This window comes from Streptomyces sp. NPDC031479, assembly GCF_055581065.1.
Genome location: NZ_JBVIKC010000026.1, coordinates 56,872 through 107,654, shown reverse-complemented (window position 1 = coordinate 107,654; position 50,783 = coordinate 56,872). Strand labels below are relative to the sequence as shown.

Genomic DNA, 50,783 nt, shown 5'->3' with positions numbered 1-50,783 from the left:
CCCCGACGTCAACGGCGACGGCATCCCCGACCTCTACCTCACCCGCAACGACGGCACCCTCCACCTCTACAACGGAGGCCGCACCACCATCGGCAACGGCCGACGCGTCGAAGAAGACGACTGGGCCACCGCCCGCACCCTCGGATAGCCCGACATCCACGCGTACATCCCGATCGGAACCACCCGCCGGGATGTACGCCGACTCGCCCCCCGGGCCGGGACGAACGCCGCTACGGCCGTCCCGGCCCCACGACCATCACGACACGAAGGAAGGTCCCCCGCCCATGCAGCAGCTCCCCGACCTCGGCAAGAATGCAGCCGGCAAGCCGGACCCCTGGGCCAAGTTCCGCGGACTCACCTGGTGGCAGCTCGTGCTGTCGATCGCGCCGATCCTCCTGCTGCCGATCGGCGGAGCGATAGGCGGCGCCATCGGAGCCGCCGGCCTCTTCGCCAACCTCTCCCTCGCCCGCAAGCAGATCAAGACGCCACTCAAGGCCCTGGCGATGCTGGGCGTGGCACTCGCCGCCTACCTGGCGTACCTCCTCATCGCTGCTCTCCTCTACAACCTCCTGAATGGTTGAATCATCGGCTTGTGATCTTTCGGGTGGTTCTGGTGTTGCCTGATGGTGTGGGTGTGGTTCGAATCCCGCGACCCACCGATCGGTGATCTGGTGATGTGATGAGGTAAGTGAACACAAGCCATACCCGACGGACGGGCAGTGGGCGTTGATCGAGCCGGTGATCACGGCATGGAAGAGCCGGCACCGCTCGGTCATCGGCCATCAGGGCGCCTACACGATGCGGGGGATCGTGAACGCGATCCTCTACCAGGGCCGGACCGGCTGCCAGTGGTCCTACCTCCCGAAGGACCAGCCACCGAAGAGCGCGACGTATTACTACTTCGCCGCCTGGCGGGACGACGGAACGGACCAGATGATTCACGAGCTCCTGCGCCGTCAGGTCCGTGAGAAGGCCCCCGATTAGAGGACCCGACTCTGGTGGTCTTGGACACCCAGAGATCCCGTGCGGCTGCTGGGGTCCCGGCTCCACGACCGGCCGGGACGCCGCGAAACGGGTCACGGCCATCGATCCTCACGTACAGTGCAGTCGCGAGGGTCTCCAAGTTTGTCGTCACAAACGAACCAACGAGACCCTCGCTTCATGTGCCCGAAGACTTCGGACTTAATCGTCTAACTTGATCTTTAACCTGTGCGGCGTGGGCGAGGGGTCGTGGGCTTCTTCGATTTCGGTTTCGCGGCGTCTGTTTTGCGGACTGTGTGCACGTCATGACGGGGTGTGGGCTGGGTGTTCTTCCGGCCGGGTGGTCGCCCGGGACCGGGACGGGAGGGTTTTGGTGCACCGGCTGGGCAGGCGGTGCTCGGGCGGATGTGCCGGAAGTCGCGGCGGACACGGGCGGGGGTGAGACGGTCGGCCGCGGCGGGCTTCTCCCAGGGCCGGCGCAGGTCGGCCGCCAGTGGCCGGGCGAGGCGGAGCTGGGTGTAGGCGGCCAGGATCAGCCAGGTCCACCGGTCCGCCGCCTCGGGTGTGCGGATCTTCGGGCAGGTCCAGCCGAGGGTCTGCTTGAACAGGCGGAAGGTGTGCTCGATGTCGAAGCGCCGCAGGTATGCCTGCCACAGGCGGTCGACGCCGGCGGGGTCGGTGCCGGTTGCGGACCACCACAGCCAGACCGGCTTGGGGGTTGCTCCGCTGGGCAGGCGGTCGATGTCCAGGCGGATGACGGTCCCCTCGATGATCGGGAGGGTTCCCTCGGCCGTGGCCCAGGAGGAGCGGTGGGTGAGTTTGGGGTGGAGCCGGTCCCAGGAGCGTGCTCGGGCGGTGCCGTAGAGGCGGGTTTCGGTGACGGTCTCGGTGTCCGGGATGCCCCAGGTGTCTTCCTGGCCGAATACGAACTCGCCTCCGTGCCGGGGCGGGCGGCCCATCGTGTGAGGCTGACGCGGTGGGGCGGGCCTGCGCAGGACGCGGTCCGATCGCATTCGGGCCAGGATCTGGACCGGCAGGTCCCGCAGGAGGTGGGCCAGGCGGGGCGCGTCGTATCCGGCGTCCGCGACAACGAGGATGTCCAGGTCGCCTTGGCGCCACTGGCCCGCCGCGATGAGTCGTTCGACCAGCTCGCGTAGCTGGCCGGCGGTCACGGTGGCGGCGTCGTCACCCGGCGCGAGGCGGAGTGCGTCCAAGGGAGCGGTCCACGAACTACGACCGCTCTCGAGCGCGCAGACGATGGAGTACGGCCAGCCCGGGACGGGGATGTGCTGGTCCTTGCCCCGTCCGTAGGTGTGGCACAGGATCCGCTGCGGTGAGGTGTGGGCATCGGGCCGCAGCCAGCAGGTGACGTCCACGGCTAGGACCAGACGGCCGTCCGCAGCCCGCGGCAGCGGCACCGCCGCCAGCGCGCGCCGCAGCCGGGCGGCGTCCATCCCACCCCGGGCCACAGCGGCATAGAGGCCGCCATGCCCGCGACGGTGTTCGCCAACCAGGGACAGCTCCGGCAGCGACCTCACTGGCCCGTTGCCACACAGAACCGCGTCGGCCAGCTCGAACAACGCGTCCGAACGAGCAGTCAGACACTCGTAGAACTCGCCACGGAAGCGTGACAGTTGCGGCAATGCCTCTTGCCGGGCACCGTGATGCAGCAGACTCATCCCACGGCCTTCGTGCTGGATGTGAGTGTTTCCTTGGTCGGAGCACATGATCCAGACGAAGGCCGCTTCAGCGTACGGCGGTTACCGAACCGAGTGATCAAGTTCGACGTGCCGTTCGACGTCGACGGTTAAAGATCAAGCTAAGGGCTGTCTCGCAAACGATCTCCGTCTCAGGGCAGTCGCGGGTAGGCGGGGTGATCGGCGTAGGGTGAGGCGAGGTCGAGCAGGTCGTCGCATGGCCAGGTCTCGCCGTCGTACTGGCAGTCATCGCGGTTGTCCCACGGTAGTTCGGGGTCGCCGGTGGCTGGACTGAGCACATGGCGGAAGAGCACGCGTCGCTTGCCTTCGACCTCTCGCAGAACACGAGCGGGGTCGTGCAGCGCGACGTGCAGGGCCATCGTGGGATGGAAGCCGGAGAGTTCTCCTTGGCAGAAGTCGACCGTGTGCCCGTGAGCGGTCCACTCTCCGCAGCCGTCACCGTCGCTGCGCCGGGCCAGGTCGGCCTCCTCGTCCAGCCGTGCGTGGAGGAACGTCACAAGGTCTTGGCTCATGAGGTCATCCTGAACGATGCATGAGGCCCGGTCGCCTGATTTCCATGCTGTGGGCAGGGCCCGGCTGGCAGGCCCGACAACTGGAATGATCTTGCTGTGGCTGGTGTGATCACGGCGTCCGAGCCGTCCTGGATAGCCCTGTTCTCCGGGTTGAGCCCTCGCGCCTTCGGCAAGTTGGTGACGGTGCTGCGGCGCCAGGGTGCGGACGCGGTCCGCAGGGGCCGGCCGCCGTGGAGCCTTCGGCTGGAGGACTGCACCATGCTCGTCGCGGCGTACTGGCGCACGAACCTGACCATGCGCCAGCTCGCCCCGCTGTTCGGGATCTCGAAGTCGGCGGCGGACCGGATCATCGACAACCTCGGGCCGATGCTCGCCCTCCAGCCCCGCAAGCGGTTCGCCAAGGGCACCGTGCTCATCGTGGACGGCACCCTGGTTCCCACCCGCGGCCACACGATCGCCGAGCGGTCGAAAAACTACCGGTACTCCACCAACCACCAGGCCGTCATCGACGCCGACACCCGCCTGGTCGTCGTGGTCGGCCGGCCGCCCGCCGGGAACCGCAACGACTGCAAGGCATGGGAGGAATCCGGCGCCAAAGACGCCGTCGGCAAGACCCTCACGATCGCCGACGGCGGCTACCCCGGCACCGGACTCGTCATCCCTCACCGTCGGCAGCGTGGCCAGAACGAACCTCCGGCCTGGAAGGAAGAACACAACAAGTCCCACAAGCAGGTCCGCGCCCGCGTCGAGCACGTCTTCGCCCGGATGAAGACCTGGAAGATCCTCCGCGACTGCCGCCTCAAAGGAGTCGGCGTCCACCACGCCATGCTCGGCATCGCACGGATGCACAACCTCGCCCTCGCCGGATAGGCCAGCGGGCCGCACGGCGGCCCACCACGCCCGAGGCGTCAGAGATCATTTACGGGACAGCCCTTACCAGGCCACTTCAGCAAGATCCTGTTACGAGCTCTTCGTCGGTTGGCAAGGCGGTCAGGAAGGCGGGAGGGCGGGAAGGCCGATCTGTCAGAGCAGTGGGTCCGTGAAATTGCGCGTGCAGCGCCACCTGACTGGCGGTATGTAATCCGTTCGAGTGAATGCGGCATGCCTCCCCAGAGGGCTCCTCGGGCTCCCGGAGGCCCGTTGGTTTCATAATCTGACCAACGGGTTGATGGATTTGTCGTTTCTGGGCTGCAAGTGCGCTGTGCTGGGGTGTGTGCAGGGGTTGTGGGCCCCGGGACCGGGGGTTGCGGATTCCGGTTTCACGGCTGAGGCGTTCGTGGTGTGCGCAGCCCGCCGTGGCTACGGTTCGAGTTCCTGGCCCGGACATGCACCCAGACATGAAGACGGGCCCCGAGGGGTGCAACCCTCGGGGCCCCGGTGCGTCCGATCAGCCGCCCCTGCCTAAGGAGAACAGCGATGATTGAACGCACGTACCGGAAATTCATGGGACGCTATCTGCTGCCGCCAGAAAGTACCATTCCGTCCTTCTGGCTGCCTCAAACGGAGACTTTGAGCATCCTTTCGGTAGTGCTCCGGTTCGGTTCCGCGCTGACGGCCGCCGCGGTCATGGCGGTGCTTCAGGGGGCCGCTTCCCAGGAGGTGCTCCTGATGGTCGCGCCCGCGGCGCTGGCCGACCGCAGCGCGCTGGTCCTCACCCGGATCCGGCGTTCCTGAGCCGCCCCGGCGGCGCCGGCCCTGCCGGCGCCGCCCCCTTACGCGCGTTCGCCTCGGAGCAGCCTCCCGGGCGCCTCGTGCGGGACAGGGATCTCACCCTCGGCACTGCCCTGGGGGGCGGGATCCGGACATCAACGGGGCACTCCTTCCTGCCCGCATCCGCCGATGACGACCGGCTGAGGACCTGATGCCTGACAGCCCTTTCCTGAACAGCCGCCAGCCTGCCCTGGTGCCCGTCTGCCGGCGGCGCCCGGAGGTGACGAGGTGTTCCCGGGACCTGGCCAGCGTCGCCTACGAGGCGTTCTGTACCACCCACCGGCCTGTGTACTCCCGCTACGCGGCGGCCCGTCTGGGCAGTGACCGCCTGGGGGAGGAGGCGGCACGGGCCGCGCTCCGCGCGCTCGCCCCGCTGTGGGCTTCCGCCCTGACCTGCCCCGCACCTGCGGCAGTGTCCTGGCTGCTGCTCACCGGTGTCGTCAACGCCCAAGACCGGCCAGGGCGCGAGGCGGTGCGGGGCCTGTCGCGGATCTACGCCGATGCCGTGATCCTCCACAACCGTCTGGGGCTGCCGCGGCGGACCGCGGCCGCGGCGATGGGCCTGGCGCCGCAGCAGTTCGACATGGTCCACAACGCTGCGCTGCGCGCCCTGCGCGAGCACAAGGAAAAGACCTGAAGCATATTCAGAAATGCATTTATGCACTGTCTGACGGCTGCAGCCGAATTCACCGGCGCACGCCGGGCCGGACGGCGGGATACGGGAGCGGCCGGTATGCGCCCCCGTGAATCACTCCGAGGGGCGAGAGGCTCTGGTCGGCGCCAGGATGCACTCCTAGCATGGGCTGATCACTGTCGCCGGCCGGGTCTGTAGCAGTACGGACCGGCACCATCCTGGGGGCCGACCTATTCAATGATCGACGTAAGCAAACCCAGCGTTGCCCGCATGTACGACTATCTGATCGACGGGACGGACAACTACCCGTCCGACCGGGAAGCCTGCGCCCAGCTCCTTGAGATGGCCCCTTCGACACGGGAACTCGCCCGGATCAACCGGGCCTTCCTCGTACGGGCCGTCCGCTACCTGGCCCAGGAGGCCGGGATCCGCCGCTTCCTCGACCACGGCTCGGGACTTCCCACCCGCCCCAACGTCCACCAGGTCGCCCGCGAGACCCACCCGCAGGCCCGCGTCGTCTACATCGACAACGACCCCCTGGTCCTGGCCCACGGGCGGGTGATGCTGGAAGAGGACCTGCACACCACCGCGGTGATAGAGGCCGACTTCCGCCACACCGACAAGATCTTCGCAACGCCCGAAGTCGGCAGCCTCATGGACGGCCAGCCCGTCGCCGCTCTCTTCGTCTCCGTCCTGCACTGCATTCCCGACAGCGACGACCCCTGGAGCCTGGTGAAGGACGTCGCGCGGCGCCTGCCGTCGGGCAGCTACATGGTCATCTCCCAGCTCGCGAGCGACGACCCGGCCCTGCGCGACGATGTCACCGCGTTCATGAGCGAGATCACCGGCAACCAGTGGGGCCGGGTCCGCAGTACACAGGAGGTACGGCGCCTCTTCAACGGCCTCGAACTCGTCGAGCACGGCGAACCGGTGGAGGTCTCCGCCTGGCGCCCGGATACCGACCTCTTCCCGCGGCAGCAGACCCGGGAGTGGATCGAGTTCGGAGGCGTCGCCCGTATCCCCTAATGCGGTCCGGCCAGCTCGTCGATCCGCTCCTGCAGGAACCTCATGGTGTCCGCCTTGGTCAGGGAGTGCTTGAACACTCCCTCCAGGGAGGCCTTGTGCTCATCGAGGCTGACCGGATCCTCCACCCACGTCGCGCTGACGTTCATGGCCTCCACATACAGCATCTCCGGCGGACCCTCAGGGTCGGCCAGCTTCAGCAGGGTCATGGCCGTCGTCAGCGGCGGGCACTCAGCCCACGCCTCGGTCGGGAACACCCGCACGTGGACGTTCCCGCCCCTCTCACACCTGCCGTAGATACGCCGCAGCTGCTCCAGCATCACCGCCCGCCCGCCGATGGGCCGGCGCAGCGCCGTCTCATCGATGATCGCCGTGAACTCCGGAGCCGAGCTCCCCTCCAGGATCTGCTGCCGCTGCGTGCGCACTTCCCTGCGCTGTTCCAGCAGACCGCCGTGGTCCCCGGTGCCCCGGCCGAGGTACGGCACCGCGAACACCGCGTTCATGTACGCGGTGGTCTGCAGGAGGCCGGGAATGTTGTTCCCTTCGAAACTGACGATCTTCGAAGCGACTGCCTCCACGTACCGCAGCTCGTTGAACGCCGCAGCCACACCCTTGCTGCCCGGGAGCCGCGGGTTGCCGATCGCCAGGATCTGGTGCACGCGGGAGATCACGCTCTCGCGGTCCTCGCCGTCCGGCACCCCGTAGAGATCCAGGAGCCTGGTGATGTCCCTCTCGTCGAACCGGACGTTCGACGCCCCCTTCTCGATCCGGCACAGCTTGGGTGCCGACGAGATACCCCCCAGCGCCGCTACCTGAGGCTGGGTCAGACCAGCGTCCATGCGGTGGCGCTGCAGCGCCGCCCCCAACAGGTTCCGCAGGATGGGCGGGGCGGAAGAGGCCGGCTCCGGTGTCCGGTGCGGCCCCCTCCCTCCCACGATCTCGAACGGCCTGGGCCGAGCGCCCACATCATCTCCTTGATCACGGAAAACACGCTGCCGTGATCCTGGAGCTCCGCAAGCGCGCTGCGCAACCCGGGGCCACACAATCTCAGCCAGTCATGGAGTCAAACTCCCCGGCCCGCGCACCCGCGATGAAAGCGATCATCTCCGACCGCGTGAACACGAGAGCGGGACCGTCCGGGAAACGCGAGTTCCGTAACGCGACCTCGTCGTTCGCCACACGTGCAATTTCAACGCAGTTGTTAGTGGCGTCACTCGCGCGCGCCTTCGTCCAAGCCGCTCCGCCGATGGAACTCGCCCGCGTGCCGTTGCTGTACACCTGTTCCACATGACCTCCAGATAGCTCTTACCAGCGAAAATCCCGGCCTGCCGCCGCCTGGGCACCCGCGCTCGACGCCCTCCGCGTGCACTCCATGAAATTTTCATGGAGTTGCAGGCGGCGATGAGCCTAACGGCCCCGAAGGATGACCGCCGTCCCCCGAAAGAGCGTTCCCCCAGATCACTTAATCGTTCAAAAAGAGAGCCATTCTGGCCATGATCACCGCAATTCGATCATCAAAAACATGGCCGAACACATTCCAGAAAAATTGCGGGGCGGATCGCTCTCACCACCACACGACCGGCCGCGCAGCGGTAGCAGCCGCGGGCCGCTGCACCGGACGCTCGGGGCGCTGGTCTCCGGCCGCTGGGCCGCCGCCTGGCCCGGCGCCACCGCACGGCTTACCGCAGGGGGCGACACCGCGTTCGTCCTCGTCGGCCAGACCCCGCCGGGGGTCCCCCACAACACGGCCCCGCGGTACATGGCGTCCCGCCCACGTGCACACCAGGGTGGGCCGATGTCGCCGGCGCACTCGCGGCGGAGCAGCGTGTTCGACCTGCGTACGAACGTGGTGCCCGGACGGACACGGGCGCGGGCATCAACCAGCTCAGTCCCACCCGTGCCTCCACGGGTGGTCCCGGACGGGGCGTCCGGTCCCATCTCAGAGGTGCGCACATTGAAGCGGTCATGGAAGGGGCTGATTTGGTCGATTCCCCTGTGGCGGCCGCTCGTGTGCGGGATCGTCTGACCCGGGGCGGAGACACCGCCCATGGCGTGGTGTGGGAGGCGCTGGTGGACAAGGACGAGATCTGGACGTCCGAGGAGTACGGCACGTCGCACGAGGGCCGAGTGGGAACGCTCCTGGAAGGCGGAGACAGCCCCAAACCGGTGTACTTCGACTCGAACTCAGGCGGATTCGGCTGGGAGGTCCGCCACTGGTCCGTCTACGACGGCGGCACCCACCCGCACCGCCCCCAGGCGCACGCCCTGCAAGCGCAGTGCTCGTGCGGCTGGCAGGGCGATCCCCGACTCGTCGACTGGACGGCGGCCGGCGATCTGCCCTTCCGCGAGCACGGCTGGGAGACAGCCGGGGAGTGCCAGGACGACTGGGACCGGCACATCACCGTCATCGACGCCACCACCGTCCCCTTGCCACCTGAACTGGAAGCCCAGCTCCGCGACATCGCCGAAGCGATCGAACGACTCGGCCAGGACGCACCGACCGCCGCGCTGAAAGCCGCCCGATCCCTGGAACTCATCGCCGCACGCACCGCGCACGGGGCCGCGCACGACGCCCGCGGGCTGGACCCGGAAACGGTGGCCGCCGCCTTGGGACTGAACCTCGACGACTCCAGGACCCTCCTGGCCCGCTACGGAGGCTGGAGCCGCTACGCCTGACCACCCGCCGCCTGCGGGCGGGGGCGGATGTAGGCGACCGCGGCCCCCTCTCCGGGTGGCGTTCTCGGCTGCGCCGAGGGCGCCACCCGGGCCTGCCCGCTTCATGAGCCAATGGCTACGGGGCGGGCTCGTAGACGACCGTGGTGGTTGGGCAGTCCTCGGCGAGGCCGAGGAGAGCCTGGCGCTCGTTCTCATCGACGGCCAGGTCCCAGCGGAGCTTGGTACCGACCCACGTCGCGGCGTAGGTGCAGTGGTAGGAACCGTCCGAGGGCAGCCACTCGGCCGGGTCCTTGTCGGACTTGCTCCTGTTCGACGCGGCTGAGACCGCGATCAACGTGTCCGGGGACGCCTGGTCGTTCGCGTACGCCTCCCTGCGCGCCGCCGACCACGGCGTCTGCTCCGAGTCGTACACCTCCGCCAACGGTACAAAATGATCAACATCGAGCCGGGCCGCGTCCGTAACGACCACGTTGTCGTAGGCGCTGTGCCAAGAGCCACCGGTCAGCTTGCAGCCGGCCGTGACCTGAGGTGCTCCGACGGCCTCGGCGAGGATGACCTCCTTGCGAGTGTCGCAGCCATCTCCGGCGTTCAGGCCCTTGTTCCAGTGCTTGTACAGGTCCCGCTTGTAGCCCTCGCGGTGTTCGACGGCCACGGGCAACCGGTCGATCGCCTCGAACAGGGGCAGCGGAGCACGCACCCCGGCCGGGCCCGCCGCAGCCGCACCGGCGGACGCCGGGTCGGTTGAGGTGGCGGCGTGCGCGACGGGGGTGGTGGCGAGAAGGGGGAGGGCGCATAGAGCGAGCGCGGGCAGACCGCGCAGCACCAGGTTCTTGATCACACAGGCGGGTCTAGCGGACCTGGCCCCTGCCCCGACAGGCTCTCGGTGGACAACCACCCATGCGGGCGGCCGGATTCACCGCAGACACCTCACGAAGCCAGGCGTCAAGTTGACGAGGGTTCTTTGTAGCGGAGGTGCGCTCGGGTTCGCCTCAAAGCGCGCGGGAGGGTTCAATGCCGGGGTGGTGAACTGGGCACTGATGTACGACTGGCAGTCCGAAACCGCTCGCGTCCCCGAGCTCCTGGACCGAGTGGAACGTGAGAACGATGCGGAAGCATGGACGGAGCTGGGATACCGGCTGATCCTGGAGCACGACCTCGTCTCGCTCGCTGGCATCGCCGCTCTGCCTCGGCTGATGCGCCTCGCCTCGAGGAGCGCTGAGGCCCGACACCTGGCCGGAGAGATCATGGAGCGCCTGGCAGGACACCACGGCGGTGACGAATTCCTGGCAGACAGCGCCGAGGTAGTCGCTGAGTTCGGCGCGCTCCTGGACCAGCACCTGCAGTCGCGGCCGGCCGACTACCTGGTGACCTTCCGCGCACTGCTCGCGGTCGAGGAGCAGTTCCACTGGGCCAACGTCCTGGGAGACTTCACAGACGACTTCTACCTCGTGGCCTGCCCCCACTGTGCCGTGGAGGTGACGATCGCCATCGGCGACTACGGGCGCTACTCGGCGATCCGGGATTGGCACCTAGGCGACGTGGACCGGCGTGACCTACGGCCGACGCCGGTTGAGGAGCTGTCAGGCGTCGGCCGATGGATGCACGAGGTCGCTGTCCGCGATGGAGAGGATGTACTCGCCGACGGCGTCGCCCATCTCTTCGGGAAGGCTGAGTGCCCGAGATGTGCCAGTGTCTTCACCATTGCGGATGAGTACGCGGCCTCCAACCGCCCGGTGCTGCGGTAGCGCCGCGTTGTACCTGTTCCTCTCTCCCATCGCCGCCGGTTGGATCACGTTGCTCTCACGCTGCCTGCGCGGCCTGCACCGCCGTGGTTGAGAAGGCTGCCTGCTCGTCGAACAGTTCGCGGCGTTGAAGGCAGTGGTGGAGCTGTCCGATCAGGCTGTTGAAGACGTTGCGCAGCGCGGAGGCGTGCCAGTCTCCGCGTTCGTCGCGGCGGTGGCGGTAGCGGGCCATGGCGCCGGGTGAGGCGCGCAGGGCTGAGAAGGCCCAGAGGTAACCGGCGTGGTTGAGCCTGTCGTTCTTGATTCGGCGGCGGGTGATGCTGGACTTCTTGCCTGAGGCTCTGGTGATGGGTGAGGATCCGGCGTAGGCCTTCAGCCCGCGGGCATCGGCGAACCGGTTCCTGTCGTCGCCGAGCTCGGCCAGCACACGGGCTCCGAGCTGAGCTCCGAGTCCCGGGAAGCTCAGGATGATCTCCGCGTCCTCGTGTTGGAGGAAGGCCTCCTCCACGGCTTGGGCGAGGTCGTCCACGGCGGTGCAGGCGGCTTCCAGCAGGGCGAGGAGTGCGAGCGTCTGCTGGCCCAGGGCCTTCTCCACGAGCGGCGGATGGTGAGCCCACTCGGCTCGGAAGATCTCCCGGAGCCGCTCGGTCTCGGCCTCGATTCCCCGTTGGCGGCCAGCACCGCGGAGAGCTGCGGCGATCTGGGGGCGGGTCAGGCGGGCGGCGTCGGCAGGGGTCGGCGCGGCCTTGAGTAGGGCGAGGGACTCCGGCCTGCACAGGCCGTTCTTCCAGTGCGCGACGGCAGCCAGAGCGGCCGGGTAGAACTCGCGGAGCAGGGAACGGAGCTGGTTGCCGACCTGCTGGCGATTCCACGTGGCGTCTTGCTGGGCTCGGGCGAGTACGGCGACGGCGCGGGCCTGGTCGGAGTCCTCGGGCAGCGGCCGGTGGGCGTGTCGGTCCGTACGGAGGACGTTCGCCAGGACGAGGGCGTCGCCGAGGTCGGACTTCTTCCTGGACACGGCGTGGCGGTCCCGGTAGCGAGCGGCGGCCAGCGGGTTGATCGCGTAGACCTGTCGAGCTCCTGTCCGCAGGACGGCGACGAGTAGCCCGCGGTTGGTCTCGATCGCGATAGGGATGGGCTCATCCAGTGTGTCCTCGTACTCGGCGAGCACGCCCATCAGTACCTGGTAGCCGGCTGCGTCGTCAGTGATGCGCCGCTTGGCCAGCAGTTGCCCGGACTCGTCGATCAGCACGACGTCGTGGTGCTTCTCGGCCCAGTCGATTCCGCAGTAGATCAAAGGGTCCCCCCCGAAAGGCTCGATTTTTGCGCTGGTCACGAGCGCATGCGGGCCACGCAGCGTTCTAATTCCAGGCCTCGGCCACGAAGGCCGGACCGCCACCTCACTAGCTGTTCGTGACACCAGCGCACCGCGCGGGCCTCGGTCAACCGTGGGAGCTCGACAGGCTCGGACAGATCAAGAGGTCACCGTGCGACGGGCTCGCACCACAAACACCAACGAGTGAACGCGGGCCGAGTGATGACGACCGGCCAGATCAACGTGACCCGCTCTGCGGTAAGGCCTCATGGACCCGAAACGACCAAGATCTCCGCCCGAATCCGGCCGGCCGTCACCAAGCCAAACGTCGAGTCAGCCTCTCGACGCTGGAGCAACACTCGGGCCCGTTGAGCGGACCAGGGCTGCTAGGAACGAATTAGAATCGAGCCTGCGCTCTCACGCGGACCGGGGCCGCCCGTGCACCCTGCGGCATCGATTCGAAGCACGGCTGCGGTGGCCTCTGATGAGGGGCCTCGGCAACGGAGCCTTGGACGAAACTGTCGCGGGTGGGGGAAGATTCAGCGATGAACAGCAAGTGGTCGCGCTCGCGAGGTGAGGACGGCGGCAGGGACGCCGGGAAGGTCGCGAGTGTGCCCCCGGGGGATCGCGGCATCTCGGCGGGTGCCGATGTGGGGGTGGGCATCACAGGAGACGGGAACCAGTTGACCGTCGATGGCGATGTTGTCAGTGGCGACAAGCACGAGACCCGCACGACGACCGAGTACCACTACCACGCTTCCGCACCTGCGGCGGCCGGGACATCCTGGACCGCGCTCCCGACCCATGTTGACCGTCAGAAGCAGGCAGAGCTGATTCTCGTCGGGCCGCTGAACACCGAGGTGCTCGCCACCCTCCTCCGCCAGGCTGACAGACTCCTGCCGACAGACCCCGAACAGGCCTCCGGTATCTACGGAGAGATCGCCTTCAACCTGCACGGCACCGGCTTTCACGGGCACGCAGCTGTGATGCAGCGCAAGCAGATGGCCGCCCTGCAAGCCGCTGGGCACATTGTCGCGGCCGTGGTGATGGCAGGCGATCTCGCCGTCGCGTCCTTGATCGCCGGAGACTACGACCAAGCCCGGTCCCTGGCCAGAGACATCGCGAGGTTGGCGCTCAAGATCACCGAAGCCGGGGAACCGCGAGCAGACAGGGCAGAGCGGATCGCGAAACTACTGCAAGCCACCACGGACAGCCTGCTCCACCCGCTGGGCGAGTTGGACAGCCTTCGTGAGGTCCTTTCGGCGAGTTCTGCCGAGCGGGATCCCGAGTTTCGTCCCGTACTAATTCTCCTGCTCGCAGAGCAGGCACTGGCCTTCGATCCAAACTCGGTTCGTGAGCTCGACGGGCTCGTATCGGAAGCCATCGACGCCTTGGAGGAACGTGGCAACGACGTGGACCAGGCACTGCTACGACTCCGTCTCATCCGTTCCCACTACGACCCTTCCGAACGCCGCGCACTGCACCAGCGGGCGCGCCGCCACCGCGTGACGGACCGCGCGGCGGCGATGGTCTTCGCACGGGAGGGTCGGCGGCTCGCTGAAGAAGGAGAAGCCGAAGCCGCCGTCGAGGCGTACCGCGATGCCGTCAATGCCGGCATCCGTGCCGACTTGCCACAGGATGCTGCGGACTGGCTTTACAGCATCAGGAGCATCAACGTCTGGTACGGCCCGTTGGCGGGCGACATCGACGACGAGCATCGACTCGCACAGGCACTCCGCGGAACCGGCACGGGTCGCCTTCTTGTCCGGTCCCGCCAACCCCGGGAGCAGGCTATGTCCGCACTGGTGCGGCAAAAGCCTCGGGAGGCCATCGCCGCCGCGCAGCGTTGGCTCGTCGACACCGTGGTGACAGGGGACTGGACGGGAGAACTGGAGGCACTGCGCTTTCTGGCTGACCTGTACCGGGACAACACCGAAGCCGGGCTTGCGGCGATCTACTATCAGCGAGCGGGAGAGGTCGAGGCGGCTAAGAAGCTTGCTGCCGCCTCTGGCGACACGCTGCTTCCTCTCGGGCCTCTCCAAGGCGTGCCTTGGCGGGTCTCCCGTGCACGAGCAGCACAGCTGGAAGCACAGGCAGACCTCCTGGATGACGATGCTGCCATCGCTCTCCTCGGTGAACTCATCGACATGGCTCGACGGCTGCTGTCCGGGGATCTGGCTGAATCTCCTCTCCGACACCTTCTACATCAAGTCCTCAGTAGCGCCTGTACCCTCGCCCCCCAGGGCACGGCCGAGCAGGCCGGTCAGGTGCTCACCGACCTCGTCGATCTCAAGCGGACGGGTCGAGGCGCAACTTGGTTCGCCATCGCGTACCGGCACCCGAGCCTTGCCCTTCGAGCCGTCACCAAGCTGCTCGACGAGGCTGAGCAAGGTATCTACGACGCTTGGGAGGCGCTCGGCGAGAGCCGGTGGGTTCGGATCTTCACCGAGCCATCGTCCCCGCTGACGGCAGCCGAGCAGACGGCCTGCCGAACACGGCTCGCCACACTTGCCACCCTCGCCGAGGACAACAAGTACCCAGCCGCCCTCGCCTTGAGCCAGGTGGTCGCCGACCACCCCACCGTGCGGGCCGCTGCCCTGGAGGCCCTGGACCGCATCGTGTCCCGACCCGCGCCCGACCCGCACAACACCACCATCGGCGATCAGCTGGCGAACGACGCACTCCTGGTTTGCCAGCTCGACGAGTCGAGTCGCCAACGCAGTGCCTACAGACTCATGGAAATCGCCTTGGACAGGCGCGAGATCGCCGACGCCCGACGCAGTGCCCTGAACGGCCTCCGCAACCTGATCACGGACCTGCCGCAGGCCGATAGGACAGCCATCTACCACCAGGCTGAGTCCTTCGTCCTGGGCGAGCAGGATGGCAGTCATCTCGACAGCGAAATGACAGGTACCCCTCACCCACCCAGCTGGGCCCGCATCTCCTTCGGCACGGCGTCCTTGCGCGGGCCGGCCCTGGAGTTGGCGCTCCTTGCTGCGGAGCTCGATGACGAGCACCACTGGGTGCGGGAGAACGCCATCGCCTTGCTCCGTACCGACGTTCCCTCGGACGTTGGAGACGCAGCCCGTGTTCTCGCGTACCTGCCGCCGCAGATCGCGCTCAGTGTTGACCCCGCGCTGCTGGTCACACATCACAACAGGACTGTCCGTCAGGCTGGCGTCTTTCTCGCCGTGTCCCATGCGGGTCAGCACCCCCGAACCATCCGCCGACTCGCTGAAGACAACGACCACACTGTCCGCCGGACATTGGCCGAGGTCGCTGAGCTTCGCATGAAGGAGGGACCTATCGACCCGGTGGTACCGGAAGTGCTGGAGCGGCTCGCCGACGATGTCCGCGCCAGCGTGCGACACGCGGCCGTCGTCGCTAGAGCATCTTGAAGGACTTTGGCGGTCGCGGGCCAAGCAGGGCGTCGGTTTCGTGTACGGGGGCGGATACCTGCTGGTCTTGGACCTCGTAGGCCGCGACAGGTAGGGCATGAGATGGTCGTGCGGGATGGTTCCGGGGGTCCACCTCACTTGCGCCGCGTCGCCGTGGTCGGAGCGAGTTCGCTCGCCCCACGCATGGCGTTGGCGCCGGCTCACATCCTCGGAATGCATCGGCCCGGGGACCGTATCGTTCAAGTGCGGTGTCCGGGTGCGGTGCGTGAGGAGTAGACCGATGGCTGTTTCAGGAGTAATGCGATGCATGTGCATCGCGGTCGCGGCGGTATCCGCGGCTGCGGTCGTGGGCTTGATCCTGGTGGTTGTGCTGGTGGACCTGGACACAGCTGACCGTGTGGCCAGCATCATCGGGGCCGTGATCAGTGCCATTTCCCTGGTCGGATTCGTGTACACATTGAGCCGGCCTACTGGCGTTGGCGGCGCGGGCGCTCGTTCGGTGCAAGCCGGCGACAGCATCGGGCGCGCGGTAACCGGTGACAACAACCGTCAGCGGGGCATTGCGGCCCAACCGCAGGCCTCGGCCGCAGGTCCCGGCCCGAGCACCACCACAATGGCGCCCGGCGTGCCCGGTGAGCGGGGAGTTGCCGCTGGCGGATCCATTGGTGAGGCGATCACTGGCGATGGGAACCAGCAGACGTGATCTGGCACAGCGACAGTTTCGGCTAAGCGCCCCCGCCTGTGTGGCCATCACCGGACGTGCGGTGGTCAGGGCCGTGGGGCGGTTATGCGGGCTTGGGGGGAATGGTGACGTGCCCCGTGGAGGGCAGCCCAGGAGTGCATGCATATGGGTGCGGTGCCCTACGCCTCCGGGTCGGGAGGGCCGAGGAATCGGTGGGTGGTGGCGAGGATGGCTCGGGCGCGGGCGGTGTGGGGGTGATCGTCTCCGAGGAGGCGCACACGCGCGGCGAGGACTTGCTCGGCCAGTGGCAGGGCGTCATTGTGCCGGCTGAGGTCGTTGTATGTGGCAGCGAGGTTGGCGCGGGCCCGATGCGTCTCGGGGTGGTCGTCGCCGAGGAGACGGATACGTGCCGCCAGGACCTGTTCTTCCAGTAGTAGGGCGTCATGGTGGCGGCCGAGATGGCGATAGGTCCCGGCGAGGTTGGCTCGTGCGAGGTGTGTGTCGGGATGGTCCGCGCCGAAAGTGCGGATGTAATCGGTCAGGACCTGTTCGCACAGTGGGAGTGCGTCGTCGTGGCGCCCGAGGTTTCTGTAGGTGGCGGCAAGGTTGCTGCGTGCCAGGTGGGTATCAGGGTCATCGTCTTTGAGGGTCCGGAAGCGTGCGACGAGAACCTCTTCGCACAGCGGAAGGGCCTCGTGGTGCCGGCCGAGCTGGTTGTAGGTGACCGCAAGGTTGGCACGGGCCCAATGGGCCTCGGGGTGGTCGGCGCCGAGGAGGCGGATGCGCGCGGCCAAGACCTGCTCCTCCAGTCTGAGGGCGGTGCCGTAGTCGCCGAGGTGGCTGTAAGTAGCAGCGAGGTAGGCACGCGCTGTGTGGGTGCTGGCGTGATTGGGACCGTACAGGCGGATACGTTCAGCGAGATTCTGTTCCCCCAGCAGCTGGGCCTTGTCGTAGTGGCCGAGAAGGTCGTACGTGGAAGCAAGGGCGGTGCGCGCATCGAGCGTGTCGGCGTGCTCCGGTCCGAGCGTCTCCTCGGTGACGGTGAGCAGCTCCGTCCAGTGGGCGAGCGCGGACTGGAACAGACCGCTGGAGACCATGCTTCTGCCGGCATGGAAAAGCAACTTGTGGGGCCCGCCTTCCCAAAGATGCTGGCCGCCGTGACGGACGAGCGCAACGGCGTTGGCGCGCAGAACTGCGGAGATCTCGCGCCCTAGGCCTAGCCCGTCGGGCCAGATGGCGAGAAGAGCGTCAGCAGCGGTCCGCGCAAGGTGGTACTGCAAGGCGTGGGGGGTGTTCTCCTGGACTGCGCGGGCAGTCAGGGCATGGATGCGGACCTCTTGGCCGGTGCTCTTTGAGTCGTAGGTGATGAGCGCGTAGCGGTGCAGAGTCAGAAGGCTCTGACGCACCTGAACTTCGGAAACCGGAACCGATAACCCATGGTTGTCCTCGTCGAGCCCGCCGAGATAACTCAGTACCGGGGAGCTCTCCCAGAGGGCGTCCGGGTGTCCGGCGGGGTCGAGGAGTGCGGCAAGGCGAAGTACCGGTAGCGCAAGCCCGCCAGGCGATGCGGCCTCGGCCGCAGCAAGGGAGAGCAGCAGAGCAGCAGTGACCTGGCGACCATAATTCTCGGTATCCGCCCAGGCAGGCAGTATCTCAGCCAGGCTCCGCTCCCGGTCCTGGAGCAGCACGAGGTAGTCGGCGCAGGTCATCTGCTGGCTGATCAGGTAAGCGACCGCGTGCCCGAGCGCGAGGGGAAGAAACCCCAGCTCCTCCGCGAGCCGCTCTTGCGAGCCGTCGAGGAGGTGCGCAACAGCGTCAGCCGCGAGCCGGTCCTCTACATAGGCCACCGCCTCGGCACGAGAGTAGACGTCGATGTCGACCTTCCGGCGGCCCTGGCCCGTCAGCCGGCCATCCTTCAGACGGCTGGTGGCCAGAACCCACCCCTCCGCGGAATGCGCCGCGGGCCACCACGGCGCGAGCTTCGCCGGATCGATGACATCGTCCAGGACGACCAGCCACCTGCGCGAGGTCGTCGCAAGCCACCCGAGGAACGCCCGCGCATCGGCCTCAGTGTCTGCGCCCAGGGCGCCGGGGGCCTGGACGAGCTGCGCCGTGTGGGCGTACAGGGCGATGACCTGCTGGACATCCGACGCGCTCACCCACAGGACGAGATCGATGCCACCTCGGGTCGCCTCACGGGCATAGGAGGCGGCGAGCTGGGACTTGCCCACACCCCCGCCCCCGGACAAGACCTGCGCGAGCACCACGTCGTCCCCCGCACACCGCGCCTTGTCGATGAGCGCCCGCAGCACAGGACGGGGCTGGAAAGAGGAAGCGAGCAGCGGCGGCGCCCCCACCACCAGCGGCCACGACACCACCGCTGCCGCAGGAGGAAGATGAACATGGACAACGGAGCTGCCAGCCCCCAAGGCGCTCCCGTTGATGTCGCCCCCGGCCGCAACCCCATATTGGCCTGCGACGACCGATCCGAGCGGAGCCACCCGGTCAGGCGACGGCTGTTCACCAGCCTCCCTAGGAGAACCGGCGAGAGGAGTCTCACCGCCCTCCTCGGCAGGCACTCTCTTGCGCCCTTTCCGCGACCACATTGGTGTCATTGAACTTGGCTGCCATCGCCGAGAGCGCTACCGCTGATATCGCCCCCCGCCGCAATCCCACCCGGATCCGCTACCACACTCCCATTCCCTTGCACAGGAGCAACCGGACTGGTTCCACCCGGTGCCCCCGCCACGCGCGGCTGCATGATCACGTGAGAGTTCGCGCCCAGCGCGCTGCCCGTGACGTTCCCTCCTACGGCCACACCACCCTGCCCGGCCCGCACCTCCCGCCCGACCGCTGGAGCGCTGTCCCGCAGGAGTGAGAGCACCGCGACCACCAGCCCCGCACCCGCGAGAACGGCACCTACGATGCTGGCTACCTTGTCACTCGTATCAAGATCGGCCACGACCAGGACCGACAGCAGACCCACCGCGACGACAGCGGAGACCACCACCGCTCCCCGCACAGCCCACCGCGTACCCACCGAAAATCCCGCCATTGTCCGCCCCTGAATCCTCTTGCCGCCGTACAAAGCGACGGCGCCTTCTTGCCCCTGTTCGCAGGCTAGACGCTCACCGCCCGACCGGCCTCAACTCCGACGGACCTGTCTTCAAGTTCTGCACCAGGCGCATGCCTCCGCCCCTCACGTCCTTGGTCCCGGGACAGGAGTGGAGGAGGTCTTGGAGCCTCCCCGGCGCGGCCCGGGTGTGCTGGCTGCTGCGGCTGCCCTCCGCCGTTTCCGGGCACTACGCTGCTCCGCGAGACCGGGGCGGAGCTGGGGTTCGCGGAGGACAAAGAGATCGAGCCCGTCGCGCTCGTACAGCTCGCGTGCCTCGCGCTGAAGGTCGTCGCCGATGATGTCGGTGGCGGCCATGAGGTGGATGTCCGCCCCAAGTAGCCGACTGAGCTCGATGTCGCGAACGTTCTGCCCGCCTTTGGAGAACTCGGCTGCCTTGACCTTCACCTCATGGCTTTGCAGGTCAGCGCGACTGACCTACAAAGCCATGCCAGACTTCGGCGAGCCGGCGCTTCTGCGCCAGGCACCATGCGTCGTAGTCTCCGTCGACCGGAAACTCCTGGCGTCCCTCGCTCAAGAACATCTCGGCCATCGCGAGCTCCTGGGCGAGGAGCCGCTCCACCTCCGGCGTGTGTTCACTCCGTCTCTGCCTCGCGGGCGGGCCGGAGGGGGGAACAGGCAGGGGGCCAGGGAGCATTCCTCACAGCCCTGCTGTCTACCAGTTCCCGCTGACACCAGCCGTCTGAGGTGAGCTCGACGTCGGCCTCGGCACCGGGACGGTCCCCCGTGAGGAGGCCCGGTGCCAGACTCGTGCCGTGCCGCGAACTCCGGTCGACAAGTTCCGGGTGTGCCCTCGGCCCGCACACGCGTGGGTGCCTGGGGTTGGGCTGGGAGGGCTTGCCTGCGGCGCTGGGCTTCACCCACCCCACTGCAGCATGGGTTTCGTACTGATGTGCCGGACACGGCAGGCGCGCAAGCTGCGTGGACACGGTGCCCCGGAGGCCAAACGGGTTATGGAGCTGATTCGTAAACGACGGTGGTGGTGGGGCAGTCCTCGGCGAGTCCGAGGAGGGCATGGCGTTCGCTTTCATCGACGGCCAGGTCCCAGCGCAGCTTCGTGCCGACCCAGGAAGCAGCGTACGTGCAGTGGTAGGAGTCGTCCGACGGCAGCCACTCCGCCGGATCCTTGTCGGCCTTGCTGCGGTTAGAGGCGGCGGAGACCGCGATCAGCGTGTCCGGGGAAGCCTGGTCGTTGGCGTACGCCTCCCGCCGCGCCGCCGACCACGGAGCTCGTTCGGAGTCGTAGACCTCGGCGAGCGGGACGAAGTGGTCTACGTCTAGGCGGGCTGCGTCGGAGACAACGACATTGTCGTAGGCGCTGAGCCAGGATCCGCTGGTCAGCTTGCAGCCAGCCGCGACCTGCGGCGCCGTTACGGCTTCGGAGAGGATGACTTCCTTGCGGGTGTCGCAGCCGTCCGTCGCGTTCAGGCCACGGTTCCAGTGCTTGTACAGGTCCCGCTTGTAGCCGTCGCGGTGCTCGGCGGCCACAGGGAGCCGGTCGATCGCCTCGAAGAGCGGCAGTGGCGCCCGCACCCCGGCTGGGCCGGTCACTCCGGTCGCGGCCAGTGGTGCTGTCTCGGCGGTAGCCGAGTGGGCAGTCGGAGCTGCGAGGATAGGGAGGGCGCAGAGGGCGAGTGCGGGCAGACCGCGAAACATCAGGTTCTTGATCATACCGGCGGGTCTATCGGGCCGTTCCCCTGCCCAACCAGGGACGTGGAAGACAACTCACCCGTGCGGGTGACCGGATTCACTGCAGAAACGAGCCTGCGCTCTCCGCCTCGTCAGGGTCGAGGTAGCCGCTGTCTCCGGCACCCCGGCTGATGTCCGCGTGGACGAGGACCTGGACCTGGACCTTCTCCTCTCCGGGCGTGCGCCGGAGCTGGCACGGTCCGCTGGACAGAAACAAGGCCGAGATCCGGTGCGCTGCTTCGAGCACGGCCTTCTCGTAGCCCCGGATCTCGATCGTGATCACGCTCTCGTCGCTCATGACCGGACGAATTGCGCAAGCGAGCCTCAAGTTTCGGCCAGCGCCAGGGACCACACCTTTGAGCCTTCAGGAGCGCCACGTGCCGGAGGAGGTGGTACTGCGGCGCCCCGTGCTGCCGATTCGGCCGCGACGACCTCATGGGTGTGGGTGGTCTCTGCGATCTTGGCCGCGGTGAGGCCCCGGCGAGTGTTCGTGGCGAGGGTCTCTTCGTGGTCTCGGGGACCTTGGCCAGGGGATGTGCGGTGGCCTCCTCTTGGGTACGTGGGCTGCCGGTCTCCAGCTCGGCCGTAATCTCTTGGTCCCTTGCGGGACGGGACGGTGTCCGGAGCTCGGAGCACCTGCCCGTGCCGGGCATGCCCGCCCTGCTGGTCATGGATGTGTTGTGGGTGGGGCTGGTCATGGCTGGTGCTGGGTGTAGGGGGCGAGTTCGGGGTGTTGGCGCAGGATTTGCTGGCGCAGCCGGTGTGTTTCTGTGGCTGTGGCGGCGGCGCGTTGTTTGGTTTCTTCCTGGTCTTGTTCTGTTCGGGTGTATTCGGCGTGCTGGGTGTAGGCGTCGTTGAGCATGCGCTCCCATCGGATTGAGTGCCGTAGCCGTTCTGCTTCCTGGGCTGTCTGGGTTTCGGCCAGCAGGTGTGCCGTTGCGTTCTGGATCTTCTTGTGTTCTTCCCGGGCTTGGCAGTGCTGGCACAGGCCGTCTTCGGGCTGTCGTCCTCTGCCGGCCGCTGAGCAGTCGTTGCCCTGGCATTCCCACCACTGGAGCGTGGGGCCGTTGCTGCGCTGCACGGGTACTCGGCCGTGGCGCCGGTCGGCCCGGCGTTCGGTGCACTTGGGGCATGGGTGTCCCAGGTGCAGGGTGATGCCGTCCTCGCACATGGGGTCGGGGCAGTCTGTGGACGGGCGCACGAGTGCCACTGCGGCTCCTACGGGGGAGGCCAGTTGCCCTTCGGCGAGGGCGCGGGCGTAGCCGTGGGCCCACCATCGCTGCCCGATCCGTTCGGTCAGCTGTTGGGGGGTCCGTCCTTGGTCCAGGGCTTGCAGGATCGCCTCATGCAGTACGGCTGGACGGTGGGGCGGCAGTAGAGGGGCCAGCTCTCGTGGCCATCCTGCTTCTACCGCTTTGACCGCCTCGGCCTGTCCGGCCGGGACCTGCTCGCGGTCCTTCCGCTTCGGCCTGGCTGGGGGTGCGGGCGCCTTGGCGCCTGTGGGCGCGGCGCAGCCGCCGGTGGCATGCGCGCTACTACCTGTAGTAGCCCTGCGGGCGTCATCGGCGCTTCGCGCCGCAGGCGCTGCAGGGGTTTCTTGAGAGGGGAGGGTTAAAGGAGAGGGTTGGGGGACTGGCAGTCCCCCCTCCGGGTACTGGCAGTCCCCCCTGCCCCGGGACTGGGAGTCCCCCCTGGCGTCCGGTTCAGCATGTTGTGGGGGAGGGGACTGAGAGTCCCCTGCCGGGTGTCGTGGCTTGCCTTTGTCGCTGCGTTCTGTGCGGGGCGGGGCGGGAGACAGCGGGGGGCGGGAGCCATGTGTCAGTGGGGGCAGGCCTCGGTGTGCCCGGTCCTCGTTCACCCGTGCCAGCCGTTGCGGGCCGTACCAGGATGCGGGGATCTGCAGGTCGTAGACCTTGGGGCGGGCGTGTGCCGGGATGTACCGGGCGGCTTCCTGGTTTCCCAGGGTGATGACGCCGCGTTCGGTGAGGGCGGCCAGGCGCCGCTGTACCGTCTTGACGTCGCAGAGCGCGATCCGGGCCAGCGTCCGCCGTGAGGGGAAGGCGTTGGTGCCGTCCGGGTCTGCTTTCTCTGCCAGGCCGGCGAGCAGCATCCGGTCGATCGTGCTGTTGACCGGGCTGTCGTGCAGGGCCCACAGGATTGGCTCAAGTGCCATGGTGCACCACCGTCTTCGGGGTGGGGGTGCCGGTCTTGTGGGAGGGGGCGTGTGGCGGCCTGGGGATGGATCCGCATAAGCTCATGGCTGAGCGCACCTCTCGGTTCATGCAGCTGGGTGCTCTTCCCCTCGCAGGCGGTCCAGGCCTGTGCGGGGACCTGCGGGCCTCGCCACTTGTGGCGGGGCCCGTGTGGTTTGGGTGATTCGGCATGCCCTACAGAACGAGGCCAAGATCACCGCTCTGATCGCCGGCGTACCCTGTGCGGGATCACAGCTGGGCTTCGGCGCAGCTGGTGAGTCACCGGTGAGGCGCGGTGGCGGCTAAGGGATTCCGCCGGTCATGGGCAGGTTCCCGTAGTGCAGCTCCAGACGGTCGGCGGCTCCTACTGTCCGAAGTGCCTCAAGGGCGCGGCCGTCACGGTCGTGCACCACTCGCTCAATGCACAGGACCGGCACGCGTGCGCCGATGTTGAGCTCTGATGCCTCGGCCTTTGTGGGCAGTCGTGCCGTAACGGTCTCGCTGGCGGTTTCAGGTGCCAGCCCCGATGCGGTCATGGCCCTGAGCACGCCACCGGGGATTCGGCCCGGGTCACCCAGCCCGGTGGCGTCAGCCAGTTCGGCTGGATAGAAGGCCTCCTGGACCTGTACGACATCTTCGTCGATCAGGGCGTGCCGGCTGCGGCGGACCAAAGGAGCTCCGGGCTCCAGCCCGAGCAGCACGGCGATCGTGTCCGGAGCGGGAAGGCGCTCTACTGACACGGCCGCGATGCTCCCGCCCAGCCCGACCGCGGCCGTTGCCGTCTCCCAGGGCCCCTTGTCTCCGCCCGGCTGCAGAACGGCACCATAGCGGCTCAACGGGATTCGCACGCGCGAGCGGCTGCGGACAACCGTCCCGACGCGCGGCTTGCGGACAACGAGACCCCGGTCGACAAGTTCCCGGTATGCCCGCTCAATGGATGGCTTCGATTCACCCTCGGCCATCAGCTCCTTGGTGGTCGGCATCTTCGACCCGGGCGGAAACTCGCCCGACTCGATGCGCTCCGCCAAGCGGTCGGCCAGCTCGCGCCATTGCTGCAACGGCATGTGTACCTCCTGTCACCTGATGCAGCCAGTACACCACAACAACCATGGTTGTTCAGGGAGGGGTAGACAATGCCCGAGCCAGGCAAACACTCAAGAAGGGCCCCTGTGGGCGCTTGCGTCAGCAGGGCCAGTCAGGACCTTCCTTGTGCGCACAGGCAAGTTCAGACCACCCTCGCACTGCTCACCGGTCCTGCCCCGGGCTTCCCGCGCGCCTCGCCGCCACACGAAACGTCACCCGTTGGTGTCAATCCTGGTGACTTGGAGGGGCGGTGATCCAGCCCTGGGCCAGCATGGGCGGCGAGCCGTCACCTGTGGCCGGTGGCAGGCCTCTTGTGCCGGGGTGACTTGGAGGGGCAGCGTGGAGTTCGTCCTGCGGATCGATGTGGATGGTGCGCTCGTTGTGCTGCCGTGGCCTGATGACGAAGTGGCGCGCGGGGCTCAGGTGAGGGGGGCGGTGGGTGGCCCTGCTGACCGGGCGGTCTACCACCGGCAGGCGCACCTTCATGTGCACGGCAATGGGGCGGCCGAGGGCCTCCCTGTGAACCTCGCTGCCTGGGTGCTGGCTTCGCATTGGCGTGGGGTGGAGATCCCTTATGGCTTTTATGGGCCGGTGCTGGTGACGGGACCTGAGCGGTCCGCCTTGGGTGATGGTGTTGCCGGTGAGGTGCGCGCGGTGTGCGCGGCGGTTGCCGAGGTGCGCCAGGAGTGGGTGACCCGGCCGCCGGCGGGGGAGGGTCCGGCCCGTGCGGAGCTGCTGGCCGCAGCCAGGCATTCGGTCGAAGCGCTCGCCTGACGCGGCTTGCAGCGGGTGTTGCCTGGGCTCGGGTTCGGGGCGGTCCGGGCTTGTTGTGAGGGCCGGACCGCTCCAAAGAAATCGGCGCTGCTGTGGGGTGCGGGTCCGAGGCGGAGGGTCAGCAGTCGGTGGTGGCGTACTTCGTTGCCGGCTCGGTGCCGGTGCCCGTGTCTTCTTGAGGAAGGTCCCATCGGGCGATGCTTCCGTATGAGTCCTCGATCAGCAGGTTCCCGCCGCGCCTGGAGATGCTCATGGAGCTGATCGCCAGGTAGGGCTGGCCTGCCGCTACCTTTCCCCACGGGGTGTAGGAGTCGATGCACCCGTCCCATGGAGCGTCGTAGTAGCGGCTGGCCTTGTTCATCTCGGGCCCGTAACTCCACTTGATGAGGTTGTCTCTCCCGTACCCCTTGAAGGTTCCGCCGTCCTCGGACTCCAGGGTGAGTGCGACGGCCAGGGCGTATTTGCCGGTCAGGGGAAGAGTCTTGTCCTTGGCGAGGGCGTCGCGGTAGGCGACGCCGGTCAAAGTCACCCGCATCCTGTGGCCGTCCTCGTCCCGGAGGGTGACGGTCTCACCGACTTTTCGTCCTTCCTGGCCGACGACGCCTGCTTCGTTCTGTGGCTTTTGCTGGCCCTGTGCCCACAGCGGGGCCTGGGTCTTGCCGTTTTGCGCGCTGCTGGTGCAGCCCGCGGTGGTGAGGATCAGGAGCGTCGCGAGGCCGGCGGTTGCCTTCTTCATGCGCAGTCCATTTCGTCTGATCGGAAGATGAGCGAAGCCGGGGCCGGCCTCTGGCCGCATCCAGAGAGCACAGACCGGCGGCGCGGTGTGGTGCCGACGGGGCGGGGGTCGGACCGGCTTGTGCGTACCCCCGCCGTGACGTCAGTTGTTGGTGAGGTGAGCGGAGAGGTGAAGAGGGGCTGTCGACAGGGCGTCATTGATCGTGTCCTCGGTGATGTCGTCGAGGGTGATGTCGTAGGTGCGGGCCATCTGCTGGATTCGGGCGACCGTTTTGCGGACTGCGCTGGTGTTGCCGGCGGCCCGGTCGATGGTCAGGAGGTCGCGGTAGAGGACCTCGGAGGTTTCTTCGACATCGAGGGCCTGGAGGACGGTGCGGCGGGCGGCGTCGAGGTCGGGGGTGTCGCTGTCGCTGTGCCAGCACGCGAGGGTGTGTGCGGTGTCGGTGATCCGGGACAGCATTTCCTGAATGACGGCATCGGCCCACGGCAGGGTGCGGCCGTCAAAAGGCTTTCCGCGTACGAGGGCCATTGCGGCTTCGAGGTCGGCGATCCCGGCCTTCGGGCCGGCCGCGAGACCGCTCGACGCCAAGGCACGGAACTCTTCCCAGTCGGATGTGACCGCCCGGTGGAAGGAGTATCCGCCGTCCTTGGGCCGGGGAAGGAGCGGAGCCCCGTCCGTGGCGACGCCGATTTGGGCGCGCAGCTCGGAGAGACGGGAGTGCAGGGTGCGGGTCGACCACGGGTTCACGGGGTCTACTGCCCTGCACAGGTATTCGGCGCTGCGTCCGGGGCGGAGGTGGATGAGTGCTGCGACGGCGGTGGTGCGGGGCGCGTGCGCGGATCCGGTTCCGCCGGTGATGCGCAGCGCGCCGAGCATGTCGATGCGGACCGTGCGCTCCACGGGGCTGGTGCCGGTGGGGCTGGCCTTCGGGGCCGGGGCGGGTTGGCTGCCGTTGGCCTGGTGGGGGAGCGGGGCCTGCCCGGCGGCTCGTGTGGCCGGAGTCCGGCCGCTGTCGTGTTCCTGCGTGGTGTCGGCGCCTGCTTCGGGGGCCTGGGTGGCGGGGCTGGTGGGGGTGGGGTTGAGTCCGGCGAGGAGTGCGGGGAAGGGGTTGCCCGGGTCCTGGGCTGCCTCGCTGGTGATCCGCACGGCCAGGGGCATGCCGGAGGCGGCCGGCTGCTGGTGGCTCTCGGTGAATTCCCACCCCCCGGCTGCCGGCTTGGCCTCCTGGACGGAGACTTGGAGGGCGTGGACGTACTGCCGGTATTGCTCGTCGCTGACGCGCTGGAGTCGCACCGGCATCTCCAGCGGGGCCAGGACGGTGTCCTGGTCGCGGGCGACGTCGAGGATCTCCGCGTGAGGGAACGCACGGCGGGCCTCTGGGCTCGCGGGCAGCACCACGGCGGTCGTCAGGGGGCGGGCTGAGGCGAGGGCGTCGGCGAGGAGGTCGACGTCTTTCTCGCTGTGGTCTCCGGCGCCGATCATCAGCCAGGGCAGAACCTGCTCTCCTGACTGGTGGGCTTCGAGCAGGAGTTCGCCGAGGTCGGCGGCGACGGCCGGAAGGTGGGCCATGGTGCGGATGCGGCCCTGCGGGAGGAGTCCGGACAGTCGGCTGCCGAGGCCGGCGGTCAGGATCTCGGCATAGTCGGTCCACCTGCTCGTGCCCAGTTCCAGGGCGAGGGCACGGGCCACTTCGAGGACCTCGTCGGCGTCGCCGTTCAGCAGCAGGACGCGGCAGGTGGTGAGGTCGGCCAGGACAAGACCGTCGCCGTCGGCGCCGAGCGTGACCAGCCCCGGGTAGGGGGCGTGGACGTCGGCGAGATCGTCGGCGCCCGGGAGCACGGCCTGCTCGTCGAGTACCCAGGTGCGGGTGTCAGAGCCGGCGGTGAACGGAGCGATCGGATCGGTGGGTTCGTCCAACAGCAGCGTGATCCCGTTGGCGGCGAGGCGCGCCCCGCGCAGCGCTGGCAGTGCCTTGTTGCTGTTGCTGCTCTCGTTGTCGTTGGCGGCGTAGTGGGCGAGGGCGCGCAACACGTGGTCGAGGAGTTCGACGCCCGCGGGTTCGGCGACGGCGTGCAGGACCTGTTCGACGGTGGTGGGGTCGTTGTCCTGGGCGATGGTCTCGCCCGCGCGCCGGGCCCGCTGTTGCAGGATCCGCCGCACGCCGAGCGCTCCGGCGAGTGAGGCGGCCAGCAGGGTGCCGATCCCGGCGATCAGTGCCCAGTTGACGCCGTTCGCGGCGGCCAGGACCTGTGGGGTGCTTACTGCCGGCGAGGCCTGGGGCGGGGAGGCGGCTGGGCTGTTTGCGGCTGGCGGGGTGCTCTGCTTCGGGACCTGGGCTGCGGGCGTGGTCGCGGCTGGCGCCGACTGGGCGGTGGACGCGGACGGCGAGGGCGATACGGCGGCCGGGGCCGTCGGGCTCGACGGCACAGGGGTTGCGGTCGGGGCGGGGGTGGGCTTCGAGGCCGCCGCCGGCGGGGTGGGGGAGGGCTTCTCCGTGGGGGCGGCTGGGGCTGGGGCGGCGGGCGAAGGCTTCGCCGCGGGTGTGGTGGTGTCGTTGCCGGGCCGGGCTTGCGACGGGGGCATCGTCCCGGGGCTGGGGCTGGGGCTGGGGCTGGGGGTGGAGGCGGCGGGGAGGGTGAGCTGCTGCCCGGGGTAGATCAGGTTCGGGTCGGTGAACGTCCTGGCGCCGTCCGGCAGGGGAGTGCCCTTGTTCTGCTCGAAGATTTCCGGGTACCGGTCGGCGTCGCCCAGCTGCACGCGCGAGATGAAGGAGAGGCTGTCTCCCTCGCGGACGCTGTACTGCGCCTGCCCGCTCAGCGCTTCGGCGGCGTTGCCGCGCCCGGCCTGGGTTTTGAGTCCCGCGCTCGGGGCAGGGTGCGCGTTGCTGGGGAGGGTGAGCACCCATCCGGGCTGGATTGGCTGGTCGGCACGGAAGACCGCGCCGTCAGTCATGGAGTGGCCCTCGTTGAGGGCGGCGATTTCCTCCCACCGCTGGGCATCACCGAGGGTGGTTTCGGCGATCGACCACAGGCTCTCGGCCGGCCGTACATCCCGCACCGTGTGCGTCACCAACCCTGTCCCGGCCTCCTGGACTGCTCCCGTATTCGCACGGGCGCTGGCGGCCGTATCCGGGCCGGGTACGGCGGTAGCGCTCACACTCACCGGCGCGGCTGCGGCCGGGGAGGTGGGGGCGGCGAGGGCGGTTCCGGCGGGCAGGGCCAGCAGGACAGCGCCGACCAGTGCCGCGGCAGCCCGCTGTCCCACCAGGCCCCGGATCTGCGGGGCGCTGCGCCCGCGCAGCTGCGCGGGGATCTCCAGCAGGACCGCGAGGGCGAACTGGGCCCAGCTGATCCATCCTGTGACGGCCAGGAGCAGCAGGAACACCTGCCCGGAGTCGTCGGTGGTCAGCAGGTTCGCCAGGGCAGTGATGCCGGGCGGCCCGACCTGGGCGGTTGCCCACCACAGCAGGATCGGGAGGCTGGCCAGCAGAGCCGTGAGGACGGTCAGGGAGAGCAGGCCGCGTACGAGGGCGGCCGCCGTCTGGGCGCCCCCGCGCCCAAGGCGGGGCCGGGAGGTGCGGCCGGGGGTGGGCTGGCTCATGAGCGGGTCCTTCGTGCGCGTGTGGTAGCGGGCTACTGGGGTTGGGCGATGCCGTGCAGGAGGCGGGCGGTGCCGTGGCCGGTCACGTTCATGGACCCGATCCCGGCGACCGCGAGGAATTTCGTGGCGTAGGTGTCGTGGACGGTCACGGTGAGCTTGGTTCCGTCTCCGGACAGGGCGGTGCTGCCGTGGGTGCCGGCGCGTGCGAGGTAGGCCTGGGCTGCGGCCTGGGCGGCCGCGGGGTCGGCGCGGACCTGCCCGCCGGTGATGGCGGTGGCGGGGTCGATGGCCTGCCCTGCGGCGCGGGCGGCCTCCATGGCGATGGCGTCGGCGCGTTCGGTGGCGCGGAGTTTCCCGCTGCCGTCGAAGGCCAGTCCGATGATGCCCAGCAGAGCCACGGTGACGATCGCGGTATAGATCGCAATGCCGCCTTCGTCGTCGCGCAGGCTCCGCCGTACCCGCCGCGGTGCGGCGGGCGCAGGGGACAGGCCGGGGGCGGGCGAGGCGGTGGCGGGGTCCGGTGCGGGCATGTGGTTATCCCTCCCGGGAGCGGTAGGCGTCCACTACCGAGGTGAAAGTGCTGGTCAGTGTCTTGGACCCGGGGATGCCGGGGATCAGCAGGTCGGACAGGGGCACGGTGCAGGAGATGGTGACCGTCACGGTCCCGACATTGCCGAGCGGGACGGCCAGGCCGGAGGCGTCGACGCTGGTGTGGGTCGAGGCGCAGTGGATGCCCTGGTCGGCGAGGGAGCGCACGGCGGCTCCGGATGCTTCGACTTGGGCGCCGGAGTAGGTGCGAGAGATGGAGGCGGCGCGGGCGGCGTCCTCGGCGGCAGCGTCGATCTTCGCGCCGGAGGTGACGATGCGGCCGCCCGCGATGGCCAGGCACAGCATCATCAGCAGCAGCGGGGTGACGATCGCGGCCGCGATGGACTCGCTGCCCCGGTCCTCGCGCAGCCGTACTCCCAGGCGACTCCACCTGGTGGGGGTGGGGGTCATGGGGTGGTCCACCGTTCGCGTGGGGCACCGGCCGACTGGGACACGCTCAGCCCGGACAAGCCCGGGATCAGGGAGGGGGCTTGTCCGGTGACGGTGACGCGGACCTCGGTGGCGCTGCTGCCCGAGGTGCTGACGGAGGCCTGCCCAAGGCTGTCGCCAGCGATCCGGCCCAGGGTTTCCCGGGCCCGAGCCGCGCCTGCTCCTTCCGGAGCCTGGTAGGTGCGGGCCGCGGCGACCCCTTCACGGGCGGCGGTGAGCGCGATGTTCCGGGCAAAGAACCACATGGCCGCCTGGACTACCGCGACAGTGACCAGGATGACGAACGGGAACACGATCGCCATCTGGATCGATGCCTCCCCCCTGTCCCAGGGGCGACAGAGCTGGTCTTCGGACCGCCCTGGTTCTGCCTGCCCTGCTTCTGACCGCCGCGAGTCGTCGCTCGCCGTGCTCTTCACCGCACCCCCAATGCCGCCTGCTTCCTTGTGTCGGACCCTCAGATTCCGCCGAGCTTGACCTGGTACTTGACGACGACGACCGCGATCGTCCCGGCGATGGCGAGAGCACCGGCGACGGCGGCAGTCCAGATGATGATCGTCGTGATGGAGATGTCGCCCCGGTCCATATCGCCGCGGCTGTACGCCTGGATCTTCTCCCAGTGCGCCTTCGCGGCCAGAGACAGGCGGATGACCAGCTTGTTCATACGGGGGTCTCCCTTGGGTGGGTCAGGTGGTGAGCATGCGGATGACGGCGGGGAAGGCGATCAGGAGCATCACCAGGACGGCGAGGAGCGCGCCGGGGGCGGTCATCTTCTCGCTGTTGGCGTTCGCTTCGGCTGCCTGATCCGCCAGGAGCTCGGTGCGCAGGTTCTTCGCACGGGAGCGGAGGGTGGCGTAGACGGAAGCGCCGTCGTCGGCGGACTGCCGCATGATCGCGGCGAGGTCGTCCAGGACAGGCAGGTCCAATTCGGCAGTCAGGCGGGCCAGGGACTCCCAGTGCGCGGCCTTGTCGACCCGTGACTGCGCCAGCGCTCCCCGGATCCGCTGGAACGCCCAGCCCTCGCCGACCTGGGCGGCCTGCTCCATGGCCTGCTCGGCGGAGACATTCCCGGCCCGGCGCAGCGCGACGAGGTCGAGGTAGGCGGCCATGGCGTGCGCGAACTCGCTGCGGGCGCGTTTGGCCTTGTCCCGGGTGGCGAGGTCGGGGGCGAACCAGAGCACGATCGCGGCCAGGATCCCGACAATCGCGGGCAGGTAGAGCGGCACGCCGAGGAGCAGCAGCGGGATCGTGGACAGCGGCGGCAGCAGCAGCCCTCCGCCGGCCAGGGCGACCTTGGTCAGCATGAACCGGGCTGGGGTGGTGCCGGTCAGGGCGAGGTCCTTATGGGGGATCCGTACACCGGGTACGTCCGCCATCCGCTCGACCAGCCACTGCCCCCACCGCTCGTCACGGTCGGCGTTCTCGCCGTCGGAGCGCGGGGGCGGTGCAGGCTGGTTGAGGCGGCGCAGCGCGGGCCCGAGCGCGGGCGCGGGGCGCAGGACTTCGCGGACCAGGAGTGCGCAGCCGGCTCCGATGGCCGCGCCGGACAGGATCGCGGCTACCGGCATCACGCGGTCACCTCCGCACTCGTAGCCCCGGCCTGGGCGCCGGGTGAGGGTTCGTCGTCGGGCAGGGGGGCGGGGGCGACGGCGCTGCGGGGGTCGGTGATCAGGAACCGGGGAACGGGCTTGGTGTCGGCGATCTGCCGCATCATCGCCAGGACGCCCACGAACCCGGCCAGCAGGACCGCCAGGACCAGCTGGCCCAGCAGGGTGCTGTAGGGGGCGGTGTAGGAGGGGATGAGGAATCCGGCACCGATGACGCCGAGGGTGATGATCGTCATCCACCGCATCGTCGTGCGCGGCTTGGCCCGGTCGGCCTCAATCGCACGCCTGCGGGCGACTTCCTCGTGGACGGACTCGGCGAGGTCGTCCAAGGCCTGGGCGAGGCCGGGGCCGCGGTCGGCGGCCGACAGGATCAGCGCGGCCACCACCTTGTCCGCGGTCACATCGTTCAGGGCGTCACCGAACTCGCGCAGGGCGTCCGTCGGCCGCCATCCCACCTGGAGACGGTCGACCAGGTCGCCGACCTCCTCGGCGATGGCTCCCGGGCAGCCCTTGCGGGAGATGTGCAGGGCCTCGTCCAGGCCCCGCCCGAGGCGGAGCACGTTGGCCAGGCGCTGCGTCCAGTCTCCAAGCGACTCCAGCTTCGCGATCCGCGCGGTCGCGGACTTCGTAGGCGAGAGCAGCCACGGCACGCCAATAACGGCCAGGAACGGCATCGCTCCCGCCACGAACACGCCTGTGACCAGCCACAGCACGATCCCGGCAACCGCGCCGACGACCAGCCGGGTACGGCGGGCCATCTGCTCGTCGCGGCTCGCCAGTTGCCTGCCGGCCCTTATCCGGGCGGCCAGGCCAGGGCCCTTGGGGGCGATGGTGCCGACGCATCCGGCGACCAGCCCGACCAGACCGCCGGTGGCAGCGAGACCGGCCACCACCCACAGCAGCAGCGTCATCACGTGGCGCCCTCCGTGATCATCAAAGGCAGAGCGGCGGTCCAGGCCCCGCCGGCCTCGGAAAGCAGGGAGGCGTCAAAGCCGACGCGCCGCAGGTCATCGACGCAGCGGGGGAGCATGAGCGGCACCGCACGGTGCTCGCCCCACTCCGGGCGCGGCCCGAAAATCGTGTTGGTGTCCGGGCGGCCGCCTTCACCGATCCCGGTGACCTCCAGGACGTGGGAGACGAACCGGTGACGGTGCCCCCCGATCTTCGTCTCGTCGATTGAGGACACGAACACGATGAAGTGCAGTCCGTTCGCGGCCTGCCGGTAGGCCAGCGCCTCCGACATGTTGGCCTGCGCGAGCAGATACAGCTCGGCGATCCGGTCGAACACCACAGACGGGCGGATGGCATGCAGGGTGCACAGGTTGCCGCCCGCACCGTTCGTCATCGCCTGAAGCATCGCGACAATCTCCGGGCCTCGGACTTCACCGACCACGATCCGGGTCAGCGTCATGCGCAGCGCCCGGTACATCAGGTCCATGAGGGAGATCGCGCCGGCGGCCTGACCGGCGACCATCTCGCCGTTGGACTCGCGGGCCTCCATCGGCACGACCTGGCGGTGATAGCCGTTCTCGTGGGCGAACAGCTCGAACTCGGTCTCCAGCGTCGCGAACCGCTCGTCGGGGTCGATCTCCCGCAGGAGCGCCCGCAACAGTGTCGTCTTCCCCGCGGCCTGACCGCCGACGATCATGACGTTCTTCTCCGCGCGGACGCACGCCCGCAGGAACGACTCCAGAGTGCTGTCCAGCATCCCGCGGCCCACCAGCTCGGGCAGGTCCGCGTGCCGCATCGTGTGCCGGCGGATCGTCACGAACGTGCCCGGGGTGACGTCTGTGACCGCCTGGAGACGGGATCCGTCCGCCAGACGCAGCGCCAGGAACGGATCAGCGGTCGACAGAGAGCGCTCGTTCTGACCGGTCGTCCGCCGAGCGAGATCCCGCAGGAGTTCCCGCAGCTCCTCGTCGGAGTCCGCCACCGGCGCGACGTCCACCCGCCGCCCGTCGGTGAAGTCCAGCGACGTCCGCGCGTACCCGTTGATGAAGATGTTCTCCACCCGCGGGTTGTCGAGATGCTGCTGGAGACGGCCGGCACGGAACTGGAGATCGAAAACAGCCTGGGCGGTCGCCGCGTCTTCACCGGCCGACGTCGCGAAGCCCCGCTTGATGGCCTCCGCGTCCGACCACACCGCGACCTGCTCATTGATCAGATGACGTCCCTGCTGCTCCTGCGCGGCCGGGCTCATGCCCGGCCGGGCGCGCAGCATCTCGGTCAGCCGCTCCCCAACCGCCTTTTTGATCAGCCGTACCGCCGCATAGTCCACCGCGGCCGGCGCAGCGGTGACGGCCACGGCCTGCGACAGAAGACTTGCGCGGGGATCCGCCGGACCGCTTCCACCGGGCACCGGAGGGCGTCCGGGAGGCTGCGCACCACGGTGCGGGGCGAGACCGCGCGGAGCCGTGAGCCGCGACTCCAGTGATACCTCGGGGTTGCTGTGAAGGGGGTTAGCGCGCACCGCTCACCATCCGTCCCAGAGCGGATGCGGGCGACGGGGCCAGGCGGGAACGACGGACCGCCACCAGTTCCTGCACCCGCACAGCGGCCGACCGCGCCGCGCGCATCAGCTCGCCCGACTCGAACCGGCGTGGCTGCTCCGCCCCGTCGGATAGCACCGCGGCCTCTTTCGGCCGCCACGGCAGCACGGCGGTGACCGTGATGCCGAGGCTCTTGCGGACCTCCTCCTTCGAGAACGGCCCGTTGTCCACGAGAAGCATGCCGATCTCCGCCTGGACGCGCTGCTCGCGCAGCGCGTCCAGGCGGACTTGGGCGCTCTGCAACCCGCGCAGCGTGTTGCGGGCTACCAGGACGACGGTGTCGGCACGCTGCGCGAGGACGGCCGACGGTCCGAACGCACCCCGCCGGCCGAGGTCGATCAGCACGTCGTGCCTGTGCTCCTCGATCCCCGCGAACAGGCCCGCCAGGGGCTTCCAGACTGTTTCCATTGCGGAAGCGTGCGCGGGATCGTAGAGACCGGGCAGCACCAGCCGGTCGCGGGTCCCCGCGTCAGTGATATCCACCAGCTGCCGCCAGAACGCCTCCCCGAGCCGCCCCCGACGCCCCGCCACCGCCAAGTTCCGCAAGCCGTGGCTGTTGTCGAGGGTGCCCTGCAACGCGCCAGGCAGGATCGCACCGCCGTCCGGGTCCGCCTCCGCCAGGATCACCCGCTGCCCTTCCGGCAGCGGCCACGTCATCAGCAGCGCCATCGCAGCCGTGGTCACCCCCGGCGCACCAAGCCCGCCCGCAAGCGCGATCACCGTCATCAGCTGCCCCCCTGCGCCGCGACGATCAACGCGACCGCGCCGGTCGCCACGCGCGCGGCCAGCGTCGGCCCGTCCGCGGCGGGCACCGCCACGTCCACCGTCACCACCCCCGTCGCCGGAGCCGCCTCACCAACGGCAACCACCGTCGCCGCCAGCGTCTTCGGCGCCCCGGCCGGCTCACCCGGCTTGCCCCCGGCCGCAGCGGCCGCCTGCACCGGATCCGGCGTCGACACGATCAGCACCTTCTGCCCCGGACTCAGCCGGCTCGCGGGAAACTGCGACGGCTTCAACGCCACACCCACCAACTGCTCACCCGCCTTGACCAGCGAAGACGAGCTGACCTGCGCGGGGGAGAGAAGGGAGCCAGCCGTTAGAGCGACGGCCGCGCGCTGACCGACCATCTCACCCTTCCGCGCGGCGGACACGGCTTTGACCGCCGGATCCAGCGCCAGGGACGCGGGAGCCAGGTCGGCGTCGGTGATAGCGGTGCCCACCGGCACATCCCGGGCCACCACCAGAACGGCGGACCGCTGCCCGGACCCGGTGAACAGCAGGGCGCCCGACAGTCCCCCGGCCGCGATCAGCGCGACGGATAAGGCGATCAGGCCCGGCCGGCGGCGCCGCTGACGCACGACGCGCGGCGCGGCCGCCGGTTTCCCCGGCCCGCAGGCCCCTCCGGTCCCCAGATCGGCAGCCCGGCCGGGCGTGGGCGTGGTGGTGGTGCTCACGTGCAGTGCCTCCAGAGAGAGAAGGAAGAAGAGTGCGGATGCTGGGTCTGCTATTGGCCGACGACCTGGATCTCGCCCACGGCCACGGTGAACGCCGACTGACGGACCTCGGTCAGCTGCCCGGTCTGCCCGCTGCCGGTCACGGCCCAGTCGATGTCCCACTTGGACGTCGCCGTCCCCTGATACCGGCCGCCGGGACCGCTGGCCGACGTCGCCTTGAAGCGGTGGCCGCAGTCGGGCGAATCCGCCATACCGCGCGAGGCCGTATACGGCGTGCCAGGGCCCGTGCAGGTCACGCTCGACCCGTCCCCCATGCTCCACACCACCCGCGACACCGTCGCCGTCGCCCTCACGGTGATCCCACCCGCCGAAGCAGACGCAGAGTTCGGCCCCCACGTCGTCTGGCCCTGCCTTACCCACATCCACACCGGCACGCCTACCGTGTAGGTGCCCGCGGCCGTCGGGCTGACGACCGCCGGACCTTCCAAGAGCATGCTGTCGACCGCCCGTTGCGCCAGGACAGCCGGATCGGCAGCCGGGGCCGGGGCGTTCTGCGACCAGAATGCTGATCCCGCGATGTCCATGCTCTTGATGCCGTCAGGACCGGCGCCCAGGCATGGGTTGACGTAGATCGCGCCGTCTCCTGGACTGTGCTCTTGCCATAGAGCGCTGCCTGCGGGGGGCTGCGGTTCTAACCGACGAACTGCGCAGCTCGGATCGTCCGTCCAGTCGCTGATGTGCCCAGCTGATGGCCTGCTCCCCCCGGCCTCGCTGTTCCCACCGTCCGAAGGGCCCCTTCCAACGCCGCCTCCGGGTACAGCCGGCACTCCGGCTTCCACGCAGAACCTGTTGTCGGCGCACCTGTCCACGCCGGTGCCCGCGAGGGCTGCGGGCACCACGCCGACAGCAAGGATGAGAGCGCCAAGCACGGTACCGACACCACCTCTCAGCATGCCTGTCCCGGGATCTTCTCCTCGATGACGACCCAGCCAGTGGGCCATTTTTCGGCGGTGAGCTCAGTGACATACCGCACGAGACGCGTCTGGGGGAGCGGGCCCTCATTGCCGGTCTGCTTATCGACAGGCTTCCACTGTGCGACATCGACACAGTCGGTGATCACAGCAGTCTTCAGCTTCTGGCCGTCCTTGAAAATGACAGAGGTTCCAGAGTGCTTTGCCTTACCGGTGACGACCTGCCCTGCGCTGCGGAGCCCCGCAAGACCGGCCTCCGTCTGGGCGTACGCGGAACCGCTCGCAACATCCTTCAAGCCCGTGCCCGCCGAGTCCGACTTCGCGTAGGCCTCAGTGAGGACGCGCCAGTACCGGTCGTAGGCCGTCTGCACTTCTGCTTTGTCGTTGTCCACCGGGCTGCCCGAAGGACTCGGCGAAGACGAAGTGACGGGTGCGGAACTCGGACTTGCCGGGGCCGCCTTGTTGTCACCGCCGTCGCCGCCGCAGCCGGCTGTGAGGCCTGCGAGTGTCGCGGTGACGGCGGCGGCCGCGAGCAGTCGGCGTTGGGCGGTGCGGGTCTGGTGTTGTCGTGCCGTTGTCACGGAGATCTCCCCGGTTGTCACCTCGGTGGGCGGGCGTGCAGAGCGGCCCACCCGAGCTGCCTCGTCGCTGGTGCAACGTGTTTGCGTCCTCGCGGTGCGTTGCAGTCGGCACCCTACGATGACAACGGCAAAGCTCCTATGGGGTTCTTGTGGTTCAGGTGACCGACTGTCGCGCTTGCTTGCAATTGTCGAAATGTCATATGCAGAAAGCCCTCTGAAGTGCACCCTTCGTCTTCGCTGCCGGATGGAGGCCGCTTCGGCAGAGCTCGCCGAGGTCGTGGCCGGATTGCGCGACTCTGGCTGATTCTTTGCTGTAGTGATTCTTTGCGGCGCTGTTCACTGGTTCGGTCACCACGACCTGCTGCAGCCGACAACAACTACCTTTCTGTCACTCACCCACCACTCACCGAGTGCGGGGTGGGGCTCCGTGAAGCTACCTGCCGCTTTCGGCCGGGGAAGGTGGCATCGGCGCTCACAGCTGGGTCCAGCCGCGGGGTTCAGCGTCACCGGCCAGTGGGGTCCAGACGTTGGCCTGCGGTCCGTGCTCCTCAATGTCTTCGAGGACGGCGGCGCCGAGGGGGACGTGGGCGGCGAGGCGGGTGACGAGGTCGTGGTCGGCGGTCATGCTGCGCAGGTCCTGGATCCGGGTGGTGAGGGTGGTGCGGGAGGCGCCGGTGAGGATGAACAGGATCCGGGGGAAGCGGGGGTAAAGGCGCTGCCAGGCCAGCATGGCGGTCTGGTTGGCGACGGTGCCGCGGCGTCCGGCGGGCTGGGGGGTGTAGTCGTGGAAGCGGGCGTAGCTGATGAGTTTGCGGGCCAGGCGTTCGCTGCTCATGGTGGTGCGGTCGATTTCCACGAAGGCCCGGTACTGCAGGCGCTGGGGACTGGTGGCGGTGTAGTGGAAAACGGCGTCGGCGATGAGCCGGTCTTCGCCTCCGGTGTCGGGGAGGCGGTGGGTGACCTCGGGCATCCAGTCCAGGGGTTCGTACTCGTCACCGCGGGCGCGGGCGTCGCTGAGGAAAGCGAGGTGGGCGCGGACGCCGGTGAGAGTGTGTGCGGCGCGCAGTGAGGCGGCGGCCGCCGAGCCGATGGGCGTGGCGGTGCGTCCGCGCAGCTCGGGCCAGTCCGCGACCGTTGAGAAGCCTTCTAGGGTGAGGAAGTGGGCCTGGAGGCGGCTGCTGGATCCCAGGGTGGTGTGGGTGATCAGGCCCTGCTCGCGGAGCGGTACGAGGACGCGGTGGATCTTGCGTGACGGTGAGAGGGGGGTGAGTATCTGGTGGATCTGGGTGGTGGTCAGCAGCCGGTGCTGGGCGAGCAGGGCGAGGGCCCGGTGCGTGTGGGTGTCTTCAGTGGAGGGCTGGATTCTGTTCGCGGTGGTCATGCGTACGGCGCTCCGGTGATGGTCTTGCGGTCGGTCGGTGTGGTGCCGGTGAGGTAGGCGCGGACGGCGTCTTCCTGGGCGAGGGCGAGCGCGGTCCGTTCCCCGAGAGGCAGTGCTGAGGTGACGGTGTGCGCGGCTTCGCGCAGCGCCCCGATGTGGGCAGGCCGGGCGCGGTCGCCGAACACTTCCCGCAGTTCGGGGCCCCGGACCGGGACGGGTCCGATCCGCCTGCCGGCGACGGTGAAGCTGGCGTAGTGCCGCCACCTGGGCAGCGACGCGATGTCGCGGGGGGTGACGGTGTCCGGCCACTGGGCGGTGATCTGTGTGATGGCCTCCACGGACCCTGCCGTCGTGGACAGGCAGGAAGCGTTCTGCATCAGGGCGGCGCGGGTGGAGGGGCTGAGGCGGTGCATGAGCTGTGTCATGCCGTGCAGTCGGCAGCCGAACTTGCGCAGCTGCTCGGTGATCTGCGCGAGGACGTCCGATTCGCCGTGGTCGAGGGAGATCATCTCGTCCAGATAGAAACGGAAAGGCCGCCGCCGCTTCTCGGGCAGGTCGCGGCGGGAGAGCCCGGCGCGCAGGAAGTCGTGAACGATCAAAGAAATGAGCAGCGAGTTGGTGGGCCCGGTGCCGGGCGGGCAGATCCAGACGACCTGGCCCTCGTCCATGGCCCGGCGGATGTCGTAGGCGCTGACCGGGCATCCGAGGAAGGCCCGTACCACCGGGTTCGCGCCCAGCCGTTCCAGGGGGTTGAGGACTGTCGCCAGCGCATCACGGGGAAGGTCGGGGAAGCTCCCGGTCCACCACTTCCTTGCGTCCGCATCCAGTGCGCCCACCACGAGATGACGGAATGCCGGGTCAGTCAGCAGTGCCCGGACCTGGAAGACCGTTGCCTGCCGCTTGGGCTGCCGGGCGGCGACGGCCGCTGTGTTGACGGCGACGAGTGCCTCGATTGCCTTCGTCATGATGGTGAGCGCGCGGGGCGCGGTAATGTCCCCCCAGCCCAGCGCACCGGCGAAGGCCCCGACGACGGCGGCGGTCACCTCGTGCGGCGGCTGCCCGTTGCTCATGTCCAGGAGGTTCCAGCAGGACAGGAGGTCCGTGTCGGCGCGGATGGTCAGGTCGAACAGTGCCACCCGGTCGATGAGGTTGCCGTGGGCGAGGTAGCGGGCGACGTCGGCGAAGGAGTCGCCGTGAGGGTCCACGAACGCGAGCCCCCGCCCGTTGTGGGCGCTGGCGACGGCGTGGACCTGGGCGCGCATCGTCTTGCCCCATCCGGCCTTGCCGGACTGGATCTCGAAGAGGGTGTCGTCCTCGTGCGTGGCCAGCAGCCGCTCGCGGCCGTCCGGCCCCCGGTACCAGCCCTGCGGCAGCAGGCCCGCACCGGGTTCATAGGTCGGCATGTCGCTTTCCAGCAGACTCACCCGCGAGGTGACGGTGGGCGGCTTCAGGAGCCCCGCCAGCTCCTCGATATGAGCCCACCCCCCGCGCGCCGGCCGCAGCAGACCGCTCGCCCACCGGGCATCGAAGCGGTCGCGCCACGGCCACCAGTCCGGACCGATCCGCAGCGGGCCCAGTGCCCAGCCCTGCCCGGTCAGCCGCGACACTCCCGCGTACACGTCCATGGCCGCCCCGATCCGGGCCAGACGCTGCTCCGCCCGCCCGGCCGCATCAGAGGCGCACCGCACCAGAATCTGCACGCGCACCAGGCCAGGGGAGTGGGCGAGCTTGCCCAGCACGACGTCGCGGTCGACGCGCCGGGGCTGAGGCGACATCACCATCTGACCGCGAGGCGTACCGCGCCATTCGGCAGGGTCCAGCAGCCGGCCCACGGAGGCAGGCAGACTCTCGGCGGGCTGACGGACGAGCCAGCGTGCTTCGCGCTGCGCCTCACGGCGGGACTTCTCCCGGGCCCGCTGCACCGTGTGGAAGCGGTACACGGCAAGTCGCCAGCGTGAGGCGGGGGCCAGGTCGAGGCATACCTCGGCGAGGTCGCCCAGCTCGGCGTTCAGGTCGGCGACCGCATCGAGCAGCGGCTGCAGCGGATCGGGATCCAGAGGGACCTCGCGCAGACGTGACCCGGGTTCTCCGTGCAGGGTCAGTACCGCCCGCACTGTGTGCTCGCGCCGCTTGTCGGCAACCGGATGTGCGGCCTTGACCTGGACGCGGGCCCCGTAGGGGGTCTGGGCGAGCAGCGCGCGGGCGGAGGCGGGGGCTTCGATGCGGTAGGCGAGGGACCTGTGGCCGTCGGCGCGCAGCCGCAGCCGCAGCGTCCGGGCCCGCCGCGGCGTCCACCACGGGCCGGAGCCGGCGGCGCGGACCAGCTGCATGCCCTGACGCCAGATCTGCTCCGCGCTCGGATCGAACTGGGCGGTGGGCACGAGTTCCATGTACGTCCGGCGGCTGAGGGCCTCGGCGGCCAGGCGCTGTTGCAGGGCTTCCCAGCCGGCCAGCGCTGCGGCCGCGATCAGGGCAAGCCACCAGAGGTTGGCCAGCGTCCAGTCGGTGACGGCCGCGAGGGGGTCAAGAAGGTCAGTGCCTGGGCTGAGGGCCCCGGAGGCCGTCAGGTGGTGCGGTTCCATGATCCGTCTCCGTTCTGGGTGAAGTGGACGGCGGCGGGGCGGCCGTCGAGGAGGGTCCCGGCTCGGTCGGCGCCCGCCCAGACCAGCCGGACTACCGCGCGGGAGGGGGCGCCGTCCTGGCGGGCGGTGGCGGCCTGGATGCGGACCTGGCTGTAGCTGGAGGTCTCGGCCAGCCAGGCCGTACGGCCCAGTCCAAGCAGCAGCCGTTCGTCGGCGGCCGGGAGGTCCGGGATGCTGGCCTGGTCGAGGGCCTGCTGGATGAGCGGGTCGGCCGCAGGCCCGGATCCGGGCGGCGGCAACTGCCGGAGAGGAGGAGAGGGGGTGCCGTGCGGCGCGCTGCCGGACGACGCCGACGGGTGCGCAGCCGGCGCGGCCGAGGGTCCTGTCGTGGCCTGCGGCGCCCGGGGGACGGGCGGGGGCACCGGCGGCGGGGCAGGCGGCAGCGGCCGGGGCGTTGCCGGGCCCGTGCTGCGCACCGCCTTCGCCGCGGGTGGAAGCTGTGGGGCGGGCGGGGGAGTTCCAGCGCTGTGCAGTCCCGTGTAGAGCAGGAAGGTTCCGGTGGCGGTGAGGACGGCGGCGGCGGTGATCAGGCGGGCGCCTGTCAAGGGTGTGCGGGTCACAGGAGGCGGGCCCCTCCCGCGTAGTCGGGCATCGCGGTCACCGGGTCGATCTGCACCTGCTTGCCCGGCCGGGGAGCGTTGATCATCTTTCCGTCGCCGAGGTAGATCCCGACGTGGTGGATGGTGGAGTCGGATGTGGGGCTGTAGCCGTAGAAGATGAGGTCGCCGGGGACCAGGGCGCCGAAGCCGGCTGAGGCGGGGATCCGGCGTCCGGCACTCGCCTGTTCGGCTGCGGTGCGGGGGAGGTTGATGCCGGCCTTGGCGTAGGCGTACTGGGTCAGACCGGAGCAGTCGAAGCCGCTGACGGTGGTGTCGTCCTGGCCGCCGGGGGAGCAGCATTTCCCGGTGGTCGGGCCGGAGGGGCCGCCGCCGCCCCAGGAGTAGGGCTGCCCCTGCTGGGCGAGGGCGGCCTGGATGACCGCGCCGACATTTCCAGAAGGGAGGGCGGGGACGCTTCCGAGGACGTCGTAGCGGTCGATGCCTGACATGACGTCGTCCACGTACGCCCAGGACAGGTTGTAGGTGTGGATCGCGGCGCGCAGCTGGTCGCGGTTGCCGAGGTCGCGGCCGTTGCCGCAGAGGTAGACGGCCGCCGCCAGGGCGGCGTCGTCCACGTTGTGCGGGCTGATGACCCCGTCCCCGTTCCCGTCCTTGCCGTAGGCGCGGAACGTCTCCGGCAGGAACTGGAACGGGCCGACGGCCCTCTCGAACGCGGTGTCGTTGTCCCAGACGCCGTTGTCGGTGTCGGGGATGGCGGTGGTGTTGCCTCCGGCTCCGGAGCCGTCCAGGCGCGGGCCCACGATGACCGGCTGGATGTCCCCGCCCGCGCCGACCAGGTGGCCGGAGGCATGGTCGGATTCGACGCGGGCGATCCCGGCGAGGATCTGCCAGCGCATGCCCTTGCACCCGCTGACGTACCGGGTGACCTGGGCGGCGCCGGTGAGGTAGCCCGCGAGCATCCGCTCAGGGATCCCGGCCGCCGCCGCGCTGACCGGGCCTCCACTACCGGTCCGCCTTTTGGCCGTTGCGGCGGCGAGCAGGACGGGCCCGGTGCAGCACACGGCCGCCACTGCCAGCAGCACGCCCAGACATCCCAGCTTCTTCCACCTCTTCACTGGCCGCCGTCCTCACGTGGGTGGCGTCCGGCAGCACGCGGGGCTTGCAGGAGGGCCAGCAGCCGGTCCCGGTCCGTCGAGGCCGGGCCGTGACTTTCGCCCCGTGCGCCGGCCAGGCGGGGCTGGCCCGGTGACTCCTGACGGCGGTCTGGAGGCGGGTCAGACGCGTGGGCAGGTGCCGCGCCGACAGATGCGGCTGTGTCCAGACGGCTGATCGTGGTGCGCGGCCCGCCTGCGCGGCCGCTGTGGAGCGGGGCGGCGTGGATGGCCGCCGCGATGGCGGCGTCACGGACGGAGCCCATGGGGTCGTGGACCTGCCACGCAGTAGCGAGGGCCTGCCCGGTGTGGTCGACGCGGTCACGGACCGCGCGTCCGCCGTCCGCCCACCGCCCGCCGTCCTCACGGACCTGGAGAGAAGCCACCCGCAGCTGTGTCCGGGCGTCCTCGGTGAACCGCGATGCCGCGCCGTGGGCACGGCCGATGTTGCGGGGCAGGCCCAGGGTCGCGCCGTAGGCGAGGCGGGCGCTGCGGGAGGCGACGCGGTAGCCGCGCAGCCGGGAGGCACGGGCGTGGACACGTGACCCGAGCAGAGGCCGGTCGGTGTCGGGGTCATGGAGAACCTCACCGGTCCACTGGTCCACCACCATGGCGCCCCCGGCCCCCGGCCGGTTGCCTCCATGCCGGCCGTTTGCGGCGTGGTGCAGCCGTGCGGCCGCGGGGTGCCTGCCGGGCCGGGGGCCGATCAGGGCGGTGTGCGCGCCGCGCAGCGCCATGTGCGTGCCGCGCAGTGCCATCGCCAGCGGGGCGATCCCGCGCCGTCCTTCGGCCAGAGCGTCACCGAGCAGCCGGCCCGGCGCCATCGGCATCCCGCTGCCGTCGCTCAGCGATGCGAGGCTGCCCAGGGACCGCAGCCGCGCCCCGAACGCGCTGTGCGCGGCCGACGGCCCGCCGTAGCGTCCCAGACCGCCACCGCCGCCACCTGCAGGGCCGTTCATGGCGAGGGCGGCGCCGAGTTCGGAGCTGTCGCCACGCAGGTGGGTGCCGCCGATCTTCGAGTACCGCATCCGGGTCGCCATGCGCTGCCCAAAACTGGCGGTCGCGGCCAGGATCCGGCGGTGCATGATCAGAAACGCCACGGCGAGGGCATCGACGAGCAGCAGCCGCTCCACGATCAGGTCGGGGCCGCCGTCGGACAGCAGGGCATCCACGCCGATCCCGAAGAGCGGCAGAGCCATCGCGGCCATGAAGGAGACCAGGGCGGAGACGACGAACACGCCAAGCCACCGCCACAGCACCATCCGGGAGGGCCCGGGAAGCATCGCCCACACCCAGGCGACGGGGCCTGCCGCAGCGGTCGCGGCATCCGACGCCTGCGCACCGAGCATCACCACCGCCATCGAGACGATCATCAAGGTGACGACGATGACAGCGACGAGGAGGGCAATGACCGACCACACCCGGTCCCAGGAGGGCTTCACCGCATACGCTGCGCAGGCCGATCCGACCGGCCCTGCCTTGTCCAGCTCCTTCACGAGCGTCGAGAAGGCGGCGCCCTTGTCGGTTCTGCCAGTTCCGGTGCTGTCCTCGCAGAATTCACGGGCGGGAGCCTTCAGCGCCGCGCACGGGTTGGCCTGGCTCTCGGCTACCTGTCGTTCGCACGTCTCCTTGGCCATCCCGAAAAGCAGCTTGCAGTCCGGATTGGCAGCCGTCTGGCCGCCGGATTCGGCGACGCTGCGCTCGCACTCCTCCTTGAGCGGCCCAGCCACCCTTTTGCACTTCGAGACGTCGACGCCGCCCCGCCCCTGCTCATCCTGACCGCTCTTGACCCACTTCACGTGGGCCTTGTATGCGGCGGCGTCACCCGGGTTCTTCGGGTCGAGAATGCGGCCGTACTGGAGCAGCATGTAGGGCTTGACGATCAGGGCGTCGGTGAGCGCGTTCTGGATCGGCCCGGTCACCTCTTTTGCTTCGGCCCGCTCCTTCACACACGCCTCGTGGGCCGGCCCGACCGCACTGTCGCAGGGGCGTGCTCCCCGGGCAGGGGCGTCGAAGTAGGAGCCGGTGGTGATGGCCGCGACCTCAATGGCGGCCTGGTGGGTCTGGTCGAGGGGCCCGTTCCTGCCCAGCAGGTAGTCGGGCCGGATGAACGCACTGGTGGCCAGGGCCGCGATGACCAGGGTCATCACGATCTCGCCCAGACCTGTGCCGACCTTGCCGCGCACGAACAAGATCAGCCCGAACACGAAAGCCCACGCCAGCAGCAGCCCCGAGAGCCCGAGCGCGCCCACAACATGCCGCTCGTACGCGTCGGCGAGACGCTGCGCCGGATTCGTCAGCAGGGTCAGCAGGGGGAACTTGAACACGAAGTCGAGCAGCCAGCAGCACAGTCCCACGAGCAGCCGCACCAGCGTGAACAGCCCGGACAGCACCAATCGCTGGGTCTGTCCCGCCACATCAAGGTCCGGCACCCCGCCGCTCTCGATCAGCTTGACCGCCTGTTCTTCCTTCGGCGTGCCGGCCACGGCCTCCAGCTGGTAGCCGCTGAGCAGCGCACCCTCACGGGTGTGAATGTCCAGCGGGCTCAGCAGCCCGCCGCCCGAGGCATCGCCCCCGTCGGCTGCTGCCGCGACCGCGGTGTTCGTCACCAGGAACACGACGGTGAGCAGCGCGACGAACCCGGCTGCCCGCACCGTCCCCCGGTCGACGGGAAAGTAGCCCCTCACCGCCGCCGCCCCGCGCTGCTCACAAGCCCGATCGCAGCTGAGACCGCGAGGGCGGAGAACAGCAGCAGTGCGGTGCGGGGGTTGAGACCGGCAGGCCAGACTGAGGCCTCCGAGGCCGGTCCCGGCATCCGGCTCATGCCGCAGTAGGCGGCGCTCGGCCCTGCCGTCAGGTGGCAGTCCTTGCCCGTGCCCGCTTCGAACGGTGCAGCAGCTGCGGGCGTCGGGCGGGTGTGGGGCATGGCCCAGGCGCCGACGGTGCATGTGATCAGGAGCAGCGCGACGGCGGCGACGAGCAGTCGCCGCACACCGGCGGTGGTGGTGCAGGTCACGAGGTCCCCCTGTCGGCCGGGGCGTGTGCTGTCCGGCCGGGTGTAGTGAAGATCGATTTCTTGAGGCGGGGCACGGGCGGGACGACGACTTTGATCCGGCCGACCTGCATCCGTGGATCACGCAGGAACATCTCGCCCTCGCGGCCGCTCTGGCCCACGGGGGACAGGCCGGTGGTGACCATCCGTACGAGGTCTTCGTCGTCGCCGTCCAGGCCGATGAAGCCCAGTCCCTTGGCGGCGCGGGCACGGTCGCTGGTGCGGGCGAGGAACCGGTAGGCGATCAGGGCAGCGTCGGCTCCGAGTTCGGCTTCGTCGTGGGCGCCGAGGAAGCAGCCGGCGCCGTGCTTGCGGCCGTCGTGGAGGATCTCGTGGACCAGCGCGGAGCCCTCCGCGGAGGAGGTCAGCCAGTACACCTCGTCCATCGACACCAGGCAGAACCGCTCCGGGCCGGTGAAAGCGGCCTGGCGGGCGATCGCGGCGATCAGATACAGCACAGCCCGCCCGATCAAAGCCTCCAGAGGCTGCTGGCGCAGGACCTCGGCGTCGGCGAACGCCTCCTTCGGCGGCAGGGTCAGGCCGGTGGTGGTGACCACCACCAGGTCCGCGCCCAGGTCCCCGTCCAGCGTGACCGGTGGCAGGTCCGCATCGAAGACCATCGCCGCAAGGGGGTTGCCGCGCACGATCCGCAGCAGGTCGGCCATCGTCGCTGCCGCGTCCGACCGGGTCGCGGTACCGGTCTCGGCGAGGCCGGCGAGGACGTCCAAGACCTTTCCCATGGACGGATCCGGGCCAGCACACACCTCCTGGACCGCGTGATGCAGTACCGCCCCGGACGCGGTCATCGCCCCCACCCCCAGCTGCAAGGTGAGGTAGGAGAGGGCGTAGTGCGCGCCGACGGCCCCGCCGAACACGCGCAGCGGGTCGATGGACACCTCAGCGCGGGCGGCATCGATCACCTCGCACCGCTCACCCATCGCGGCCCGCCCGAAGCTCGCCCACTCCCGGATCGGCGTCCGGTCGATGACGATCGACCGTCCTCCCTGGTCCACGACCGCCCCCGTGACGAGCTTCTCCAGCACGCTCTTCCCGGCGCCGAGATCCCCGACCACAGCCAGCGACGCGGACGCGTTCACCTGCGGCGCGTCGGCCGGGTTCAGCAGGACGGGGCGGATGGTGCCGCTGTCCAGGTCGTGACCGACCAGCATCCCGCCCGGGTCCCCCACCCCCGACAAGGTGAACGCCCCCGCGGCGGCCCAGTCCTCCGACAGCTGGTGCTGGGTGAACTGGCCCAGCTTCGCCGGACGGGCAGTGCCGGGCAGGGACAGGGCGAACAGGTCTTCCTGCATGCCGTAGGGGCGCTCCACCCGGTAGTCACCCCCCGACAGAGCCGCAGACAGCTCCCGCGCCCGCGCATCACACGTGGCCGCGTCGGGCCCCCACACGGACAGCACCGTCACCGACTGGACCTCGACCTCCACCGACGTCCGCGCCATCCGCGCGTCCTGCTCGGCAAGATCCCCCGCCGCCTCCGGCAGCGAATGCGGCATCCCGGTCGGCTGCGCCCCGTACTGTCCGGCCTGGTCCAGGAGCTCGCGCTTCTTGCGCTGGACCTGGGCTCGGGCCTTCTTCGCCGGGACGATCCGCAGATCCACACACACGTCGACCGGAAAATGCAGCTGCTCCAGCTGCGCGAGGACGTCCGCGCTGTCGACTGCCACGGCGGGCGGAAGTTCGGCGAGCACAAGGTGGGACTGATAGCCAGTACCGGCCTCGGATTCGACCTGCAGCCACCGGCGGCCCAGAGGGGAGGCGGTGCCGGCCTTGCGCCACCACGGCCGGTCGGCGGCCTTCGCCTTGCCGCGGATCCCGGTGTCCTGCCCGCCTTCGGCGAGACGGATCTGCCCCAGATCCGCGTACGAGGGGGAGGAGAGCCGACCCGCGTGGACGCGGCTGCCGTAGAGCGGGCTGTGCTCGGCATCAGACAGCAGCGGCTCCTGCGCGAGGCCGCGATGGACGGCGTGCTGCACCATCCACACGATTTCCGCCGGGGACGCGGGCCGCAGCCCGAGCCCGCCACCCAATGAGGTCTGGATCCGCTCGGCCTCAGCGAACGCAGCCTTCAACTCCGCCTCGGGCACCGGTACCGGCGGGAGGTCAAGTGCGGCGGACAGCTCCCCGTACAGGGCGTTCAGGGAAGCGGTCGCAGCGCCCGTCCGGCCCGGGAGGGGCACGGCCAGCCACAAGGCCCGCTCATGCATCTCCTGCCCGGCCAGCAGGTCCACCGCCGCCGCACAGGTTTCCGCCCAGGCGGGCAGGCGCTGCCAGTCCAGACCGGCCACCATCCGCTCGGCGATCTCGCCCGGGTCAGTACGCGCCGCCAGGACAAACAGCCTCGGCTCCATCGCAGGCATCGACCGCACCAGGGAAGTGACCCGGTCCAGCAGGTCCTGCCGCACCCGGGCGGGAAGATAGCCGCCCGCCAGCGGCGTCACCCGCCACACCGCCCAGACACGGGAGGAAGCCGACCACAGCAGATGACCGGCAACATGCCGGAACGGAGGAGTACGCATCACGCCGCCCTCCTTGCGGAGCCCGCCAGGAGCGAGTCCAAGCCCGACCCCGCCGCCGCACGCCCCGACACAGCCGGCAGCCGTACGACGGCTCCGCCCGCTCCGGCCGACCCGCTCACCCGGCTCGCAGCGCCCGAAGGAACACCGAGCAGCACCAAGCTGGGAGCAGGCTGGATGACGAACCTGCCGCGCAGGCGGCAGGACCGGCGCTCACGGGCGATCCGCCCACCGATCCGCCCCGCCGGATGCCGCAGCAGCAGCACCACCACACCGGCCACCGCCGTGAACGGGTTCTGACCGGCGATCTGCGCACCACGCACCGCCCACACCGCCACCAGCCACAGCACAACCGGCACCGGCCCGGCCCACGACCACCAGTCGTAGCCCTTGACCAGCGCGAACGCCCCACCACCGAGCACAACCAACTGCGCGGGCGTGTACGGGCCGAACGGAACCATCCAGTCACCGAGCTTGCCCAGCACCCACGGGTGGCGGCGCGCACCGGTGTAGACACGCGCGACCCGAGGACGCGCCGCCGCGCTCACAGGACCTGCCCGTCCGTGCGGGCCTTCGGAGCCTGAGGATTGAAGGGAGCGGACCCGGTCGAGGGGCTCTTGATCTTCTCGGAGAAGAGCCCGGCCAGGGTGTCGCGGGCGTTGTAGATGCCCAGCGCGAGCGCCATGGCCAGCAGCGCTCCGATGCCGGCCTTGAGGGAAAACTGGCGGCAGATGACCACCAGGACGATCACCACGAGAGCGACCTTGAGGCCGCGGTCGGCCCACTTGCCCAGCATGTCGAAGACTCCGTTGCCGAGGTCGTCAAGCTGACTCGCGAGGAACATGCTGCTCATCGGGTACCTCCTGAGGTGGCGGTGGACGGGGCGGTGGGAGTTGCGGCGCCTGCCGACGCCGGGGCGGGCGTACCGGTATCCAGGGCGCTGATCTCCCAGCGGCCGGCGCGGGTCGTCACGGCCAGGCGGTACTCCAGCGGCCACCGTGTACCGGCCGCGTCCGATCCCTCGACGCGGACGCGGACGCGCGCCCGGTTCCCGTCGGCCGGAACGGCCGTCCCGGCCGCGGCATCCGTGTCAGCCGCGACGTCCTTGACCTCGACCCGCGTGTAGACGGCTGCCGTCGGCGCAGACAGGCGCACCCCGGGCGACAGGTACCGCTCCACGCCCGCACCCTGCCCGCCGGGACCGGCGAGGTAGGTCCGCAGGAACTCGGTCAGCGAGACAGTCAGGGGGCCCGTGGACGGGACGGCGCGGCCGAAGACGGACGAGCTGGTCTGGGCCGCCTCAGGGGCGGCAACCTCAGCAGGCGAACCGGTGACGACCAGCGGCCCGCCGTCCTGGCCTCCAGTGCCGTTGACGGCGAAGTACCGCGCCGCGGGCTGCAAGACCGCCTGGTCCGAGCCGCCCGGCGACGGTGCGCGCCGCTCGTCGGTGACGGCGGCGACCGTCACCGTCCACCCACCGCCTCCCGGCGCAACGACCGTACGCAGCGGAGTTACCCGCACCGCCGCCGGGCTGCCGGCCTCACGGGAACGGGACGGGAGTTCGGCCTGCGGCGCCATCCTCCGCACCTCCGCCGCCACCGGGCCGTCGGGGGCGGAGGCGTCGGCGCGCAGCCACAGCTCCACGAAGTGGGCGGCCGTCCCCGAGGGGTC

General features: G+C 69.5%; 46 protein-coding genes and 2 pseudogenes (1 of these 48 running past the window's edge). 12 read left to right on the top strand and 36 right to left on the bottom strand.

The window, feature by feature from the left end; all coding sequences use genetic code 11:
* Nucleotides 1–284 precede the first annotated feature (284 nt).
* Both ACZ5D2_RS26055 and ACZ5D2_RS26050 read left to right on the top strand, forming a co-directional pair.
* The gene (locus tag ACZ5D2_RS26055; protein WP_468932478.1) at nucleotides 285–581 is read left to right on the top strand and encodes a hypothetical protein; all 297 of its coding nucleotides are present in this window, start codon (nucleotides 285–287) and stop codon (nucleotides 579–581) included.
* Nucleotides 582–726: 145 nt separating this feature from the next.
* Nucleotides 727–1,078, top strand: a pseudogene (locus ACZ5D2_RS26050) (transposase); the annotation flags it as partial.
* A 124-nt stretch (nucleotides 1,079–1,202) separates the two neighbouring features.
* Here ACZ5D2_RS26050 and ACZ5D2_RS26045 read toward each other — a convergent pair.
* Nucleotides 1,203–2,660 (bottom strand): NF041680 family putative transposase, encoded by a 1,458-nt coding sequence (locus ACZ5D2_RS26045; RefSeq protein ID WP_468932502.1) that lies wholly within the window; start codon nucleotides 2,658–2,660, stop codon nucleotides 1,203–1,205.
* A gap of 170 nt (nucleotides 2,661–2,830) precedes the next feature.
* Entirely contained in the window at nucleotides 2,831–3,211 is a 381-nt protein-coding gene (locus tag ACZ5D2_RS26040; protein ID WP_468932475.1) for a DUF6221 family protein, read from the bottom strand.
* 96 nt (nucleotides 3,212–3,307) lie between these two features.
* Between ACZ5D2_RS26040 and ACZ5D2_RS26035 the strand changes: the two genes are divergently transcribed.
* The 4 genes from ACZ5D2_RS26035 to ACZ5D2_RS26020 all read left to right on the top strand — a co-directional run bounded on the left by ACZ5D2_RS26035 (nucleotide 3,308) and on the right by ACZ5D2_RS26020 (nucleotide 6,581).
* Nucleotides 3,308–4,081: a transposase gene (locus ACZ5D2_RS26035; RefSeq protein ID WP_468932472.1), complete on the top strand. Its 774-nt coding sequence runs from the start codon at nucleotides 3,308–3,310 to the stop codon at nucleotides 4,079–4,081.
* Between the two features lie 546 nt (nucleotides 4,082–4,627).
* Nucleotides 4,628–4,885 (top strand): hypothetical protein, encoded by a 258-nt coding sequence (locus ACZ5D2_RS26030; protein ID WP_468932470.1) that lies wholly within the window; start codon nucleotides 4,628–4,630, stop codon nucleotides 4,883–4,885.
* A gap of 187 nt (nucleotides 4,886–5,072) precedes the next feature.
* The gene (locus ACZ5D2_RS26025) at nucleotides 5,073–5,558 is read left to right on the top strand and encodes a hypothetical protein (protein ID WP_468932467.1); all 486 of its coding nucleotides are present in this window, start codon (nucleotides 5,073–5,075) and stop codon (nucleotides 5,556–5,558) included.
* Between the two features lie 234 nt (nucleotides 5,559–5,792).
* Complete coding sequence (locus tag ACZ5D2_RS26020; protein ID WP_468932464.1) at nucleotides 5,793–6,581, top strand: SAM-dependent methyltransferase; 789 nt, start codon at nucleotides 5,793–5,795, stop codon at nucleotides 6,579–6,581.
* Here ACZ5D2_RS26020 and ACZ5D2_RS26015 read toward each other — a convergent pair.
* Complete coding sequence (locus ACZ5D2_RS26015) at nucleotides 6,578–7,513, bottom strand: helix-turn-helix domain-containing protein (protein ID WP_468932499.1); 936 nt, start codon at nucleotides 7,511–7,513, stop codon at nucleotides 6,578–6,580. The two genes, ACZ5D2_RS26020 and ACZ5D2_RS26015, sit on opposite strands and share 4 nt — an antisense overlap.
* A 112-nt stretch (nucleotides 7,514–7,625) precedes the next feature.
* Nucleotides 7,626–7,856: a DUF397 domain-containing protein gene (locus ACZ5D2_RS26010; protein ID WP_455753848.1), complete on the bottom strand. Its 231-nt coding sequence runs from the start codon at nucleotides 7,854–7,856 to the stop codon at nucleotides 7,626–7,628.
* A 732-nt stretch (nucleotides 7,857–8,588) separates the two neighbouring features.
* Between ACZ5D2_RS26010 and ACZ5D2_RS26005 the strand changes: the two genes are divergently transcribed.
* Nucleotides 8,589–9,254, top strand: coding sequence for a hypothetical protein (locus ACZ5D2_RS26005; protein ID WP_468932461.1), 666 nt, complete (start codon nucleotides 8,589–8,591; stop codon nucleotides 9,252–9,254).
* A gap of 115 nt (nucleotides 9,255–9,369) precedes the next feature.
* Here the strand turns inward: ACZ5D2_RS26005 and ACZ5D2_RS26000 are convergent, their stop codons facing one another.
* Complete coding sequence (locus tag ACZ5D2_RS26000) at nucleotides 9,370–10,089, bottom strand: HNH endonuclease family protein (RefSeq protein ID WP_468932496.1); 720 nt, start codon at nucleotides 10,087–10,089, stop codon at nucleotides 9,370–9,372.
* 202 nt (nucleotides 10,090–10,291) lie between these two features.
* Here ACZ5D2_RS26000 and ACZ5D2_RS25995 point away from each other — a divergent pair, with 202 nt between their 5' ends.
* Nucleotides 10,292–10,999, top strand: coding sequence for a hypothetical protein (locus ACZ5D2_RS25995; RefSeq protein ID WP_468932458.1), 708 nt, complete (start codon nucleotides 10,292–10,294; stop codon nucleotides 10,997–10,999).
* A gap of 55 nt (nucleotides 11,000–11,054) precedes the next feature.
* Here the strand turns inward: ACZ5D2_RS25995 and ACZ5D2_RS25990 are convergent, their stop codons facing one another.
* A complete protein-coding gene (locus ACZ5D2_RS25990; protein ID WP_468932455.1) occupies nucleotides 11,055–12,293 on the bottom strand; it encodes an IS110 family RNA-guided transposase in 1,239 nt (412 codons plus the stop codon).
* A 563-nt stretch (nucleotides 12,294–12,856) separates the two neighbouring features.
* Between ACZ5D2_RS25990 and ACZ5D2_RS25985 the strand changes: the two genes are divergently transcribed.
* Both ACZ5D2_RS25985 and ACZ5D2_RS25980 read left to right on the top strand, forming a co-directional pair.
* Complete coding sequence (locus ACZ5D2_RS25985) at nucleotides 12,857–15,709, top strand: ATP-binding protein (protein WP_468932452.1); 2,853 nt, start codon at nucleotides 12,857–12,859, stop codon at nucleotides 15,707–15,709.
* A gap of 307 nt (nucleotides 15,710–16,016) precedes the next feature.
* The gene (locus tag ACZ5D2_RS25980) at nucleotides 16,017–16,412 is read left to right on the top strand and encodes a hypothetical protein (protein ID WP_468932449.1); all 396 of its coding nucleotides are present in this window, start codon (nucleotides 16,017–16,019) and stop codon (nucleotides 16,410–16,412) included.
* A 158-nt stretch (nucleotides 16,413–16,570) separates the two neighbouring features.
* On the opposite strand, the gene ACZ5D2_RS25975 is transcribed toward ACZ5D2_RS25980, so the two are convergent.
* The 7 genes and pseudogenes from ACZ5D2_RS25975 to ACZ5D2_RS25945 all read right to left on the bottom strand — a co-directional run bounded on the left by ACZ5D2_RS25975 (nucleotide 16,571) and on the right by ACZ5D2_RS25945 (nucleotide 24,469).
* Complete coding sequence (locus tag ACZ5D2_RS25975; RefSeq protein ID WP_468932446.1) at nucleotides 16,571–18,892, bottom strand: tetratricopeptide repeat protein; 2,322 nt, start codon at nucleotides 18,890–18,892, stop codon at nucleotides 16,571–16,573.
* A gap of 1,035 nt (nucleotides 18,893–19,927) precedes the next feature.
* A complete protein-coding gene (locus ACZ5D2_RS25970) occupies nucleotides 19,928–20,056 on the bottom strand; it encodes a hypothetical protein (RefSeq protein WP_468932443.1) in 129 nt (42 codons plus the stop codon).
* 419 nt (nucleotides 20,057–20,475) lie between these two features.
* Nucleotides 20,476–21,195, bottom strand: a complete 720-nt coding sequence (locus tag ACZ5D2_RS25965; protein WP_468932440.1) for an HNH endonuclease family protein — start codon at nucleotides 21,193–21,195, stop codon at nucleotides 20,476–20,478.
* 76 nt (nucleotides 21,196–21,271) lie between these two features.
* Complete coding sequence (locus ACZ5D2_RS25960; RefSeq protein WP_468932438.1) at nucleotides 21,272–21,511, bottom strand: hypothetical protein; 240 nt, start codon at nucleotides 21,509–21,511, stop codon at nucleotides 21,272–21,274.
* A 396-nt stretch (nucleotides 21,512–21,907) separates the two neighbouring features.
* Nucleotides 21,908–22,423, bottom strand: a complete 516-nt coding sequence (locus ACZ5D2_RS25955) for a hypothetical protein (protein WP_468932505.1) — start codon at nucleotides 22,421–22,423, stop codon at nucleotides 21,908–21,910.
* Nucleotides 22,424–23,197: 774 nt separating this feature from the next.
* Nucleotides 23,198–23,323 (bottom strand): annotated as a pseudogene (locus tag ACZ5D2_RS25950) (helix-turn-helix domain-containing protein); the annotation flags it as partial.
* A 384-nt stretch (nucleotides 23,324–23,707) separates the two neighbouring features.
* Complete coding sequence (locus ACZ5D2_RS25945) at nucleotides 23,708–24,469, bottom strand: GntR family transcriptional regulator (protein ID WP_468932435.1); 762 nt, start codon at nucleotides 24,467–24,469, stop codon at nucleotides 23,708–23,710.
* 358 nt (nucleotides 24,470–24,827) lie between these two features.
* On the opposite strand from ACZ5D2_RS25945, the gene ACZ5D2_RS25940 reads away from it, so the two are divergent.
* The gene (locus ACZ5D2_RS25940) at nucleotides 24,828–25,262 is read left to right on the top strand and encodes a hypothetical protein (RefSeq protein ID WP_468932433.1); all 435 of its coding nucleotides are present in this window, start codon (nucleotides 24,828–24,830) and stop codon (nucleotides 25,260–25,262) included.
* 118 nt (nucleotides 25,263–25,380) lie between these two features.
* On the opposite strand, the gene ACZ5D2_RS25935 is transcribed toward ACZ5D2_RS25940, so the two are convergent.
* The 12 genes from ACZ5D2_RS25935 to ACZ5D2_RS25880 form a co-directional block, all read right to left on the bottom strand.
* Nucleotides 25,381–25,998 (bottom strand): hypothetical protein, encoded by a 618-nt coding sequence (locus ACZ5D2_RS25935; protein WP_468932430.1) that lies wholly within the window; start codon nucleotides 25,996–25,998, stop codon nucleotides 25,381–25,383.
* A 141-nt stretch (nucleotides 25,999–26,139) separates the two neighbouring features.
* Nucleotides 26,140–29,598 carry a hypothetical protein gene (locus ACZ5D2_RS25930; RefSeq protein ID WP_468932427.1) on the bottom strand — a complete coding sequence of 1,153 codons (3,459 nt, stop codon included), beginning with the start codon at nucleotides 29,596–29,598 and terminating at the stop codon, nucleotides 26,140–26,142.
* A 32-nt stretch (nucleotides 29,599–29,630) separates the two neighbouring features.
* On the bottom strand, nucleotides 29,631–30,128 hold the full coding sequence (locus ACZ5D2_RS25925) for a pilus assembly protein TadG-related protein (protein ID WP_468932424.1): 498 nt from the start codon (nucleotides 30,126–30,128) through the stop codon (nucleotides 29,631–29,633).
* Between the two features lie 4 nt (nucleotides 30,129–30,132).
* On the bottom strand, nucleotides 30,133–30,597 hold the full coding sequence (locus ACZ5D2_RS25920; protein WP_468932421.1) for a TadE/TadG family type IV pilus assembly protein: 465 nt from the start codon (nucleotides 30,595–30,597) through the stop codon (nucleotides 30,133–30,135).
* The gene (locus tag ACZ5D2_RS25915) at nucleotides 30,594–30,944 is read right to left on the bottom strand and encodes a TadE family protein (RefSeq protein WP_267884277.1); all 351 of its coding nucleotides are present in this window, start codon (nucleotides 30,942–30,944) and stop codon (nucleotides 30,594–30,596) included. The genes ACZ5D2_RS25920 and ACZ5D2_RS25915 overlap by 4 nt, the downstream gene beginning before the upstream one ends.
* A 146-nt stretch (nucleotides 30,945–31,090) precedes the next feature.
* The gene (locus ACZ5D2_RS25910; RefSeq protein ID WP_468932418.1) at nucleotides 31,091–31,297 is read right to left on the bottom strand and encodes a hypothetical protein; all 207 of its coding nucleotides are present in this window, start codon (nucleotides 31,295–31,297) and stop codon (nucleotides 31,091–31,093) included.
* Between the two features lie 22 nt (nucleotides 31,298–31,319).
* Entirely contained in the window at nucleotides 31,320–32,201 is an 882-nt protein-coding gene (locus ACZ5D2_RS25905; RefSeq protein ID WP_468932415.1) for a type II secretion system F family protein, read from the bottom strand.
* Complete coding sequence (locus ACZ5D2_RS25900) at nucleotides 32,201–33,151, bottom strand: type II secretion system F family protein (RefSeq protein WP_468932413.1); 951 nt, start codon at nucleotides 33,149–33,151, stop codon at nucleotides 32,201–32,203. The genes ACZ5D2_RS25905 and ACZ5D2_RS25900 overlap by 1 nt, the downstream gene beginning before the upstream one ends.
* On the bottom strand, nucleotides 33,151–34,710 hold the full coding sequence (locus tag ACZ5D2_RS25895; protein ID WP_030239842.1) for a CpaF family protein: 1,560 nt from the start codon (nucleotides 34,708–34,710) through the stop codon (nucleotides 33,151–33,153). Before ACZ5D2_RS25895 ends, ACZ5D2_RS25900 begins: the two co-directional genes overlap by 1 nt.
* Nucleotides 34,700–35,515, bottom strand: a complete 816-nt coding sequence (locus ACZ5D2_RS25890) for a hypothetical protein (RefSeq protein ID WP_468932411.1) — start codon at nucleotides 35,513–35,515, stop codon at nucleotides 34,700–34,702. Before ACZ5D2_RS25890 ends, ACZ5D2_RS25895 begins: the two co-directional genes overlap by 11 nt.
* Nucleotides 35,515–36,243, bottom strand: a complete 729-nt coding sequence (locus ACZ5D2_RS25885) for an SAF domain-containing protein (RefSeq protein WP_468932408.1) — start codon at nucleotides 36,241–36,243, stop codon at nucleotides 35,515–35,517. Before ACZ5D2_RS25885 ends, ACZ5D2_RS25890 begins: the two co-directional genes overlap by 1 nt.
* Before the next feature lie 50 nt (nucleotides 36,244–36,293).
* Nucleotides 36,294–36,494: a hypothetical protein gene (locus ACZ5D2_RS25880; protein WP_468932405.1), complete on the bottom strand. Its 201-nt coding sequence runs from the start codon at nucleotides 36,492–36,494 to the stop codon at nucleotides 36,294–36,296.
* Nucleotides 36,495–36,555: 61 nt separating this feature from the next.
* Between ACZ5D2_RS25880 and ACZ5D2_RS25875 the strand changes: the two genes are divergently transcribed.
* Entirely contained in the window at nucleotides 36,556–36,690 is a 135-nt protein-coding gene (locus ACZ5D2_RS25875) for a hypothetical protein (RefSeq protein WP_468932402.1), read from the top strand.
* 499 nt (nucleotides 36,691–37,189) lie between these two features.
* On the opposite strand, the gene ACZ5D2_RS25870 is transcribed toward ACZ5D2_RS25875, so the two are convergent.
* The 11 genes from ACZ5D2_RS25870 to ACZ5D2_RS25820 form a co-directional block, all read right to left on the bottom strand.
* On the bottom strand, nucleotides 37,190–37,795 hold the full coding sequence (locus ACZ5D2_RS25870; RefSeq protein WP_468932400.1) for a hypothetical protein: 606 nt from the start codon (nucleotides 37,793–37,795) through the stop codon (nucleotides 37,190–37,192).
* 472 nt (nucleotides 37,796–38,267) lie between these two features.
* On the bottom strand, nucleotides 38,268–39,176 hold the full coding sequence (locus ACZ5D2_RS25865) for a replication-relaxation family protein (protein ID WP_468932397.1): 909 nt from the start codon (nucleotides 39,174–39,176) through the stop codon (nucleotides 38,268–38,270).
* Entirely contained in the window at nucleotides 39,173–41,758 is a 2,586-nt protein-coding gene (locus tag ACZ5D2_RS25860) for a type IV secretory system conjugative DNA transfer family protein (protein WP_468932394.1), read from the bottom strand. Before ACZ5D2_RS25860 ends, ACZ5D2_RS25865 begins: the two co-directional genes overlap by 4 nt.
* Complete coding sequence (locus ACZ5D2_RS25855; protein WP_468932391.1) at nucleotides 41,740–42,057, bottom strand: hypothetical protein; 318 nt, start codon at nucleotides 42,055–42,057, stop codon at nucleotides 41,740–41,742. Before ACZ5D2_RS25855 ends, ACZ5D2_RS25860 begins: the two co-directional genes overlap by 19 nt.
* 317 nt (nucleotides 42,058–42,374) lie before the next feature.
* Nucleotides 42,375–43,493 carry a C40 family peptidase gene (locus tag ACZ5D2_RS25850; RefSeq protein WP_468932388.1) on the bottom strand — a complete coding sequence of 373 codons (1,119 nt, stop codon included), beginning with the start codon at nucleotides 43,491–43,493 and terminating at the stop codon, nucleotides 42,375–42,377.
* Nucleotides 43,490–46,216: a hypothetical protein gene (locus tag ACZ5D2_RS25845; protein WP_468932385.1), complete on the bottom strand. Its 2,727-nt coding sequence runs from the start codon at nucleotides 46,214–46,216 to the stop codon at nucleotides 43,490–43,492. The genes ACZ5D2_RS25850 and ACZ5D2_RS25845 overlap by 4 nt, the downstream gene beginning before the upstream one ends.
* On the bottom strand, nucleotides 46,213–46,545 hold the full coding sequence (locus ACZ5D2_RS25840; RefSeq protein WP_468932382.1) for a hypothetical protein: 333 nt from the start codon (nucleotides 46,543–46,545) through the stop codon (nucleotides 46,213–46,215). The genes ACZ5D2_RS25845 and ACZ5D2_RS25840 overlap by 4 nt, the downstream gene beginning before the upstream one ends.
* Nucleotides 46,542–49,115: an ATP-binding protein gene (locus ACZ5D2_RS25835; RefSeq protein WP_468932493.1), complete on the bottom strand. Its 2,574-nt coding sequence runs from the start codon at nucleotides 49,113–49,115 to the stop codon at nucleotides 46,542–46,544. Before ACZ5D2_RS25835 ends, ACZ5D2_RS25840 begins: the two co-directional genes overlap by 4 nt.
* Nucleotides 49,115–49,597, bottom strand: a complete 483-nt coding sequence (locus tag ACZ5D2_RS25830; RefSeq protein WP_468932379.1) for a hypothetical protein — start codon at nucleotides 49,595–49,597, stop codon at nucleotides 49,115–49,117. Before ACZ5D2_RS25830 ends, ACZ5D2_RS25835 begins: the two co-directional genes overlap by 1 nt.
* Nucleotides 49,598–49,656: 59 nt before the next feature.
* Nucleotides 49,657–49,965: a hypothetical protein gene (locus tag ACZ5D2_RS25825; RefSeq protein ID WP_468932376.1), complete on the bottom strand. Its 309-nt coding sequence runs from the start codon at nucleotides 49,963–49,965 to the stop codon at nucleotides 49,657–49,659.
* Nucleotides 49,962–50,783 carry the 3' portion of a conjugal transfer protein gene (locus ACZ5D2_RS25820; RefSeq protein WP_468932373.1) on the bottom strand. Its footprint extends 123 nt past the window's final position, so only the last 822 of its 945 coding nucleotides appear in the window; the start codon falls outside the window, past its right edge; its stop codon occupies nucleotides 49,962–49,964. Before ACZ5D2_RS25820 ends, ACZ5D2_RS25825 begins: the two co-directional genes overlap by 4 nt.

What these genes read in the sequence shown, in the direction of transcription:
- ACZ5D2_RS25920 (WP_468932421.1), bottom strand. Translation starts at nt 30,597, where the DNA reads ATGACCCCCACCCCCACCAGGTGGAGTCGCCTGGGAGTACGGCTGCGC.
- ACZ5D2_RS25930 (WP_468932427.1), bottom strand. Translation starts at nt 29,598, where the DNA reads ATGAGCCAGCCCACCCCCGGCCGCACCTCCCGGCCCCGCCTTGGGCGC.
- ACZ5D2_RS25965 (WP_468932440.1), bottom strand. Translation starts at nt 21,195, where the DNA reads ATGATCAAGAACCTGATGTTTCGCGGTCTGCCCGCACTCGCCCTCTGC.
- ACZ5D2_RS25980 (WP_468932449.1), top strand. Translation starts at nt 16,017, where the DNA reads ATGTGCATCGCGGTCGCGGCGGTATCCGCGGCTGCGGTCGTGGGCTTG.
- ACZ5D2_RS25985 (WP_468932452.1), top strand. Translation starts at nt 12,857, where the DNA reads ATGAACAGCAAGTGGTCGCGCTCGCGAGGTGAGGACGGCGGCAGGGAC.
- ACZ5D2_RS25835 (WP_468932493.1), bottom strand. Translation starts at nt 49,115, where the DNA reads ATGCGTACTCCTCCGTTCCGGCATGTTGCCGGTCATCTGCTGTGGTCG.
- ACZ5D2_RS26040 (WP_468932475.1), bottom strand. Translation starts at nt 3,211, where the DNA reads ATGAGCCAAGACCTTGTGACGTTCCTCCACGCACGGCTGGACGAGGAG.
- ACZ5D2_RS25825 (WP_468932376.1), bottom strand. Translation starts at nt 49,965, where the DNA reads ATGAGCAGCATGTTCCTCGCGAGTCAGCTTGACGACCTCGGCAACGGA.
- ACZ5D2_RS25945 (WP_468932435.1), bottom strand. Translation starts at nt 24,469, where the DNA reads ATGCCGTTGCAGCAATGGCGCGAGCTGGCCGACCGCTTGGCGGAGCGC.
- ACZ5D2_RS25970 (WP_468932443.1), bottom strand. Translation starts at nt 20,056, where the DNA reads ATGGCCGAGATGTTCTTGAGCGAGGGACGCCAGGAGTTTCCGGTCGAC.
- ACZ5D2_RS25910 (WP_468932418.1), bottom strand. Translation starts at nt 31,297, where the DNA reads ATGAACAAGCTGGTCATCCGCCTGTCTCTGGCCGCGAAGGCGCACTGG.
- ACZ5D2_RS25880 (WP_468932405.1), bottom strand. Translation starts at nt 36,494, where the DNA reads ATGGCGGATTCGCCCGACTGCGGCCACCGCTTCAAGGCGACGTCGGCC.
- ACZ5D2_RS25890 (WP_468932411.1), bottom strand. Translation starts at nt 35,515, where the DNA reads ATGACGGTGATCGCGCTTGCGGGCGGGCTTGGTGCGCCGGGGGTGACC.
- ACZ5D2_RS25925 (WP_468932424.1), bottom strand. Translation starts at nt 30,128, where the DNA reads ATGCCCGCACCGGACCCCGCCACCGCCTCGCCCGCCCCCGGCCTGTCC.
- ACZ5D2_RS26020 (WP_468932464.1), top strand. Translation starts at nt 5,793, where the DNA reads ATGATCGACGTAAGCAAACCCAGCGTTGCCCGCATGTACGACTATCTG.
- ACZ5D2_RS25900 (WP_468932413.1), bottom strand. Translation starts at nt 33,151, where the DNA reads ATGACGCTGCTGCTGTGGGTGGTGGCCGGTCTCGCTGCCACCGGCGGT.
- ACZ5D2_RS25960 (WP_468932438.1), bottom strand. Translation starts at nt 21,511, where the DNA reads ATGAGCGACGAGAGCGTGATCACGATCGAGATCCGGGGCTACGAGAAG.
- ACZ5D2_RS25995 (WP_468932458.1), top strand. Translation starts at nt 10,292, where the DNA reads ATGTACGACTGGCAGTCCGAAACCGCTCGCGTCCCCGAGCTCCTGGAC.
- ACZ5D2_RS26045 (WP_468932502.1), bottom strand. Translation starts at nt 2,660, where the DNA reads ATGAGTCTGCTGCATCACGGTGCCCGGCAAGAGGCATTGCCGCAACTG.
- ACZ5D2_RS25865 (WP_468932397.1), bottom strand. Translation starts at nt 39,176, where the DNA reads ATGACCACCGCGAACAGAATCCAGCCCTCCACTGAAGACACCCACACG.
- ACZ5D2_RS25905 (WP_468932415.1), bottom strand. Translation starts at nt 32,201, where the DNA reads ATGCCGGTAGCCGCGATCCTGTCCGGCGCGGCCATCGGAGCCGGCTGC.
- ACZ5D2_RS25935 (WP_468932430.1), bottom strand. Translation starts at nt 25,998, where the DNA reads ATGAAGAAGGCAACCGCCGGCCTCGCGACGCTCCTGATCCTCACCACC.
- ACZ5D2_RS26055 (WP_468932478.1), top strand. Translation starts at nt 285, where the DNA reads ATGCAGCAGCTCCCCGACCTCGGCAAGAATGCAGCCGGCAAGCCGGAC.
- ACZ5D2_RS25860 (WP_468932394.1), bottom strand. Translation starts at nt 41,758, where the DNA reads ATGGAACCGCACCACCTGACGGCCTCCGGGGCCCTCAGCCCAGGCACT.
- ACZ5D2_RS26030 (WP_468932470.1), top strand. Translation starts at nt 4,628, where the DNA reads ATGATTGAACGCACGTACCGGAAATTCATGGGACGCTATCTGCTGCCG.
- ACZ5D2_RS25875 (WP_468932402.1), top strand. Translation starts at nt 36,556, where the DNA reads ATGCTCCACACCACCCGCGACACCGTCGCCGTCGCCCTCACGGTGATC.
- ACZ5D2_RS26025 (WP_468932467.1), top strand. Translation starts at nt 5,073, where the DNA reads ATGCCTGACAGCCCTTTCCTGAACAGCCGCCAGCCTGCCCTGGTGCCC.